The following is a 41,655-nucleotide window of genomic DNA, read 5'->3' as shown; positions in this document are numbered from 1 at the left end:
CCGCCACGCTGATCGTCCCCGCGCGCCCCCACATCCCTCGTAGGAGCCCGGCTTGCCGGCGATGGCGGTTTCGGATGGGGCGGCAGGCTTGCGGGCCTTATCGCTGGCAAGCCAGCTCCTACAAAAACCCCGTACGACTCACACTTGTAGGAGCCGGCTGGCCGGCGATGGCGGTTTCGGATGGGGCGGCAGGCTTGCGGGCCTTATCGCTGGCAAGCCAGCGCCTACAAAAAACCCGTACGCCCCACACCTGTAGGAGCCGGCTTGCCGGCGATGGCGGTTTCAGACGGAGCGGCGGGCTCACCCCGGGCTTGCGGCGGTGGTCGCTTGTAACCCGGCGAGCAGCAGGCGCTGGTACAGATCCTCTTTCAAGCCTTCCGGGTTGGCCAACTGCATCCGCTGCAAATGCTCGGGAAACGCCTGAGGCTCCGGGGCGTCGAGGGCGGCCTTGCCCAGCTCCAGAATCTCGCTGAGCTTGAACTTGCTCTTCAGCCAGTTCAGAGCCCGCAACAGGTCCCGCTCTTCAGCGCTGAAATCACTGCCCAGCGGATACTCCGGAAACAACTGAGGATGGCGCGCCTGGATGGCCAGCAGACGCTGCGGGCTGTTATCGGCAAAACGCGGATCCAGGCGGAAATCCTTCGCCAGCTTGCCGGCCTTCTGCGCCTGTTCGATCAAGCCGGGCTGGAAGCGTGAATCGCTGATATTGAGCAAGGCCTCGATCACCGCAGCGTCGGTTTTGCCACGCAGGTCGGCGATGCCGTACTCGGTGACCACAATGTCCCGCAGGTGCCGAGGGATGGTGCAGTGGCCGTATTCCCAGACGATGTTGGAGTTCACCTCGCCGCCCGCTTCGCGCCAGCTGCGCAGGATCAATATGGAGCGCCCGCCTTCCAGCGCATGGGCCTGGGCAACGAAGTTGTATTGCCCGCCCACGCCGCTGAGCACCCGGCCATCTTCCAACTGGTCGGCCACACCGGCGCCCATCAAAGTCATGGTGAATGCACTGTTGATAAAACGCGCATCACGGCGTTGCGCACGCTTGAGCGCTTCCTCGCCGTACAGCTCGTTGATGTAACTGATGGCGGTCATATTGAAATGCGCCAACTGCTCCTGGGACAGCTCGCGCAAACGCTGATAGAAACTGCGCGGGCCGAGGAAAAAACCGCCGTGCACCGAAACGCCGCCCTGGGCCTGGGACTCGTCCAGGGTCCCGGCGTTGGCCTGTTGTTGCAGCTCCAGCGTCGGGTAGACCTTGCGCCGCACAATACCCGCGTCGGCCAGTACCAGCAGGCCGTTGACGAACATTTCACTGCAGCCATACAAGCCTTGGGCAAAGGGTTCGACGCCGCCTTGCGCCTCGATCAGCGGCGTCCAATACGGGCTACCCAGGTCCGCCAGCAGCGCCTGATACCCCGGGTTGTCGGCCTGTCGCGCCAGCAATGCTGCGGTCAGCCCGTCGCCCATGGAGCCGATGCCAATCTGCAAGGTCCCGCCATCGCGGACCAGGGTGCTGGCATGCAGGCCGATGCAATGATCCTGCAGCCCCACCGGCATGTTGGGCGTGGAAAACAACGTGCGCTGCTCGTCCTCGTCCAGCAGCAGGTCGAACGCCTCGGCGTCGATTTCGGCATCGCCCGGCATGTAGGGCAGCCCTGGGTGGACCTGGCCCAGGAGCAGGATGGTTTCACCGGCGGCCCGGCGCTTGGCGATCATCGGCAGCAGGTCGAGGGTGATGTCCGGGTTGCAGCTCAGGCTTAGGCGCTGCGGATCCTGGGGGTCGCGGGCAAGTAACTGGGCCACCAGGTTCAGGCCCGCCGCATTGATGTCCCGGGCAGCGTGGCTGTAGTTGCTGCTGACGTAGTCCTCCTGCGCCGAGCGGCTGTGCAACAAGCTGCCGGGCTGCATGAAGAACTGCTGGACATGGATGTTCGCGGGGAGGCTGTCGCGGCGCAGGTCGGCGAGGAAATCCAGCTCGGGGTAGTCACCGAACACCCGCTCGATAAAGGGCTCAAGGAAGCGTCGCTGCAAGCCGTCGCCCAAGGGCGGGCGTCCCAGGCACAGCGCGGTGTAGATGGTCAGCTGGCGCTCGGGCAACTGGGCAATGCGTTGATACAAGGCATTGGCAAAACCATTGGGTTTGCCCAATCCCAGGGGCATGCCCAAGTGAATGTGCGCCGGCAGCCGCGCCAGCGCTTCATCAACCGCATGCTCGATAGAACAGGACTGCAGCATCTGACCCTCCTGGGACCTTCCATGAATTGAGGTTGGACCGAGCTTGCCGGGACTTTGCTGCATTGAACAGCCGGGAGGCCAAATCCCAGGCACAAAAAAGCCGCTCGCAAGCGGCTTTTTCACGAGAAATGGCGGCTTATTTCAGGCCGGACATTTTCTGGATGGCGCCTTTGAGCTCATCGTCTGAGCAATCGGCGCAGGTGCCTTTCGGCGGCATGGCGTTGATGCCGGTGATGGCCTTGGCCAGGATGCCGTCGAGGCCGCCCTGGTGATCGGCGCGCTCTTTCCAGGCTGCGGTGTCGCCGATTTTCGGCGCGCCCAACAGGCCGGTGCTGTGGCAGGCATTACAGTGCTTGGCAATGACCTCGTCCGGGGTCTTGGCACCACCGCCACCAACGCTGGCGGCCACTTCCATGCCCTTGCATTCCTGCCCCTGGACACAGACTTGGCCGACCGGTTCAAGGCGCTTGGCAATGTCGTCATTGGTCGCAGCTTGAGCGCTGACTGCCCATAGGGCCAATACGGTTGCTGGTGCGGCCAGCATTTTCATAATTAGGTTCACGCGTACACCCTCAATGGTGGCTAGTCACGCCCGCGGCCACGGTTTCGCAGGCGGGCGCAAGTATAACGGTTAGCCCGCCACACTGAAACAACCCTATAGTCGAAGGGGTCTTCAAGCGAGCGAGGTGGCGATCCGGGCGCTGCTGCAAACCGTGCAGAACGCCTCTTCTATTAGAAATTCGCCGGTGTAGCTGCGCTGATTAGTCGCGCCGGAGCATCGAAAGGATTACGAAAACGGTGCGGCTTCGTACTTTCAAAGTAGTAGCTATCGCCGGCTTCGAGGATAAATGTTTCCAGCCCGACCACCAGTTCCAGGCGGCCCTCGACGAGGATGCCGGTTTCCTCACCCTCATGGGTAAGCATCTCTTCGCCGGTGTCGGCGCCTGGCGGGTAGACCTCATTGAGGAACGCGATGGCCCGGCTCGGGTGGGCGCGGCCGACCAGTTTCATGGTCACGGCGCCGTCGGAGATGTCGATCAGCTCGTTGGCTTTGTAGACGATCTGGGTCGGCTTTTCCTGGAGGATTTCCTCGGAAAAGAACTCGACCATGGACATGGGAATGCCGCCAAGAACCTTTCTCAACGAACTGATCGAAGGGCTGACACTGTTTTTCTCGATCATTGAAATGGTGCTGTTGGTGACGCCCGCACGTTTAGCGAGCTCACGCTGGGAGAGACCTTTCAGTTTACGGATGGATTGCAGTCGTTCACCGACGTCCAATGCGGCAGTCTCCTAGGGGATCAGGCGTTGTTGTAATTGAGCGTCATCATGGCGACAGCGTTCAGTATTTACAACACTTGGGGCCCAATCCCACTGCGCAAGGCGACTTTCGGTAAAACCCCCGGCGCATCAGCTCCCGGAGTAGATCAGCGGCACCCGGCGCAGGTTGCAGAAGATTTGATAAGGGATGCTTTGCGCGGCCTGCGCCACGTCGCTGGCCAGGATGTTCTTGCCCCACAACTCCACGGTCGAACCGAGTCCCGCCTGGGGCACATCGGTGAGGTCGACACACAGCATGTCCATCGACACCCGTCCCAGCAACTGGCTGCGCTGCCCGGCCACCAGCACCGGTGTGCCGGTGGGTGCGTGCCGTGGATAGCCATCGGCATAACCCAGGGCAACCACGCCGATGCGGCTGGGCCGCTGGGTGACGAACCGGGCGCCGTAACCCACCGGCTCGCCAGCCGGCAGTTCACGCACGCAGATGACTTTGGATTCCAGGGTCATGACCGGCTGCAGGCGCGCGGCCTGGGCATTGGCTTCCTCGAACGGCGTGGCGCCGTAGAGCATGATCCCGGGGCGCACCCAGTCGCTCGGCACAGTGGGCCAACCCAGCACGGCCGGCGAGTTGCGCAGGCTGACCTCGGCACCCAGCCCCTGGCGCGCGGCTTCGAACACCGCCACCTGCTCGGCACTGCGCGGGCATTCCAGTTCGTCGGCCCGGGCGAAGTGACTCATGAGCACGATCTTCGCCACTTTGCCGCTGGCCTGCAGGCGCTGGTAAGCCGCCGCGTAATCCTTGGGGTGCAGACCAACACGGTGCATGCCCGAGTCGAGCTTGAGCCAGACCGTCAGCGGCTTGGCCACGCGGGCCTGCTCGATGGCTTCCAGCTGCCACAGCGAATGCACCACGAACCAGAAATCATGCTCGACGATCAGCGCCAGTTCATCGGCCTCGAAAAACCCTTCCAGCAACAGCACCGGCGCCTTGATCCCAGCCGCCCGCAGCTCCAGCGCTTCTTCGATGCAGGCCACGGCAAACCCGTCGGCCTCGGCTTCCAGGGCCTGGGCGCAGCGTACCGCGCCATGGCCATAGGCGTCGCCTTGATCACCGCAAGGGCGCGCGCGCCCGAGAGTTCACGGGCCAGTTGGTAGTTGTGACGCAGGGCTTGAAGGTCGATCAGGGCACGAGCAGGACGCATGGCGGCAGACTTCTAGGCGGTCGTGGGGAAGAAAAACCGGCACTGGACGATGGCATCAACCGTCGCCAGCACCGGGAGAGGGACAGTTAAGGCAGGGCAGCCACTATCGAGATTTCAACGAGGATTTCCGGCTCGCAGAGCTTGGCTTCGACGGCAGCCCGGGCCGGAGCCACGCCTTTTGGCAACCACTGGTCCCAGACACTGTTCATGCCTTCGAAGTGCGCATCGATGTCTTTCAGGTAGATCGTCGCCGACAGCAGCTTGCTCTTGTCGGTGCCGGCCAGGTCCAGCAAACGCTCGATATTGGCGAGGGTTTCCCGGGTCTGCTGCTCGACCCCGGCCTGCAGGTCGTCACCGACTTGTCCGGCCAGGTACACGGTACCGCTGTGAACAACAATCTGGCTCATGCGCTCATTGGTGAGCTGGCGCTGGATTGACATGTTTAGCTGACTCCTGAGGGTTACCGTAACGAGAAATATCCAGGCCTTCGGCACTGATCTGCGGCTTTTTCTTGGCCATCAAATCAGCCAGCAAGCGACCGGAGCCGCATGCCATGGTCCAGCCAAGGGTGCCGTGGCCTGTGTTCAAGAAGAGGTTGCGCAACGGCGTGGCTCCGACAATCGGGGTGCCGTCCGGCGTGGTCGGCCGCAGCCCGGTCCAGAAACTGGCCTGCGCAAGATCACCGCCGCGAGGATAGAGATCGTTGACGATCATCTCCAGGGTTTCCCGCCGGCGCGGGTTCAACGACAGGTCGAAACCGGCGATTTCGGCCATGCCGCCAACACGGATGCGGTTGTCGAAACGGGTGATGGCGACCTTGTAGGTCTCATCGAGAATGGTCGAGGTCGGGGCCATCGCCGGGTCGGTGATCGGCACAGTCAGGGAGTAACCCTTGAGCGGATACACCGGGGCGCGGATGCCCAGCGGCTTGAGCAGTTGCGGCGAGTAGCTGCCCAGGGCCAGTACGTAGCGGTCGGCGGTTTCCAGCTTGCCGTCGATCCACACGCCATTGATGCGGTCACCGGCGAAGTCGAGGCGCTGGATGTCCTGGCCGAAACGGAACTCAACCCCCAGCTTGCTGGCCATGTCCGCCAGGCGTGTGGTGAACATCTGGCAGTCGCCGGTCTGGTCGTTGGGCAGGCGCAGGGCACCGGCGAGGATGTCGGTGACGTTGGCCAGGGCCGGTTCCACCCGGGCGATACCGGCGCGGTCCAGTAACTCGAACGGCACACCCGACTCCTTGAGCACGGCGATGTCCTTCGCCGCGCCGTCGAGTTGCGCCTGGGTGCGGAACAGTTGGGTGGTGCCCAGGCTGCGGCCCTCATAGGCAATGCCGGTTTCGGCCCGCAGTTCGTCGAGGCAGTCGCGGCTGTACTCGGACAGACGCACCATGCGCTCCTTGTTCACCGCGTAGCGGCTGGCAGTGCAGTTGCGCAGCATCTGCGCCATCCACAGGTACTGGTCGATGTTGGCCGTGGCCTTGATCGCCAGGGGCGCGTGGCGCTGCAGCAGCCACTTGATGGCCTTGAGCGGCACGCCCGGTGCGGCCCAGGGCGAGGCATAGCCCGGCGAGACCTGGCCGGCATTGGCGAAGCTGGTTTCCATGGCGGCGGCCGGCTGGCGGTCCACCACCGTCACTTCAAAACCGGCACGGGCCAGATAGTAGGCACTGGTGGTACCGATAACGCCGCTGCCCAAGACCAGAACGCGCATTTTCATATCCCTCATCGCGGCGAGCCGCTGACGTTTGTAATTCAGAGCGAAGTTGGGCGCAGTGTAAAAAACATTAGCCAGTGAATTTCACTGTATAAGTGCCTATCTTTGGCGAGAATTCTCGGCAATAACGCTTTTCACGGAGGGGCATCCACTATGCGAACCAACCATCAGACCCGTCGTGCTCTGGACAAGATAGACCGCAATATCCTGCGAATACTGCAAGCCGACGGGCGTATCTCCTTCACCGAACTGGGGGAACGGGTGGGGCTGTCGACCACGCCATGCACCGAGCGCGTCCGGCGCCTGGAGCGCGAAGGCATCATCATGGGCTACAACGCCAGGCTCAACCCGCAGCACCTCAAGGGCAGCCTGCTGGTGTTCGTCGAAATCAGCCTGGACTACAAGTCCGGGGACACCTTCGAGGAATTTCGCCGGGCCGTGCTCAAGCTGCCCCATGTGCTGGAGTGCCACTTGGTGTCCGGAGATTTCGATTACCTGGTCAAGGCGCGGATTTCCGAGATGGCCTCGTACCGCAAGCTGCTGGGGGACATCCTGCTCAAGCTGCCCCATGTGCGCGAATCCAAGAGCTACATCGTGATGGAAGAAGTGAAGGAGAGCCTGAGCCTGCCGATTCCGGATTGATCCCGATCGCAGTGCCCCGCCAATGTCAGACCAGCACTTGCCGCGTGCTCGCCATGTACTGGTGAATCTGTTTTTCCACCCGCGGATGAATCATCTCCACCGGGCGCCGACCATTGGGGCACGGCAAGGTGGGGGTGGTGCCGAACAGCCGGCAGATCAGCGGCCGCTCGTCATACACGGTGCAGCCGTTGGGCCCCAGGTGCACACAGTTCAGCTCGTCCATGGCGGCGTCCTGCTCGGCGGCGGTCTTGCGCGGCAGGCGGGACATTTCCTCGGGAGAGGTGGTCACCGGCCCGCAGCAGTCGTGGCAACCGGGGACGCATTCGAAGGAGGGAATCTGCTGTCGCAGCAGACGGACTTTCTGGCTGTTGCAGCTCATGGCAGCGTATACCGGGATATTCAATGACCCGGGATTTTGCCCTAAAAGCCCCGGTGCAGACAGCGACAGCTGACCACCGTCGGTTGCCGAGGCGGAAAACCCCGGCTTATGCTCCGTGCATTTTTCCAAACACGACTCAGGATCCGCGCCCATGACCGCCCGTACCCAACCACCGCAGCCGCTCCAGGGGCACACTGCTTCGTACTACGCCGCCAGCAGCCTGGCCCAGCCCGATTACCCGGTGCTCAGCGGCGAACTACGGGCGGATGTGTGCGTGGTCGGCGGCGGTTTTTCGGGCTTGAACACGGCGATCGAGCTGGCCGAGCGCGGGCTCAGCGTGATCCTGCTGGAGGCCCGCAAGATCGGCTGGGGCGCCAGCGGGCGCAACGGCGGCCAGTTGATTCGTGGTGTCGGGCACGGCCTGGAACAGTTCACCTCGCTGCTGGGCAGCGACGGGGTGCGTGAGCTGAAGCTGATGGGCCTGGAAGCCGTGGAGATCGTCCGGCAACGGGTCGAACGCTTCCAGATCCCCTGCGACCTGACCTGGGGCTATTGCGACCTGGCCAACAAATCCAGGGAGCTGGAGGGTTTCGCCGAGGACGCTGAAGAGCTGCGCAGCCTCGGTTATCGGCATGAACTCAGGCTGCTGCAAGCGCAGGACATGCATCAGGTGGTGGGCTCCAAGCGCTACGTTGGCGGCCTGGTGGACATGGGCTCGGGCCATCTGCACCCGCTGAACCTGGCCCTGGGTGAAGCCCGCGCCGCGCAACAACTGGGGGTTGGCCTGTTCGAGCAATCGGCGGTCACGCGCATCGACTACGGCCCTGAAATCAAGGTCCACACCGCCCAGGGCACGGTTCGCGCCGAGCACCTGGTGCTGGGCTGCAACGCCTACCTCAATGACCTCAACCCGGAGTTGGGCGGCAAGGTACTGCCCGCCGGCAGCTACATCATCGCCACCGAGCCCTTGAGCGAGGCCCAGGCCCACGCGCTGTTGCCGCAGAACATGGCGGTCTGCGACCAACGGGTGGCCCTGGATTACTACCGGCTTTCGGCGGACCGGCGCTTGCTGTTCGGCGGCGCCTGCCATTATTCCGGGCGCGACCCCAAGGACATCGCCGCCTACATGCAACCGAAGATGCTCCAGGTGTTTCCGCAGTTGGCCGGGGTGAAGATCGACTATCAGTGGGGCGGGATGATCGGCATCGGCGCCAACCGTCTGCCGCAGATCGGCCGACTCAAGGGCCAGCCGAATGTGTATTACGCCCAGGCCTATTCGGGTCACGGGCTGAACGCCACGCACCTGGCCGGCAAGCTGTTGGCCGAGGCTATCAGCGGCCGGCAAAGTCGTGGTTTCGATCTGTTCGCCCAGGTGCCTCACATCACCTTCCCCGGGGGCAAGCACCTGCGCTCGCCGCTGCTGGCGCTGGGGATGCTCTGGCACCGACTCAAGGAACTGGCCTGAGCCGGCGCCCCTTTAGAGACGCCAGAACGGCTTGAGCCCTTCCCGACGCGCCTGCTCCCGGCTCAGGCCGATGTCCCGCAGTTGCTCGGGGGTCAGCTCCAGCAGGGCTTTGCGGCTGTGCAGTCGATGCCAGTACAGAGCCCAACGCCCCAGGCCGATCGGCGCACAGCCGGACAGGCGCGCGGCCATCGCCCGCTCCTGCCCCTCGACCAGATCCTGACTGTGTAACGACAGACGCACATCGCTCAAGCCGTTCATTTCTGTCTTGCTCCTGTTCACTTGGGTTGCAATGAGCAGACATCATGGGCGGGTGGGCAAAACCATTACAGACTCAAAGCGGTTGTATTATTCCCATACAGATTTTCCACAAACCCGGCTGAATCCTGTATTTTCCTCCCATCTGTACCGGTCCTCCCCGCCCCTCTTCCATCGAGTGCTCAGCATGACCCTTTACGTCAACCTCGCCGAACTCCTGGGTACCCGCATCGAGCAGGGCTTCTATCGCCCCGGCGATCGGCTGCCCTCGGTACGTGCCTTGAGCGTCGAGCACGGTGTCAGCCTGAGCACCGTGCAGCAGGCATACAGGCTGCTGGAAGATAACGGCCTGGCCACGCCCAAACCGAAATCCGGCTATTTCGTGCCCGCCAGTCGCGAGTTGCCGGCCCTGCCGGCGGTGGGTCGGCCGGCCCAGCGTCCGGTGGAAATTTCCCAATGGGACCAAGTCCTCGAACTGATTCGCGCGGTGCCACGCAAGGATGTGGTGCAGCTGGGGCGAGGCATGCCGGACGTCACCACGCCGACCATGCAACCGCTGCTGCGCGGGCTGGCACGGATCAGCCGGCGCCAGGACATGCCCGGGCTGTATTACGACAACATCTACGGCGTGCTCGAACTACGGGAACAACTGGCCCGCCTGCTGCTGGATTCCGGCTGCCAATTAGGGGCCAACGACCTGGTGATCACCACCGGCTGCCACGAAGCGCTGTCCACCAGCATCCGCGCCACCTGCAACCCGGGCGACATTGTCGCGGTGGACTCGCCGAGCTTTCACGGGGCCATGCAAACCCTCAAGGGCCTGGGCATGAAAGCCTTGGAGATTCCCACCGACCCCCTGACCGGCATCAGCCTGGAAGCCCTGGAACTGGCCCTGGAGCAATGGCCGATCAAGGCCATACAGTTGACCCCCAACTGCAACAACCCCCTGGGCTACATCATGCCGGAGTCGCGTAAACGCGCCCTGCTGACCCTGGCCCAGCGCTTCGACGTGGCGATCATCGAGGACGATGTGTATGGCGAACTGGCCTACACCTATCCGCGCCCACGCACCATCAAGTCCTTCGATGAAGACGGCCGGGTGCTGCTGTGCAGCTCGTTCTCGAAAACCCTGGCCCCCGGCCTGCGCATTGGCTGGGTGGCGCCGGGGCGCTATCTGGAACGGGTGCTGCACATGAAATACATCAGCACCGGGTCCACGGCGACGCAGCCACAGATCGCCATTGCCGAATTCCTTAAGGACGGCTACTTCGAACCGCACTTGCGCAAGATGCGCACTCAATACCAGCGCAATCGCGACCTGATGCTTGACTGGGTCAGCCGCTACTTCCCGGCCGGAACCCGTGCCAGCCGGCCCCAGGGCAGTTTCATGCTGTGGGTCGAACTACCGGAGGGCTTCGACACTCTGAAGCTCAACCGTGCCCTGCTGGACCAGGGGGTGCAGATCGCCGTAGGCAGCATCTTTTCGGCCTCCGGCAAGTACCGCAATTGCCTGCGGATGAACTACGCTGCCAAGCCAACCGCAGAGGTCGAAGAAGCGGTTCGCAAGGTCGGCGCCGCCGCCATCAAGCTCCTGGCCGAAACCCAGGCCAATAACGACTGACCCTCTCCCGGGAACCTGCGCCCCTATGCCAACCCTTGCCACGCTTCGAGACGACCTGAGTTGAAACTCATGCAGGCGTGCACCGTGGCGCTGCTGGCGGGCGCGCTGCTGAGCGGTTGCGCCAGCCGGGACGCGCCCCGGGAACCCAGCCAGGCCCTGCCGGCAACGGACTCGCGCTTTGCCCAATCGATCCGTGCCCAGGCCGCCCCGCACCAGGGGCGCTCGGGCTTTCGCCTGCTGTCCAACAGCACCGAAGCCTTCATGCCCGGGCCGAACTGATCCGCAACGCCCAGAGCAGCCTCGACCTGCAGTACTACATCGTCCACGACGGCGTCAGCACCCGCATGCTGGTGGATGAACTGCTCAAGGCCGCCGACCGCGGCGTGCGCATCCGCATCCTGCTGGATGACACCACCAGCGACGGCCTGGACCAGATCATCGCCACCCTGGCCGCCCACCCACAGGTGCAGATTCGCCTGTTCAACCCTCTGCACCTGGGCCGCAGCACCGGCGTGACCCGCTCACTGGGGCGCCTGCTCAACCTCTCGCAGCAACACCGGCGCATGCACAACAAACTGTGGCTGGCAGACAACAGCGTGGCCATCGTCGGCGGACGCAACCTGGGGGATGCCTACTTCGACGCCGAGCCCAACCTCAACTTCACCGATATCGACATGCTCAGCGTCGGGCCCGTGGCGGAGCAGCTGGGACAAAGCTTCGACCAGTACTGGAACAGCGCCCTGAGCAAACCCATCGGTGAGTTCATGTCGCGAGCGCCGTCAGCCAAGGACCTGCGCAATACCCGGCAACGCCTGGAAGACTCCCTGGAAGACAACCGCCGGCAGAACCATGCCCTGTACCAACGGCTGATGACCTACCAGACCCAGCCGCGCATGGACATCTGGCGCAAGGAGCTGATCTGGGCCTGGAACCAGGCCCTGTGGGACGCTCCGACCAAGGTACTGTCCAAGGGCGAACCCGACCCGCACCTGCTACTGACCACCCAGCTAGGCCCTGAACTGCAGGGGGTCAGCCAGGAGCTGATCATGATCTCGGCCTACTTCGTACCCGGCCAGCCGGGGTTGGTGTACCTGACCGGGCGTGCTGATGCCGGGGTTTCTGTCAGCCTGCTGACCAACTCCCTGGAGGCCACGGACGTGCCGGTGGTCCACGGCGGCTATGCACCTTATCGCAAGGCCCTGCTGGAGCACGGAGTAAAGCTCTTCGAACTGCGTCGCCAGCCGGGCGACAGCGGCGGTGGTGGCAGCGGCCCGCACTTGTTCCGCAGCGGCTCGGTGGGCGGCTCCGACTCCAGCCTGCACAGCAAGGCGATGATTTTCGATCGGCAAAAGTCCTTTGTCGGCTCCTTCAACTTCGACCCACGCTCGGTGCTGTGGAACACCGAAGTCGGGGTGCTGGTGGACAGCCCGGAACTGGCCGAACACCTGCGCGCGCTGGCCCTGCAAGGCATGGCGCCGGCCTTGAGCTACGAGGCCAAATTGCAGGATGGCCAAGTGGTCTGGGTCACCGAAGACAACCAGCAACTGCACACCCTGAGCCGCGAGCCCGGCAGTTGGTGGCGCCGCATCAACGCCTGGCTGAGCACCCGGGTCGGCCTGGAACGCATGCTCTGAAACACAATTGCGTCAGGGCTTGAGCAATTGGCTCCTGATGAACTGATCCAGGGCGGCCGAGTGGTAGAAGCCCATGCACCGCTCGAAGATCGAGTTGATCGGGTAACCCGCCTCGTTCTTCATCGGGGGCCCGCCGACATGGAAGGTTTCGGTGTGGCGCTTGACGAAATGGCTCAGCGCCCGGGTGCGCCGGTCCGTGCCATCGCGGTCCAGTTGCACCCGATCGACGAAGTAGGACGCATCGTGCAGGTCGAAGGCCTTGTAGAAGTTCATGCGCTCATAGTTGCCGTCCAGGCATTCCTTCAGCGCCAACTGCTTGACCCGCTCGACCGGGGGATCCTTGGGCGCGCCATGGCTGAGGGTTGCCACTAGGCACATAAGCGCAGCACCCACGCGGGCACCTTTCATCCTGGTTGATTTGAGCTTCATCTGACGTCCCTGAATACACACGAAATAGCCCGGCCCCTACGAGGATTGCGGCTGGGTAACACCGAACGCGCCTTGGCGCGACAGCAACACTATCAACCCCAAGGCACCCGCCGCCATCAAGAACAGCAAGGCGTGGCCGCTGACCCACTGGCTGCCCGCCCCGGCCACCAGCGGCCCGATCAGGCAGCCGATGCCCCAGAGCTGCGCCACATGGGCGTTGGCCCGCACCAAAGCGTCGTCACGGTAGCGCTCGCCGATGAGGATCAGCGACAGGGTGAACAAGCCGCCGGCACTGGCACCGAACAGCACCCACAGCGGCCAGATCAACGGGCTGTGGAGCAGCAGCGGAATGGCCAGACTGGACAACAGCAGCACCACCGCACAGCCACTGAACAGGGTGCGCCGCGACCAGCGATCGGCCAGGGCGCCAATCGGTAATTGCAGCACGGCATCGCCCACCACCACGGTGCTGACCATGGCCAGGGCGATGTCTTCTGTGAAGCCCTGGCGCAGGCAATACACCGGCAGCAGGGTAAGGATCATGGCTTCGAACGCAGCAAACAAGGCAACCGCCCAACCGATGGCCGGCAAGCCGCGGCAGAAGCGCCACAAGTCGATCATGGTCACGCTGCAGGCTTCGGTGGTGGGCGCGCCGCTGCGGCCCATCAGCAGCAGGGGCGAGACCACCAGCAACACCACGCCGACCCAGAACCCGTAGTCATGCCCGGTGCCCAGCGCCCCCAGCAGCAGCGGCCCGGCCAACTGGCTCAGGGCGTAGCAACTGCCGTACAGGGCCACCAGGCGACCACGCCAATGCTCCACCACCAATTGGTTGATCCAGCTTTCGCCGAGGATAAAGACGATGGTCAGCACCACGCCGATCATCAGGCGCAGCAGCAACCACAGCGGATAACTGGGCAACAGCGCCAGCAGGCCGATGGACAGGGCTCCGCCCCACAGGCACAAACGCATCAGCCCAGCCGTACCGAAACGCGCCGCCAGACGGCTGGAGATCTTCGCCCCGAGCAACACGCCAAAGGCCGGCATCGAGGCCATGACGCCAATGGCAAAAGGGCCGTAGCCCCAGCTTTCCAGGCGAAACGACACCAACGGCATGCTCACGCCCAGGGCCAGGCCGACGCTCAGGACCGCCGACAGAACGGCGAAATAAGTCGCCCAACGCATTTCCACGCTCCTGTGGATCATTGTTTTCATCAGACACAGACGACACAGCCGGACTTCCCTGAGGGGAGTCCGGCTGCGATAAGGGTCGAAAGCCGACGCCGCTAAGGGCGCCGACCCACCGAAGCCTCGCGGCTTACAGTTTGATCCAGGTCGCTTTCAACTCGGTGTATTTGTCGAAGGCGTGCAGGGATTTGTCCCGACCGTTGCCCGACTGCTTGAAGCCGCCGAACGGAGCCGTCATGTCGCCACCGTCATACTGGTTGACCCAGACGCTGCCGGCACGCAGGGCGCGGGCTGTCTGGTGGGCCTTGGAGATGTTCGACGTCCACACTGCCGCCGCCAGGCCGTAAGGCGTGTCGTTGGCGATCTGGATGGCCTCTTCGGCGGTGTCGAAGGTCAGTACCGACAGCACCGGCCCAAAGATCTCTTCTTGGGCGATTTTCATGGCGTTGGTCACGCCGTCGAAAATCGTCGGCTCGACGTACGTACCGCCGGTTTCCTCCAGGGTGCGCTTGCCACCGATCACCAGCTTGGCGCCATCGGCGTGGCCGGACTCGATGTAGGACAGCACGGTGTTCATCTGCTGGGTGTCCACCAGGGCACCGACATTGGTTGCCGGGTCCAGGGGGTTGCCCGGTTTCCAGCCCTTGAGGGCCTCGATCACCAGGGGCAGGAACTGATCCTTGATGGAACGCTCCACCAGCAGGCGCGAACCGGCGGTGCAGACTTCGCCCTGGTTGAAGGCGATGGCGCCGGCGGCGGATTCGGCAGCCGCTTGCAGGTCTGGGGCATCAGCGAACACGATGTTCGGACTCTTGCCACCGGCTTCGAGCCAGACGCGCTTCATGTTCGACTCACCGGAGTACACCAGCAACTGCTTGGCGATCTTGGTCGAACCGGTGAACACCAGGGTGTCCACATCCATGTGCAGGGCCAGGGCCTTGCCCACCGTGTGGCCGTAACCCGGCAGGACGTTGAACACCCCCGCCGGGATGCCCGCTTCGACTGCCAGGGCAGCGATGCGAATGGCCGTCAGCGGCGATTTTTCCGAAGGTTTGAGGATCACCGAGTTACCGGTGGACAGGGCCGGGCCGAGTTTCCAGCAAGCCATCATCAGCGGGAAGTTCCACGGCACGATGGCCGCGACGACGCCCACTGGCTCGCGGGTGACCAGGCCCAGTTGATCGTGGGGAGTGGCCGCCACTTCATCGTAGATCTTGTCGATGGCCTCGCCGCTCCAGCTCAGGGCTTGCGCAGCCCCGGGAACGTCGATGTGCAGCGAGTCGCTGATGGGCTTGCCCATGTCCAGGGTTTCAAGCAGGGCCAGCTCTTCGGCGTGCTTTTTCAGCAGGCCGGCGAAACGGATCATGGTGGATTTGCGCTTGGCCGGGGCCAGGCGAGACCAGGTACCGGCGTTGAACGTAGCGCGGGCGTTGTCCACGGCGCGCTGGGCATCGGCAGCGTCACAACTGGCGATGGTTGCCAGTAGACGGCCATCGACCGGGCTGATGCATTCAAAGGTTTCATTGGAAACGGCGGCGGTGTATTCGCCATTGATGTAGGCGCGGCCTTCGATCTTCAGGTCGCGGGCACGTTGTTCCCAATCGGCACGAGTCAGGGTGGTCATACGAGTGTCCTCCTCTTATTGATCAGGAGTGCCGCGCGAACGATGCCGGCACCCTCAAGAATTCTGCCCGGCCAGCTTGCTTAAGACCAAAGGCACCCGCCACCCTAAACCAGCCGCCCCTGTGGTTTCAATATATTTGACACGGACCGGCCAAACGCCATTGCTATGTTCATTTTAATAAACATAGACTTTGGACTTCATACCCACTCGCGTCGCAATCACGGGGGAATACAAGAATGAGCATCCATAAGGTCATCGACTTCGGCCAAGCCAATACCGAGGGCGAACGCTACCGCCCCGCGGCGGAAAAAGTCCTCAAGGGCGACCCGGAGCAAGCGGTCTTCAATCACTACGCCAGCCCCTGCGGGCAGATGAACGCCGGCGTCTGGGAAGGTGCGGTGGGCCAGTGGACGGTGAACTTCACCGAGCATGAATACTGCGAGATCGTGCAGGGTGTTTCAGTGCTGCGCGACAAGGACGGCAACGCCAAGACTTTGCGCGCCGGCGACCGTTTCGTGATTCCCGCTGGCTTCCAGGGCACCTGGGAAGTGCTGGAGCCGTGCCGCAAGATCTACGTGGCGTTCGAACAGAAAGCCTGAATCACAGGCACAAAAAAACCCGCTTGAAGGCGGGTTTTTTTGTCAGAAGAAAAATCAATTACTTGATTTTGCCTTCTTTGTAGATCACGTGCTTGCGAACAACCGGATCATATTTCTTGATCTCGATTTTGTCCGGGGTAGTGCGCTTGTTCTTGTCGGTAGTGTAGAAGTGACCAGTACCGGCGCTCGAAATCAAACGAATCAATTCACGCATGATTAGCTCCCTTAGATCTTGCCAGCTTTGCGAATTTCGGCCAGCACGACAGTGATGCCACGCTTGTCGATGATACGCATGCCTTTGGCAGATACGCGCAGACGCACGAAACGTTTCTCTTCTTCAACCCAGAAGCGGTGATGCTGCAGGTTCGGCAGGAAACGACGACGGGTTTTGTTGTTTGCGTGGGAAATGTTATTCCCAGTCACCGGACCCTTACCGGTAACTTGACATACTCTCGACATGCCTCAGCCCTCTAAAACCACATGCCCAACCCGGCATGGGTTGGCCGCTTAATCTCTCAGTCATTTGGCGCCAGGCGCCGCGTTTCTTTAGAGGTCTTACCGGCTACACCTACAGTGAAGGAACCGGGCCCCTAGAAAAGAGCGCTGCTTTATACCAGAAAGACCCAATAGCAACAACAGCAACTGTGATCTGGAATGCGAAAAACGCTGACTTTCTTGCTACGAACGCCTGCGGCAAAGGCTACAGCAGATTTCGACCGCTCGTCGCAGAATAAAAAACCTAAGGCCTTATTTAGCCAAAACACCTTCCTTGCATACGTCGCTCACCCACGCACAAGAGGCCGCCAACAGCTTTCTGCGGGTTATCCAGACACTGAAAAACGCCTTCGACCGCTCTCAATTGCGCCCCGCAGCAGCCACTGAACGTAAAAGGAGATAGTCATTTTCCAGCGAGATCTCTAGGGTAAGGCTTTTTCCAGACTGCACTCGCAGATGGGCTTTCGATCTGTTCAAGGAACCCGACCATGCGTCTTGCCGCCCTACCCCTATTGCTCGCCCCCCTTTTAAGCCCCCTGGCCCAGGCTGCCGCGCTGAGCGTCTGTACCGAAGCGAGCCCGGAAGGTTTCGATGTGGTGCAGTACAACTCGCTGACCACCACCAATGCCTCCGCCGACGTGCTGATGAACCGCCTGGTGGATTTCGATGCCAGCAGCGGCAAAGTGGTGCCGAGCCTGGCTGACAGCTGGGAAGTCTCCAGCGATGGCCTGACTTATGTGTTCAAGCTGCACCCCAAGGTCAAATTCCACCGCACCGACTACTTCACCCCCAGCCGCGAGCTGAGCGCCGAGGACGTCAAGTTCAGCTTTGAGCGCATGCTCGACCCGGCACACCCGTGGCACAAGATCGCCCAGAGCGGTTTCCCACACGCCCAGTCCCTGCAACTGCCGGCCCTGATCAAGAAAATCGATGCCCTCGACCCGCTGACGGTGCGTTTCACCCTGGATCATGCCGACTCGACGTTCCTCGCCACCCTGACGATGGGTTTCGCCTCCATCTATTCCGCCGAGTACGCCGACCAACTGCTCAAGGCCGGCACCCCGGAAAAGCTCAACAGCCAGCCGATCGGCAGCGGCCCTTTCATCTTCAACCGTTTCCAGAAGGACGCAGTGATTCGCTACAAGGCCAACAGCGAGTACTTCGCCGGCAAGCCGAAAGTCGACCCGTTGATCTTCGCCATCACCCCGGACGCCAACGTGCGCCTGCAGAAACTGCGACGCAACGAGTGCCAGATCGCCCTGTCGCCCAAACCACTGGATGTGCAGGCCGCCAGCCAGGACCCCACACTGGAAGTGGAAAAGACTGCGGCCTTCATGACCGCCTTCGTCGGCATCAACAGCCAGCACCCACCGCTGGACAAGCCTGAAGTCCGCCAGGCGATCAACTTGGCATTCGACAAGGCCAGCTACCTCAAGGCCGTGTTCGAAGGCACTGCCGAAGCAGCCAATGGCCCTTTCCCGCCTAACACCTGGAGTTACGCCAAGGAACTGCCCGGCTACAACCACGACCCGGAAAAGGCCCGCCAACTGCTGGCCAAGGCCGGCCTGAAGAACGGCTTCCAGACCACCATCTGGACCCGCCCTACCGGCAGCCTGTTGAACCCCAACCCAAGCCTGGGCGCGCAGCTGTTGCAGGCCGACCTGGCCAAGGTCGGGATCCAGGCGGAAATCCGCGTGATCGAATGGGGCGAGCTGATTCGCCGGGCCAAGGCTGGCGAACATGACCTGCTGTTCATGGGCTGGGCCGGTGATAACGGCGACCCGGATAACTTCCTGACACCGCAATTCACCTGCGCCGCCGTGAAGTCCGGAACCAACTTCGCCCGCTATTGCGACCCAGGCCTGGACAAGCTGATCAGCGCCGGCAAGACCACCAGCGAGCAAGGCGTGCGCAGCAAGCTGTACCAACAGGCCCAAGCTCAAATCCAGCAACAGGCGCTGTGGCTCCCCCTGGCCCACCCTACGGCCTCCGTCCTGACCCGCAAGGAAGTCCAGGACTACCAGGTCAGCCCATTCGGCCGCCAGGACTTCTCTAAAGTCAGCGTCAAACCCTGACCTCTCCTGCAGGAGCTGGCTTGCCAGCGATGGCGCCCCAAGATCAACGCAAGATCCACAGGCCCCATCGCCGGCAAGCCGGCGCCTACAAAAGGGTTTTCACAACCAGCCATACTCGGCCATCGATAACGGCTCGCCCTCGCCGACGATGAAATGGTCGAGCACGCGCACATCGATCAATTCCAGCGCCTCCTTCAGGTGATGGGTGAGGATGCGGTCGGCCTGGCTTGGCTCGGCCACCCCCGAAGGGTGGTTGTGGCAGAAGATCACCGCCGCAGCGTTATGGGCCAGGGCACGCCTGACCACTTGGCGCGGGTAGACGCTGGTGCTGTCGATCGAGCCCTGGAACAACGCCTCAAAGGCCAGCACCCGGTGCTTGGTGTCCAGGAACAGGCAGCCGAACACCTCGTGCAGCTCATGGCGCAGCATTGCCTTGAGGTAGTCGCGCACGGCCAGCGGGCTCTCCAATACCGACTCGCGACGTAACGTCTCCGCCAAATGGCGGCGGGCCATTTCCAGCACTGCCTGCAACTGGGCGAACTTGGCCGGCCCCAGCCCCAACTGCCGACAGAAGACTTGCTGGTCGGCCTCCAGCAAGCCGCGCAGGCCGTCAAAACGGTGCAGCAGGTGCCGGGCCAGGTCCACTGCGCTCTTGCCGGCGACCCCGGTCCGTAGAAAGATCGCCAGCAATTCGGCGTCGGAAAGGCTCGCCACACCCAACTCCAGAAGCTTCTCTCGCGGCCGCTCCGCCGCGGGCCAATCACGGATGCTCATAGCACCTCCCTGTCTGTCGGCACCGCTGTTCCATAGCGGGCGCTGTGCTAATCTAGCCCATCTTTTTTGCGTGGGATTTCACCTGGGGAGGGGGCATCTCACGCGGCAATCACTGAACTGAAAGGCAGGCCTATGCAGCGGCTGTATCGGAAACGCATCGTTCTCGGCGTCGGCGGCGGCATCGCCGCCTACAAGAGCGCCGAGTTGGTCCGCCGACTCCTCGACCAGGGCGCGGAAGTACGCGTGGTCATGACCCGGGGCGGCAGTGAATTCATCACCCCACTGACCATGCAGGCACTGTCCGGGCACCCGGTCCACCTGGACCTGCTCGACCCTGCGGCCGAAGCCGCCATGGGCCATATCGAACTGGCCAAATGGGCCGACCTGGTGCTGATCGCTCCCGCCACGGCTGACCTGATCGCCCGTCTGGCCCAAGGTATCGCCGATGATTTGCTGACCACCCTGGTCCTGGCCACCGACGCCACCGTCGCTATCGCCCCGGCGATGAACCAGGCCATGTGGCGCGACCCGGCCACCCAAGCCAATACCCAACTCCTGCAAAGCCGTGGCCTCCAGGTATTTGGGCCAGCCTCTGGCAGCCAGGCCTGCGGCGACGTCGGCATGGGCCGCATGCTCGAAGCCAACGACCTGGCCCAGTGCGCAGCCGACTGCTTCAAGCATCAGGCCCTGACCGGCAAGCACGTTTTGATCACCGCCGGGCCGACCCAGGAAAACATCGACCCGGTGCGCTACATCACCAACCATAGCTCAGGGAAAATGGGCTTCGCCCTGGCCGAGGCTGCGGTGGAAGCCGGCGCCCGGGTGACCCTGATCACCGGCCCGGTGCACCTGCCAACCCCCGACAGAGTCACTAGAATCGACGTGGTCAGCGCTCGCGACATGCTCGCAGCCTGTGAAGCAGCCATCCCTTGCGACCTGTTTATCGCCTCGGCAGCGGTTGCGGACTACCGCCCCGAAGTCGTCGCCCCACAAAAATTAAAGAAAGACCCTACGAAAGGTGACGGCCTGCTCCTACAGATGGTGCGCAATCCAGACATCCTGGCCACCATTGCCACCCGTCCCGATCGCCCGTTCAGTGTCGGCTTTGCCGCCGAGACCGAACACCTGCTCGACTACGCTGCGCGCAAACTTCAAGACAAGAACCTCGACCTGATCGTCGCCAACGACGTAGCCAACCCGAGCATTGGCTTCAACAGCGAGGAAAACGCCTGCAGCGTGATTGACCGTGAGTTGCACGCAACTCTCTTCGCCCAGACCAGCAAGGGCAAGATTGCCCGCCAACTGATCTCTTTTATCGCCGAACGGCTGAACCAGGTTTAACTCGCATGCACGCTTTACAAGCCAAGATCCTCGACCCACGCATCGGCACCGATTTCCCCATGCCGCAGTACGCCACCCCCGGCTCCGCCGGCCTCGACCTGCGGGCGATGCTCAAGGAAGACACCGTCCTGGAGCCTGGGCAAACGCTGCTGATCCCGACCGGGTTGTCGGTCTACATCGGCGACCCGGGCCTGGCCGCCCTGATCCTGCCGCGCTCCGGCCTGGGCCATAAGCATGGGATTGTGCTGGGCAACCTGGTCGGCCTGATCGACTCCGACTACCAGGGCGAGTTGATGGTGTCCTGCTGGAACCGCGGCCAAACCGCCTTCAACATCGCCGTCGGCGAGCGCATCGCCCAACTGGTGCTGGTGCCTGTGGTCCAGGCGCATTTCGAAGTGGTTGAAGCCTTTGATCAGAGCCAACGCGGCAGCGGCGGTTTCGGTCACTCCGGCAGCCACTGATCAAGGAGCATCCGGCTGGGCCACGCCCGGCCGGATCCCCCCGCCACCCCCTTCAGGCTGCGCTTTAGCCGATCTTTCTCTGGTTTTTTAATTTATAAAAATCAATAAGTTGCGCAGTTTTTTACGGGACGCTCCGCATCAGATGGCACTTTCGCAGTACGAACTCTAAGCTGAAAACGCCGTCATACCCTTCAGTTTGAGCCTGCCGGCTCGTCATTTTCCGGCCGTACCGCACCTTTTCAGATGGAGCACCCTCAGTGATGAGCAACGCAGCCAAAGTCGCACCTTCTTTTCCTGACAGCATCTTCCGCGCCTACGATATTCGCGGCGTGGTTCCGGAAACCCTGACCGCTGAAACCGCTTACTGGATCGGCCGCGCCATCGGCTCCCAGAGCCTGGCCCAGGGCGAACCCAATGTGTCGGTAGGCCGCGACGGTCGCCTCTCTGGCCCGGAACTGGTGGAACAACTGATCCAGGGGCTGTACGACAGCGGCTGCCACGTCAGCGATGTCGGCCTGGTGCCCACACCGGCGCTGTACTACGCCGCCAACGTGCTGGCCGGCAAATCCGGGGTCATGCTCACCGGTAGCCACAACCCGTCGAACTACAACGGTTTCAAGATCGTCATCGCTGGCGACACCCTGGCCAACGAACAGATCCAGGCCCTGCACGAACGCCTCAAGAGCAACAACCTGAGCAGCGGCCCGGGCAGCATCACCAAAGTCCAGATCCTCGAGCGCTACTCCGACGAGATCACCCGCGACGTGAAACTGGCCAAGCGCCTGAAAGTGGTCGTGGATTGCGGCAACGGCGCCGCCGGGGTCATCGCCCCGCAGCTGATCGAAGCCCTGAACTGCGAGGTCATCCCGCTGTTCTGCGAGGTGGACGGCAACTTCCCCAACCACCATCCGGACCCGGGCAAGCCGGAAAACCTCGAAGACCTGATCGCCAAGGTCAAGGAAACCGGGGCCGACCTGGGCCTGGCTTTCGACGGTGACGGCGACCGCGTCGGCGTGGTGACCAACACCGGCAGCATCGTGTTCCCGGACCGCCTGCTGATGCTGTTCGCTAAAGACGTAGTGGCGCGCAACCCGGACGCGGAAATCATCTTCGACGTCAAATGCACCCGGCGCCTGATCCCCCTGATCAAGGAATACGGCGGTCGCCCGCTAATGTGGAAGACCGGTCACTCGTTGATCAAAAAGAAAATGAAACAAACCGGTGCGTTACTGGCCGGGGAAATGAGCGGGCATGTGTTCTTCAAGGAACGCTGGTTCGGTTTCGATGACGGTATCTACAGCGCCGCACGGCTGCTGGAGATCCTCAGCCAGGAAAAATCCACCGCGGAAGAGCTGTTCGCGACCTTCCCGAATGATATTTCTACGCCGGAAATCAATATCCATGTGACCGAAGAGAGCAAATTCAGCATCATTGACGCCCTGCACGACGCGCAATGGGGTGAAGGCGCCAACCTGACCACCATTGATGGCGTGCGAGTCGACTACGCCCAAGGCTGGGGCCTGGTGCGCGCTTCCAACACCACACCAGTGCTGGTGCTGCGCTTCGAGGCCGATAACGAGGCCGAGTTGCAGCGCATCAAGGATGTGTTCCACGCCCAGCTGAAACGAGTTGCACCTGATCTCCAACTACCGTTTTGATTGTTTGAAGCACCGGAGCCCTGAATGACCATCGAACGCGATGCTGCCGCCAATACCGCCAAGGTCCTATCCGAAGCGTTGCCTTACATTCGCCGCTATGTCGGCAAGACCCTGGTGATCAAATACGGCGGCAACGCTATGGAGAGCGAGGAGCTGAAGACCGGCTTCGCCCGTGACATCGTGCTGATGAAGGCCGTCGGGATCAACCCGGTGGTGGTGCACGGCGGCGGTCCGCAAATCGGTGACCTGCTCAAGCGTCTCTCCATCGAGAGCCACTTTGTCGACGGCATGCGCGTGACCGATGCGCAAACCATGGACGTGGTAGAGATGGTCCTCGGTGGCCAGGTCAACAAGGACATCGTCAACCTGATCAACCGTCATGGCGGCAGCGCCATCGGCCTGACCGGTAAAGATGCCGAACTGATCCGGGCGAAAAAACTCACCGTGACCCGCAAGACACCCGAGATGACCACTCCGGAAATCATCGACATCGGCCACGTGGGCGAAGTGGTCGGGATCAACACCGACCTGCTCAACCTGCTGGTCAAAGGTGACTTCATCCCGGTGATCGCACCGATCGGTGTGGGCGCCAACGGTGAGTCCTACAACATCAACGCCGACCTGGTCGCGGGCAAAGTGGCCGAAGCACTGAAAGCCGAAAAGCTGATGCTGCTGACCAACATTGCCGGCCTGATGGACAAATCGGGCAAGGTGCTGACCGGCCTGAGCACCCAGCAAGTCGACGACCTGATCGCCGACGGCACCATCTACGGCGGCATGCTGCCGAAGATCCGCTGCGCGCTGGAAGCCGTGCAAGGCGGCGTCGGCAGCTCGCTGATCATCGACGGTCGCGTGCCTAACGCGATCCTGCTGGAAATCTTCACCGATACCGGCGTCGGCACCCTGATCAGCAACCGCAAGCGCCCTTAAGCACTGAAAACAAAAAGGCCCCGTTCAATTGAATTGAACGGGGCCTTTTTTATGCACGCGGTGCACATGTAGGTGCTGGCTTGCCTGCGATGACAGCGGCATCTGCAACAACTATGTCGCCTTGCACAGCCTATCGCCGGCAAGCCGGCTCCTACAGTCAGACGCCGAATTGCTCGCGGTACGCACGCACCGCCGGCAGATGCTGCTTGAGTTGAGGATCGTCTTCCAGGAACTGCAGGACCTGATTCAGGGAGACGATGCTGACCACCGGGATGCCGAAGTCGCGCTCGACTTCCTGGATCGCCGACAACTCACCGTTGCCGCGTTCCTGACGGTTCAGGGCAATCAGCACACCGGCAGCCTTGGCGCCGTCCTGGGACTCGATGATCTGCATCACTTCACGGATCGCGGTACCCGCAGTGATCACGTCGTCGATGATCAGTACGTCACCGGTCAACGGCGCGCCCACCAGGCTACCGCCTTCGCCGTGCGCCTTGGCTTCCTTGCGGTTGAAGCACCAAGGCAGATCACGCTGATGATGCTCGGCCAGCGCCACTGCTGTGGCTGCCGCCAGCGGAATGCCCTTATAAGCCGGGCCAAACAGCACGTCGAAGGCAATGCCGCTTTCGACGATGGCCGCGGCATAGAAACGCCCCAACTGAGCCAGGGCCGAACCGCTGTTGAACAAGCCGGCATTGAAGAAGTATGGGCTGGTACGCCCGGACTTCAGGGTGAACTCACCGAAGCGCAAAACCCCGCGATCGATGGCAAAACGGATGAAGTCGCGCTGATACGCCTGCATGAAAAAGCCCCAGATACCACGGATTTAGCTAATTAGGTAGACCTCGGGTATCATACACGCACGTGATTTTTGGGGCCATTTATGCGGATCATCAGTGTGAACGTCAATGGTATTCAGGCTGCAGTCGAGCGAGGTTTGCTCAGTTGGCTGCAGGCACAGAATGCCGACGTCATCTGCCTGCAGGACACCCGCGCCTCCGCCTTTGAACTGGACGACCCAGCCTTCCAACTGGATGGCTACTTCCTTTATGCCTGCGATGCTGAAGTCCCTACCCAAGGCGGTGTGGCTTTGTATTCGCGGTTGCAACCGAAGGCGGTCATCAACGGCCTCGGCTTCGAGACAGCCGATCGCTACGGGCGCTACCTGCAAGCCGATTTCGACAAGGTCAGCATCGCGACCTTGCTGCTTCCATCAGGGCAGAACGGCGATGAAGACTTGAACCAGAAGTTCAAGCTAATGGACGATTTCGCCCGTTATCTGGATAAACAGCGGCGCAAACGTCGCGAGTACATTTACTGTGGCTCGCTCTACGTTGCGCAACAGAAGCTGGATATCAAGAACTGGCGCGACAGCCAGCAATCCCCAGGCTTCCTGGCGCCAGAGCGCGCCTGGATGGACGAGATTGTCGGCACCATGGGTTATGTGGACGCACTGCGTGAAGTCAGCCGTGAAGGCGATCAATACAGCTGGTGGCCGGACAACGAACAGGCCGAGATGCTCAACCTGGGTTGGCGTTTCGACTATCAGTTGCTGACGCCAGGACTGCGTCGCTTTGTGCGCAGCGCACGCCTGCCGCGCCAGCCGCGTTTCTCGCAGCACGCGCCGCTGATCGTGGACTACGACTGGACACTGACCATCTAAAGGTCTTTTCGCAGTCATAAAAAAGCCGACATCACTGTCGGCTTTTTTGTGCGCGCCCGATTTACTTGATCAAGCGCCAAGTGAATGGGTACCGATAAGCCACCCCCTCACCCGCCTTGACGCCGGCAATGATCGTCAGCACCAGCGCACCGATCGCCAGCAAGCCAAACATGAAGAAGCCGATGATCACAAACATCAGCAGGAAGCAGACCGCCGAGGCAATGGCGACGGTGAGCTGGAAGTTCAGCGCCTCCTTGCCCTGCGCATCGATGAAGGGATCCTTCTCGCGCTTCATCTGCCAGAGCACCAGCGGGCCGATCAGGGTACCGAACGGCACCCAGATCCCCAGCAAGGCGGACAGGTGACAAAACATCGCCCACTGACGCACCTCGTGAGAGGGGGTCGGTAGCGGCAGTTGATCATCACTCATAGCGCTCTCCTTGCTGGACGCCGGGGCAATCAGTCAGCCAGGGCTGCTTGCTGCAGTTGGAAAATCTCGGTCATGCCTTTCTGGGCCAGGGCCAGCATGGCGTTCAGCTCGGCCGGCTGGAATGGTGCGCCTTCGGCAGTGCCCTGCACTTCGATGAAACCACCGGTGCTGGTCATGACCACGTTGAGGTCAGTCTCGGCGGCCGAGTCTTCCAGGTAATCCAGGTCGAGCACCGGCTCGCCCTGATACATGCCCACGGACACCGCCGCGATCATCTGCTTGAGCGGATCGCCGCCTTTCAGGCCGCCACGCTTCTTGATGACTTTCAGCGCATCGACCAGGGCCACCATGGCACCGGTGATCGAGGCCGTGCGAGTGCCGCCATCCGCCTGGATAACATCGCAATCGACATACAAGGTCACGTCGCCCAGCTTGGACATGTCCAGCGCAGCGCGCAGGGAGCGACCGATCAAGCGCTGGATTTCCAGGGTCCGGCCACCCTGCTTGCCACGGCTGGCTTCACGCTGGTTACGCTCACCGGTGGCGCGCGGCAGCATGCCGTATTCGGCCGTCAACCAACCCTGGCCCTGGCCTTTGAGGAAGCGCGGCACGCCATTTTCAACGCTGACCGTGCAGATCACTTTGGTATCACCGAACTCGACCAGTACAGATCCCTCGGCGTGTTTGGTGTAGTTGCGGGTGATGCGGATCGAGCGGAGCTGATCGGCAACGCGACCACTTGGACGTTTCATAGGGGAACACCTGTACAGGGACGGAAAACTGCCGAGCATTATAAAGCCCGCAGCCACACCTGGGCACATCTAAAAAAGCCGGAACGCCGAGCGGGCCCGGAATCGGTGCACGGCGACGACCTGCAGCGCTTTGTCACACCGGCAGTTTGGGGGCGCCCATCGCACTGCGCTACAATCCTGCGCCTTCATAGCCTGTGGGCTTTAATTCATCACAATCAGGTCCGCCCACCCCCTTCTCGGCGGGCACCGGGCCTGAATCGGAGGTACCTCATGGTGCACAGCATGACCGCCTTCGCCCGGGTCGAACGGGCCGGCACTCAGGGCACCCTGAGCTGGGAACTGCGCTCGGTCAACAGCCGCTACCTGGAGCCGCACCTGCGCCTGCCGGAATCCTTTCGCGACCTCGAAGGCGCGGTACGTGAAGCCCTGCGCCAGGGTTTGTCCCGGGGCAAGCTGGAATGCACCCTGCGCTTTACCGAAGAAAGCACTGGCAAACCGCTGCAAGTGGACCGCGAGCGCGCCGCGCAACTGGTCGCGGCCGCCGAAACGATTGCCGGCCTGATCAAGAACCCGGCGGCGTTGAACCCACTGGAAGTCCTGGCCTGGCCCGGCGTGCTGGTGGGCGATGCCACAGACCCGCAAGCCCTGAATGCCGACGCATTGGCGCTGTTCAACCAGGGCCTGAAAGAACTCAAGGCCGGCCGCGAGCGCGAAGGCGCGGAGCTGGCCCGGCTGATCAATGAGCGCCTGACGTCTATTGAAGAAGATGTCGTGACCCTGCGTGAACTGGTCCCGCAGATGCTCGCCACCCAGCGCCAGAAAGTCCTCGACCGCTTTGCCGACATGAAAGCCGAGATGGACCCGCAGCGCCTGGAACAGGAAATGGTCATGCTCGCGCAAAAGAGCGACGTCGCCGAAGAACTGGACCGCCTGAGCACCCATATCATCGAAGTACGCCGCGTGCTCAAGTCCGGCGGCGCTGCCGGTCGGCGCCTGGACTTCCTGATGCAGGAACTGAACCGCGAAGCCAACACACTGGGCTCCAAGGCCTTCGATCCACGCAGCACCCAGGCGGCGGTCAACCTCAAGGTGTTGATCGAGCAGATGCGCGAACAAGTGCAGAACATTGAGTAAGGCAACCGACATGAACCACAGCACCGGCACCCTGTACATTATTTCCGCCCCCTCGGGCGCGGGCAAGAGCAGCCTGGTCAAGGCCCTGACTGACGCCAACCAGGAGATCCGCGTCTCGGTCTCCCACACCACCCGCGCCATGCGCCCCGGTGAGGTGAACGGCGTGAACTATCACTTCGTCGAACGCAGCGAGTTCGTGAAGATGATCGAACACGGGGATTTCCTCGAGCGCGCCGAAGTCTTCGGCAACCTCTACGGCACCTCGCAAAGCCATCTGCAGCAGACACTGGACGAAGGCCACGACCTGATTCTGGAAATCGACTGGCAGGGCGCCGAGCAGGTACGCAAGCTGATGCCCCAAGCCCGCTCGATTTTCATCCTGCCGCCGTCCCTGCAGGCTTTGCACCAGCGCCTGACCAACCGCGGCCAGGACAGTGACGAGATCATTGACGGCAGGATGCGTGAAGCGGTCAGCGAAATGAGCCACTACGTCGACTATGACTACCTGATCATCAACGACGATTTCGCCCATGCGCTGGACGACCTGAAAGCGATTTTCCGTGCCAATCAGCTCCAGCAAAAGCGCCAACAACAGCGTTTTGGCAAATTGCTAGCTGAATTGCTGGACTAAAACAGCGCTTCCCAAAACGGCTGCAAGCGCTTTACATTGGCGCTTGTAGCGTGTCGAAGGGCCTGGTTAAAAAATCAGCGCTTCCCTAATCGCTGGTGATTTTTTAAACTGTTGAGTCCGCTCGCCCATCCGGGCAGCGCGCATATTGCATTTGCTACGAGGAAGACCATGGCCCGCGTAACCGTTGAAGACTGCCTAGAACACGTGGATAACCGCTTTGAGCTGGTCATGCTCTCTACCAAGCGTGCCCGTCAACTGGCCACTGGCGGCAAAGAGCCGAAAGTTGCATGGGAAAACGACAAGCCTACCGTTGTCGCCTTGCGTGAAATTGCTGAAGGCCTGATCGACTACGCCGCTATCGCCGAAGCCGAAATCGTTGAAGACGAGCCGCTCTTTGCAGCGTTCGAGGACGAGTCCAACGAGACTGTATAAGCCCATGCCTGGTCGACGTAGCACGGCGCGGGATCACCGCTTGCGGCAGGAGTCAGCATGCCGAGCATAGACGCCCTCGCCGATCGCTTATCGACCTATCTCGGCACGGACCAGGTCAACCTGGTCCGCCGAGCGTATTTCTACGCCGAACAAGCCCACGACGGCCAACGCCGCCGCAGCGGCGAGGCGTACGTCACGCACCCATTAGCGGTCGCAAATATTCTTGCCGATATGCACATGGACCATCAGAGCCTGATGGCGGCCATGCTGCATGACGTGATTGAAGACACTGGTATTGCCAAAGAGGCGCTTTGCGCGCAGTTCGGCGAAACCGTCGCCGAACTGGTCGACGGGGTCAGCAAACTGACCCAGATGAACTTCGAGACCAAGGCCGAAGCCCAGGCTGAGAACTTCCAGAAAATGGCCATGGCCATGGCTCGCGACATTCGCGTGATCCTGGTCAAGCTGGCTGACCGCCTGCACAACATGCGGACCCTGGAAGTGCTGTCCGGCGAAAAACGCCGACGCATCGCCAAGGAAACCCTGGAAATCTACGCGCCCATCGCCAATCGCCTGGGCATGCACGCCATTCGCATCGAGTTCGAGGACCTAGGCTTCAAGGCCATGCACCCGATGCGTTCCGCGCGGATCTACCAGGCGGTCAAACGCGCCCGGGGCAACCGCAAGGAAATCGTCAACAAAATCGAAGAGTCCCTGAGCCACTGCCTGGCGATTGATGAAATCCAGGGCGAGGTCAGCGGGCGCCAGAAACACCTGTACGGCATCTACAAGAAGATGCGCGGCAAGCGTCGCGCCTTCAACGAGATCATGGATGTCTACGCATTCCGCATCATCGTCGACAAAGTAGACACCTGCTACCGCGTGCTCGGCGCTGTACATAATTTGTACAAACCGCTGCCCGGACGCTTCAAGGACTACATCGCCATTCCCAAGGCCAACGGCTACCAATCCCTGCATACCACGCTGTTTGGCATGCACGGCGTGCCGATCGAGATTCAGATCCGCACCCGGGAAATGGAAGAGATGGCCAACAACGGCATCGCCGCCCATTGGCTGTACAAATCCAGCGGCGATGAGCAGCCCAAAGGCACCCACGCCCGGGCTCGCCAATGGGTCAAAGGCGTGCTGGAAATGCAGCAGCGGGCCGGCAACTCCCTGGAATTCATCGAGAGCGTGAAGATCGACCTGTTCCCGGACGAGGTCTACGTGTTCACGCCCAAAGGCCGGATCATGGAGCTGCCCAAAGGCTCCACGGCGGTCGACTTCGCCTACGCGGTGCACACCGACGTCGGCAACAGCTGCATCGCCTGCCGCATCAACCGGCGCCTGGCGCCACTGTCCGAACCGCTGCAAAGCGGCTCCACGGTGGAAATCGTCAGCGCCCCGGGCGCCCGCCCGAACCCGGCCTGGCTCAACTTCGTGGTCACCGGCAAGGCCCGCACCCACATTCGTCACGCCCTGAAACTACAGCGTCGCTCCGAGTCCATCAGCCTCGGCGAACGCCTGCTGAACAAGGTACTCAACGGCTTCGACAGCGCCCTGGAAAAGATTCCGGCCGAGCGCATCCAAGCCATGCTCCACGAGTACCGCCTGGAACTGATCGAAGACCTGCTGGAAGACATCGGCCTGGGCAACCGCATGGCCTATGTGGTCGCCCGCCGCCTGCTGGGCGAAGGCGAACAACTGCCAAGCCCGGAAGGCCCGCTGGCTATTCGCGGTACCGAAGGCCTGGTGCTCAGCTACGCCAAGTGTTGCACGCCTATCCCCGGCGACCCGATTGTCGGCCACCTGTCCGCAGGCAAAGGGATGGTCGTGCACTTGGACAACTGCCGCAATATCAGTGAAATCCGCCACAACCCGGAAAAATGCATCCAGCTGTCCTGGGCCAAGGATGTCACCGGCGAATTCAACGTCGAACTGCGCGTCGAACTGGAACACCAGCGCGGCCTGATCGCCTTGCTGGCCAGTAGCGTCAATGCCGCCGACGGCAACATCGAGAAAATCAGCATGGACGAACGCGATGGTCGTATCAGCGTGGTCCAACTGGTGGTCAGCGTGCACGACCGCGTGCACCTGGCCCGCGTGATCAAGAAACTGCGCGCCCTGATCGGGGTTATCCGCATCACCCGCATGCGCGCGTAGCCCGCTCATTACAAGGAGTCATTCATGACCAAGACCGTTATCACCAGCGACAAGGCACCTGCCGCCATCGGCACCTATTCCCAGGCGATCAAGGCCGGCAACACCGTCTACATGTCGGGCCAGATCCCCCTCGATCCAAAAACCATGGAACTGGTAGAGGGCTTCGAAGCCCAGACCGTCCAGGTATTCGAGAACCTGAAATCCGTAGCTGAAGCCGCCGGCGGTTCGTTCAAGGACATCGTCAAGCTGAACATCTTCCTCACCGACCTGAGCCACTTCGCCAAGGTCAACGAGATCATGGGCAAGTACTTCGAACAGCCCTACCCTGCCCGCGCCGCCATCGGCGTGGCTGCCCTGCCAAAGGGCGCACAGGTTGAGATGGACGCCATCCTGGTCATCGAGTAACACATCCGGCGCAACCTCCCAGGTTGCGCGACTTCGTTCTGAAAGGATTTCCCCATGCGCAAAGCGCTAGCTCTTTCATTGCTCGCCCTGCTTCTCGGCGGCTGTGCCAGCGACCCTGCCAAGACGGACGTCAGCGGCACCTGGATCAACCAGGTGGCGATCGATGCAGCCTCCAAAGGCGGCCCTTTGCGTGAAGCCCTTCAGGCCTACGGCCCGAACCTGGAATGGGAAGTCAACACCAAGGCCGGCCAAGCGCGCTATACCAACGGTTTCGAGATCGCCGAAGGCAAGCTGCTGGGCGATGCATCCGGCACCTGGAAAGTCGATTTCTACGGCAGTGCCGGCACCGACTTGAAGCGTGACGGCAAGCAATTGCTGCAAGTGGCCAACGACAACGAACCGGAACAGGTCTTCGACCGCCCCAAGGACCCGGCTCCGGAAGGCGCTCCACTGGGCGCCAACTTCGAACGGGCCCTGTACTCGGCCTACCTGGGCGGTAGCTGGAAAATCCTCAGCGGCCCCGGCGAAGGCGGCACCGTGCAGTTCCAGGCCGATGGTGCGGTCCAAGGGCTGCCAGGTGCAGATCGCTTTGCCCTGTGCCTGGCAGGTGATTGCGCGTCCATGAGCGGCGGCAATGACAATGTCTGGCTGCAGCAGAACGGCCAGGGCAACCCGTGGATCTTTGTCCGCAAGGATCAACAGCTGGAGATCTACCAGGCCATCAACACGGCCCAGGCGGATGAAGTGCCCTCGCTGACCCCCGGCCCACGGCAATGGCTACTGCAAAAACAGTGACGCAAAAAAAGGAGCCCCAGGCTCCTTTTTCTTTAGCGGCTTAACGGCAGGCTCAGCACTTGCCTTCGAGAATTGCCGCATAACCCTCGCGATAACTCAGGTACCGAGGCACCCAGCCCAGCGCCCTGGCGCGCGCGTTGGTGCAGCGCTTGCTGCCGGCGCGACGCACACTGGCGTCCTCCGACCACTCGGTCACACCGAGGTATTCCCGCAGCCAGCCCACCACGTCCGCCAAGGGCGCCGGCGCGTCATCGACACCGATATAACAGTCATCCAACGCCTCGCCCCGCAGGTCCGCCTGTAGCAGAAAGGCCAGCAACCCCGCCGCATCGTCGGCATGAATGCGGTTGCCATACAGCGGCGGCTCCACGGCCACCCGATAACCCCGGCGCACTTGAGTCAGCAGCCATTCACGACCAGGCCCGTAAATTCCGGTCAAGCGCACCCGGCTGGCCGGAATGCCGCTATCGAGGGCCACCTGCTCCGCCTCCAGCATCAGCCGCCCCGAATACCCACTCGCTTCGGTGGGCGACGTTTCGTCCACCCACTCACCGTTCTTTTGCCCATACACGCTGCTGCTGGACACAAACAATAAGCGTCGCGGCCGCTGCCCGTGCTGCTTGAGCCAACCCAGCACATGCTGCAAACCCTCGATATATGCCGCTCGATAACCCGCCTCATCGTGATCGGTGGCGGCCGCGCAATACACCAGGTAATCCAGCTCATTGGCCGGCCAAGTCGGCGGGCATTGCTCGCTGAACAGATCGCCAGCCACCCCGATCACACCTTCCGGCAGGCGTGCGATGTTCCGGCGCAGGCCATGCACACGCCAGTTCAGGCCGAGCAATTGAGTCGCCAGCCGGCTGCCGACATCACCACAGCCCGCGATCAAAACAGAAGGGACGGCCATCAAAAAACTCCGTTCATAAAAGGTGGCACCCGCCGCGACAATGGACGAACGGCTGGAAGTGAAAGAAAAAAAGATACTCTATTACTTTTGTTAACAAGAATTAATTGCAATAATACGCACCCATTTGTTCTCGGCCCCACGAGGCCTAGAAGGACATCTACCTCTTTCCCTCTTAGGTCCGGCCAGCATGACAAGCAATCAACTCTCCGCCTCGCCAAGCAAACGCCCAAGCCCGATGCGCGCCATGAGCGCAGTTGCCGCGCTGTTGTGCAGCCTGTTGCTGGCACCCACGGCAGCCCTTGCCGACGCCCAGGCACCTGCCACTCCGCCAGCCGCCGCTGCTGCCGCGCCGGCACCCGCCGATCATACAGCGCCGGCTGCCGCTGCACAGGCCACCGACCCTGTGCTGGCCGAAGGCGACGTCGCTGACGACACCAATGAAGTCCTCGAAGCCGACAACACCCTGGGCATGGCCCACGACCTGTCGCCGTGGGGCATGTACCAAAACGCCGATATCATCGTGAAACTGGTGATGATTGGCCTGGCCATCGCTTCGATCATCACCTGGACCATCTGGATCGCCAAAGGCCTGGAGTTGATGGGCGCCAAACGCCGCCTGCGTAAAGAAATCCTGGCCCTGAAACAAGCCACCACCCTCAAGGAAGCCAGCGCCAGCGCCACCAAAGAAGGCACCCTGGCCAACCTGCTGGTCCACGATGCCCTGGAAGAAATGCGCCTCTCGGTCAACAGCCGCGAGAAAGAAGGCATCAAGGAACGCGTCAGCTTCCGTCTTGAGCGCCTGGTAGCCGCCTGCGGCCGCAACATGAGCAGCGGCACCGGCGTACTCGCCACCATCGGTTCCACCGCGCCGTTCGTCGGCCTGTTCGGTACCGTGTGGGGCATCATGAACAGCTTTATCGGCATCGCCAAAACCCAGACCACCAACCTTGCTGTCGTGGCCCCCGGCATCGCCGAAGCCCTGCTGGCTACCGCTTTGGGTCTGGTCGCTGCGATCCCTGCGGTGGTGATCTACAACGTCTTCGCCCGCTCCATCACCGGTTACAAGGCCCAGGTGTCCGACGCCTCGGCTGAAGTCCTGCTGCTGGTCAGCCGTGATCTGGATCACGCGCCAGGCGAGCGTTCCGCACAACCGCACATGGTGAAAGTGGGGTAATTAGCCATGGGCCTGCATTTAAAAGAAGGCGCGGCCGACGACCTCGCCGAGAACCACGAAATCAACGTCACGCCGTTTATCGACGTGATGTTGGTACTGCTGATCATCTTCATGGTCGCGGCGCCCCTGGCGACCGTGGACATCAAGGTTGACTTGCCTGCTTCCACCGCCAAACCGGCACCACGCCCGGAAAAACCGGTGTTTCTCAGCGTCAAGGCCGACCAGCGCCTGTTCCTAGGCGAAGACGAAGTGAAGGCCGAAGCCCTCGGTGCCACCCTCGACGCCCGGACTCAAGGCAAGAAGGACACGACGATCTTCTTCCAGGCTGATAAAGGCGTGGATTACGGCGACCTGATGAGTGTGATGGATGCCCTGCGGGCCGCCGGATACCTGAAAGTCGGCCTGGTCGGACTCGAGACGGCAGCCAAGAAATGATCACGACGCGCCAAAAGCTGACGCGTTACAGCGGTAGCCTGGCGGTGGTGCTGGGCGTCCATGGAGTGGCGATTCTGCTTGCCCTCAATTGGTCGCGCCCGCAGCCGGTGGAGCTGCCTCCGCAAGCGATGATGGTCGAGTTGGCGCCGATTCCGGCCCCGCCTCCGCCCGCGCCGCCCAAGGTCGTAACGCCACCGCAGCCTCCTGCTCCGGTTGAAGAACTGCCGCTGCCGAAACTCGCTGAAGCACCGAAACCCACGATTTCCGTGCCCAAGCCGGTCAAGCCCAAACCCAAGCCGCAACCCCCCAAGCCGCTGGAGAAAAAACTCGAGCCGCCGAAGGAAAAGCCGACTGAGGATCCGCCCAGCGACGCCCCCACCGTAGCGCCGGCCACCAAGTCTGCCGCTCCGGCACCGGGCCCTTCGCCGTCGCAGATTGCCGCCAAGGAAAGCTGGCAAGGCACCCTGCTGGCCCACCTGGCCAAGTACAAGAAATACCCGCCAGGCGCCCAGTCCCGTGGCAAGGAGGGCTTGAACCGTCTGCGCTTCGTGGTCGATGCCGAAGGCAAGGTGCTGTCCTACGAGTTGGTGGGCCGCTCCGGCAACGCCGACCTGGACCGGGCCACCCTGGAAATGATCCGCCGCGCCCAGCCGCTGCCCAAGCCGCCGGCCGACATGCTCAACAACGGCTCGATCGAGATCGTCGCGCCCTTCGTTTACTCCCTGGAGAAACGTCGCCGCTGAGTCAGGCCTGCGCACGCGTGTACAAAGAAGCAAACACCAAGGCACCCCACAGGTGCCTTTTGTGTATCTGGGCCCGACAACCACGGATTGCCCAGTGTCACAGTGCGCACTCACTCTGATAACGTGCGTCTATCGGTTGCAGCCGGTATGCTTGGCCCGCAATCCCATGGACGCCCGCTATGACTCTTACAGAATTGCGCTACATCGTTACCCTCGCCCAAGAGCAGCACTTCGGTCATGCGGCCGAGCGTTGCCACGTCAGCCAGCCGACCCTGTCGGTAGGCGTGAAAAAGCTTGAAGACGAACTCGGTGTGCTGATTTTCGAACGCAGCAAGAGCGCGGTGCGTCTGACGCCGGTGGGCGAAGGCATCGTCGCCCAGGCGCAAAAGGTCCTGGAACAGGCCCAAGGCATTCGCGAACTGGCCCAAGCCGGCAAGAACCAGCTGACCGCACCGCTGAAAGTCGGCGCGATCTACACCGTCGGCCCTTACCTGTTTCCGCACCTGATCCCACAACTGCACCGGGTCGCCCCGCAGATGCCGTTGTACATCGAAGAAAACTTCACCCACATCCTGCGAGACAAGCTGCGCAACGGCGAGCTGGACGCGATCATCATCGCCCTGCCCTTCAATGAAGCCGACGTGCTGACCCTGCAGCTGTACGACGAGCCCTTCTACGTCCTGATGCCCAGCGGCCACGCCTGGACCAAGAAGGAAACCATCGACGCCAGCCTGCTCAACGACAAGAGCCTGCTGCTGTTGGGCGAAGGCCACTGCTTCCGTGACCAGGTCCTGGAAGCCTGCCCGACCCTGACCAAAGGCAACGACGGCGCCAAGCACACCACGGTGGAATCCAGTTCCCTGGAAACCATCCGCCACATGGTCGCCTCCGGCCTGGGCATCTCGATCCTGCCGCTGTCGGCGGTGGACAGCCATCACTACGCCCCGGGCGTGATTGAAGTGCGCCCCCTGACGCCGCCGGTGCCGTTCCGCACCGTGGCGATCGCCTGGCGCGCCAGCTTCCCACGGCCCAAAGCCATCGAAATCCTCGCCGACTCGATCCGCCTGTGCTCGGTGGCCAAGCCGCCCGCCGCCAGTTAAGCCGACGCAATGACTGAGCTGTCGAACGTGCCGGTCACGGCACTCAAGGGCGTCGGCGAAGCCATGGCCGAGAAGCTGGCCAAGGTCGGCCTGGAAAACCTGCAAGACGTGCTGTTCCATCTGCCCCTGCGCTACCAGGACCGCACCCGGGTGGTGCCCATCGGCGCCTTGCGCCCGGGCCAGGATGCGGTGATCGAAGGCACCGTCAGCGGCGCAGACGTGGTCATGGGCAAGCGCCGCAGCCTGCTGGTGCGCCTGCAGGACGGCACCGGTGGCTTGAGCCTGCGCTTCTACCATTTCAGCAACGCCCAGAAAGACGGCCTGAAGCGCGGCACCCGCGTGCGCTGCTACGGCGAAGCCCGGCCGGGCGCCTCGGGGCTGGAGATCTACCACCCGGAATACCGCGCCATCAGTGGCGATGAACCGCCGCCGGTGGACCAGACCCTGACCCCCATCTACCCACTGACCGAAGGCCTGACCCAACAGCGCCTGCGCCAGTTGTGCCAGCAGAGCCTGGCCCTGCTCGGCCCCAGCAGCCTGCCCGACTGGCTGCCGGAAGAACTGGCCCGGGACTATCAACTGGCGCCCCTGGACGATGCGATCCGCTACCTGCATCACCCGCCCGCCGACGCCGATGTCGACGAACTGGCCCTGGGTCACCACTGGGCCCAGCATCGCCTGGCCTTCGAAGAATTGCTGACCCACCAACTGTCCCAGCAACGCCTGCGCGAGAGCCTGCGCTCCCTGCGTGCCCCAGCGCTGCCGGTGGCGAAAAAACTTCCGGGCCACTACCTGAGCAACCTGGGCTTTCCGCCCACTGGCGCCCAGCAGCGGGTCGGCAACGAAATCGCCTACGACCTCAGCCAACCCGAGCCCATGCTGCGCCTGATCCAGGGCGACGTCGGCGCGGGCAAGACCGTGGTCGCCGCCCTGGCCGCCCTGCAAGCCCTGGAAGCCGGTTACCAGGTGGCGCTGATGGCGCCCACCGAGATCCTCGCCGAGCAGCACTTCATCACCTTCAAGCGCTGGCTCGAACCCCTGGGCCTGGAGGTCGCCTGGCTGGCGGGCAAGCTCAAGGGCAAGAACCGCACCGCCGCCCTGGAACAGATCGCCGGCGGCACGCCGATGGTGGTGGGCACCCATGCCTTGTTCCAGGACGAGGTGCGCTTCAAGAACCTGGCCCTGGTGATCATCGACGAACAGCACCGCTTCGGCGTGCAGCAGCGCCTGGCCCTGCGCCAGAAAGGCGTGGGCGGACGCATGTGCCCGCACCAGTTGATCATGACCGCCACGCCGATTCCTCGGACCCTGGCCATGAGCGCCTACGCCGACCTGGACACCTCGGTGCTCGACGAACTGCCCCCCGGCCGTACCCCGGTGAACACCGTACTGGTGACCGACAGCCGCCGCGTCGAAGTGATCGAGCGGGTGCGGGCCGCCTGCGCCGAAGGCCGACAAGCCTATTGGGTCTGTACCCTGATCGAAGAATCCGAAGAACTTACCTGCCAGGCGGCGGAGACCACCTTCGAAGACCTCACCAGCGCCCTCGGCGAGCTGCGGGTCGGGCTGATTCACGGGCGCATGAAGCCGGTGGAAAAAGCCGCGGTGATGGCCGAATTCAAGGCCGGCAACCTGCAACTGCTGGTGGCCACCACGGTGATCGAGGTCGGCGTCGACGTGCCCAACGCCAGCCTGATGATCATCGAGAACCCCGAGCGCCTGGGCCTGGCCCAATTGCACCAGTTGCGTGGCCGGGTCGGTCGCGGCAGCGCCGCCAGCCACTGCGTGCTGCTGTACCACCCGCCGCTGTCGCAGATCGGCCGGCAACGCCTGGGCATCATGCGCGAAACCAACGACGGCTTCGTCATCGCCGAAAAGGACCTGGAACTGCGCGGCCCCGGGGAAATGCTCGGCACCCGCCAGACCGGCCTGCTGCAATTCAAGGTCGCCGACCTGATGCGCGACGCCGACCTGCTGCCCGCAGTGCGTGACGCCGCCCAGGCCTTGATCGAACGCTGGCCCCATCACGTCAGCCCATTGCTGGAGCGCTGGTTGCGCCACGGCCAGCAGTACGGCCAAGTGTGAACCGCGTCTCAGTTAATGGACCATCGACCTAACCAAGCTGGTTATACTCTTCACCTTGTAGAAAAACGGATACAGGCCATGACAGAAGTTGCCCTCGCCACTGCAACCCCGCACGCTCCGTCTGTTATCCGGTTGCTGCTCGGCCAGCTGGCCATCAGTTACAGCGAAGTCGCTGATCGCCCCGGACTGCCTGCCGAGCGCAAGGTCCAGGCCGTGCTGCTGGACGATGCCGTGGGTGCCCTCATGGTGCTGTTCCCGCAAAGCCAGTTGCTGGACCTCAACCGCCTGGCCGAACTCACGGGCCGGCGCCTCACTGCGGTGTCCACCGAACGCCTGGAGCGCATGCTCGGCAAGCACAGCCTGAGCCTGCTGCCGGGTTTGCCTGCACTGACCAGCTCGCCGTGCCTGTATGAAGAAAGCCTGCTGCGTGAACCCAGCCTGCTGATCAATTCCGGCGAGCCTGGCCTGCTCCTGGAAATCACCCGCGACGACTTCAAGAGCATGCTGAGCAAGGCCAGCGCGGCGAATTTCGGCGAGCCCCTGGCGACCATCCGCCCCAACCTCGACCGCCCGGACGATGACCGCGAGGAAATCTCCCAGGCCATGCAGGCCTTCACCGCGCGGCGCATCCAGCAGCGCCTGGAAGCCACCATCGAGATTCCACCCCTGGCCGAAACGGCGCAGAAGATCATCAAGCTGCGGGTCGACCCTAACGCCACCATCGACGACATCACCGGCGTGGTGGAAACCGACCCGGCCCTGGCTGCCCAGGTGGTGAGCTGGGCAGCATCGCCCTACTACGCGTCACCCGGCAAGATCCGCTCGGTGGAAGACGCCATCGTCCGTGTGCTGGGCTTTGACCTGGTGATCAACCTGGCCCTGGGCCTGGCGCTGGGCAAGACCCTGAGCCTGCCCAAAGACCAGCCACAGCAAGCCACGCCGTACTGGCAGCAATCGATCTACACCGCCGCGGTGATCGAGGGCCTGACCCGTGCCATGCCCCGGGCCCAGCGCCCAGAGTCGGGCCTGACCTACCTGGCCGGCCTGCTGCACAACTTCGGCTACCTGCTGCTGGCCCACGTGTTCCCGCCGCACTTCTCGCTGATCTGCCGCCACCTGGAGGTCAACCCGCACCTGTGCCACAGCTACGTGGAACAGCACCTGCTGGGCATCAGCCGGGAACAGATCGGTGCCTGGCTGATGCGCTACTGGGACATGCCGGACGAGCTGTCCACGGCCCTGCGTTTCCAGCATGACCCCAGCTACGACGGCGCCTACGCCGAGTACCCGAACCTGGTGTGCCTGGCCGTGCGCCTGCTGCGCAGCCGTGGCATCGGCTCGGGCCCGGACGAACAGATCCCCGACGCCATGCTTGAGCGCCTGGGCCTGACCCGGGACAAGGCCGAAGACGTAGTCAGCAAAGTGCTGGAAGCTGAAGTCCTGCTGCGCGAACTGGCCTCCCAGTTCAGCCAAGCCTAACCCCCCAATGTAGGAGCTGGCTCGCCAGCGATAGCGTCCGCAAGATCGCCATCGCCGGCAAGCTGTTGTGGCTCAATATTCCTGGACCACTCTGTAGGAGTTTCAACCTAAGGAAGCATCATGGGATTTCGGGTTGTTAGCGCCGAAGAAAAGGCTGAAGCCATTCGCTTGGTCGTTGAGATGAATTACTCGGTGCCTAAGGCATGTGAGCAAACTGGGGTTGGTCCTACAGCCCTGCGACGCTGGGTCGCCAGATGGCGCAAGGAGCATGAAGGAGCCTTGCTGCCCACACGCCCTCAGGACCAGGAACTGATTGATTCACTGCAGGCCAGGCTCGCCCTATTGGAAGCCGAGAATAGCGTCCTAAAAAAGCAATTGCCCTCTCATCTGAAGGTGCTGTTCGGCCGAATCAAATGATTGAGGGTTTGAAAGGACAGCTCTCCATTCGGCGCTGCTGCCGACTTATGGGCGTGCCTCGCAGTAGCTATTACGTCAAGCCCGTGGCCCGGTCTGAACCTAGGCTCGAGCGGCAACTGGAAAAGACCATTCGGCAGTTGCACCGGGAGCATCGAGGTGCTCTGGGCGCCCGGGGATTTGCCAGGGAGCTCAAAAAGCAGGGCGTAGTGGTTGGACGCCATCGTATGGGCCGTCTGATGAAAAACCTTGGACTGGTCAGACGACGAGCCCGTTACGCTCACTATCGTCGAACCGGAAAGCCCAGCAATACCGCAGCCAATGTCCTTGATCGTCGCTTTAATCCGGCATCCCCCAATACGTTTTGGGCCGGTGACATCACTTACATTCGCGTTGGTGGAAGCTGGCTATACCTGGCAATTGTGATGGATCTGTTTTCACGTCGGATCGTCGGCTGGGCCTTTTCCAGGACCGCCGATGCCGAGCTGTCACTCAAGGCGTTGCGGCTGGCTGTTGGCATACGTCGACCCGGTTCAGCGCTGGTATTCCACTCGGACCAGGGATGCCAATACACCGCGGATCGCTTTGTCGAATACCTGGCTGAGAAGCAGATCGTGCATAGCATGAGTCGACGCGCAAACTGCTGGGACAACGCGGTGGTGGAGCGTTATTTCCGGACACTGAAACACGATTGGTCGCCTGAAAATGGCTACCAGAATCACTTCGAGGCGCAGAAGGATGTGATGGATTTCATTGCCCATTACAACCATCGGCGTTGCCACAGCGCCTCGAACGATCTGCCGCCCGCTGCTTTTGAAAGGCTCGCGGCCTAATGCTCCTACAGAGTGGTCCAAAAAAGCTGGACCACTACAAGCCGGCTCCTACAACAGCGGCAATCACCCGCAC

At 62.2% G+C, this 41,655-nt stretch carries 40 protein-coding genes and 3 pseudogenes; 25 read left to right on the top strand and 18 right to left on the bottom strand.

Translation table 11 applies throughout. The features are described from left to right. Positions 1–300: 300 nt before the first annotated feature. The 6 genes and pseudogenes from M1B35_RS28435 to dadA all read right to left on the bottom strand — a co-directional run bounded on the left by M1B35_RS28435 (position 301) and on the right by dadA (position 6,431). Positions 301–2,235 (bottom strand): acetyl-CoA hydrolase/transferase C-terminal domain-containing protein, encoded by a 1,935-nt coding sequence (locus M1B35_RS28435; RefSeq protein WP_268263701.1) that lies wholly within the window; start codon positions 2,233–2,235, stop codon positions 301–303. Between the two features lie 136 nt (positions 2,236–2,371). Next, the gene (locus M1B35_RS28430) at positions 2,372–2,785 is read right to left on the bottom strand and encodes a c-type cytochrome (RefSeq protein ID WP_268263702.1); all 414 of its coding nucleotides are present in this window, start codon (positions 2,783–2,785) and stop codon (positions 2,372–2,374) included. A gap of 182 nt (positions 2,786–2,967) precedes the next feature. Beyond that, positions 2,968–3,516 carry a cupin domain-containing protein gene (locus M1B35_RS28425; protein WP_123327815.1) on the bottom strand — a complete coding sequence of 183 codons (549 nt, stop codon included), beginning with the start codon at positions 3,514–3,516 and terminating at the stop codon, positions 2,968–2,970. A 129-nt stretch (positions 3,517–3,645) separates the two neighbouring features. Beyond that, positions 3,646–4,718 (bottom strand): annotated as a pseudogene (alr, locus tag M1B35_RS28420) (alanine racemase). Positions 4,719–4,804: 86 nt separating this feature from the next. Then, positions 4,805–5,158, bottom strand: a complete 354-nt coding sequence (locus M1B35_RS28415) for a RidA family protein (protein ID WP_123327817.1) — start codon at positions 5,156–5,158, stop codon at positions 4,805–4,807. Continuing rightward, positions 5,130–6,431: a D-amino acid dehydrogenase gene (dadA, locus tag M1B35_RS28410; RefSeq protein WP_123328120.1), complete on the bottom strand. Its 1,302-nt coding sequence runs from the start codon at positions 6,429–6,431 to the stop codon at positions 5,130–5,132. The genes M1B35_RS28415 and dadA overlap by 29 nt, the downstream gene beginning before the upstream one ends. 156 nt (positions 6,432–6,587) lie before the next feature. Between dadA and M1B35_RS28405 the strand changes: the two genes are divergently transcribed. Beyond that, positions 6,588–7,076: an Lrp/AsnC ligand binding domain-containing protein gene (locus M1B35_RS28405; protein ID WP_011064210.1), complete on the top strand. Its 489-nt coding sequence runs from the start codon at positions 6,588–6,590 to the stop codon at positions 7,074–7,076. Between the two features lie 25 nt (positions 7,077–7,101). Here the strand turns inward: M1B35_RS28405 and M1B35_RS28400 are convergent, their stop codons facing one another. Beyond that, entirely contained in the window at positions 7,102–7,455 is a 354-nt protein-coding gene (locus M1B35_RS28400) for a YkgJ family cysteine cluster protein (protein WP_268263700.1), read from the bottom strand. A gap of 151 nt (positions 7,456–7,606) precedes the next feature. On the opposite strand from M1B35_RS28400, the gene M1B35_RS28395 reads away from it, so the two are divergent. Then, positions 7,607–8,920, top strand: a complete 1,314-nt coding sequence (locus M1B35_RS28395) for an NAD(P)/FAD-dependent oxidoreductase (protein ID WP_268263699.1) — start codon at positions 7,607–7,609, stop codon at positions 8,918–8,920. Between the two features lie 12 nt (positions 8,921–8,932). Here the strand turns inward: M1B35_RS28395 and M1B35_RS28390 are convergent, their stop codons facing one another. Next, entirely contained in the window at positions 8,933–9,178 is a 246-nt protein-coding gene (locus M1B35_RS28390; RefSeq protein WP_268263698.1) for a DUF1127 domain-containing protein, read from the bottom strand. Between the two features lie 184 nt (positions 9,179–9,362). On the opposite strand from M1B35_RS28390, the gene M1B35_RS28385 reads away from it, so the two are divergent. Next, positions 9,363–10,796: an aminotransferase-like domain-containing protein gene (locus tag M1B35_RS28385; protein WP_123327821.1), complete on the top strand. Its 1,434-nt coding sequence runs from the start codon at positions 9,363–9,365 to the stop codon at positions 10,794–10,796. Positions 10,797–10,865: 69 nt separating this feature from the next. Then, positions 10,866–12,430: pseudogene (locus M1B35_RS28380) on the top strand (phospholipase D-like domain-containing protein). Positions 12,431–12,442: 12 nt separating this feature from the next. Here M1B35_RS28380 and M1B35_RS28375 read toward each other — a convergent pair. The 3 genes from M1B35_RS28375 to M1B35_RS28365 all read right to left on the bottom strand — a co-directional run bounded on the left by M1B35_RS28375 (position 12,443) and on the right by M1B35_RS28365 (position 15,671). Then, complete coding sequence (locus M1B35_RS28375; protein WP_148053447.1) at positions 12,443–12,823, bottom strand: hypothetical protein; 381 nt, start codon at positions 12,821–12,823, stop codon at positions 12,443–12,445. A gap of 72 nt (positions 12,824–12,895) precedes the next feature. Continuing rightward, on the bottom strand, positions 12,896–14,044 hold the full coding sequence (locus tag M1B35_RS28370) for an MFS transporter (protein ID WP_123327824.1): 1,149 nt from the start codon (positions 14,042–14,044) through the stop codon (positions 12,896–12,898). A 133-nt stretch (positions 14,045–14,177) separates the two neighbouring features. Then, positions 14,178–15,671 (bottom strand): aldehyde dehydrogenase, encoded by a 1,494-nt coding sequence (locus M1B35_RS28365; RefSeq protein WP_123327825.1) that lies wholly within the window; start codon positions 15,669–15,671, stop codon positions 14,178–14,180. 236 nt (positions 15,672–15,907) lie between these two features. Between M1B35_RS28365 and M1B35_RS28360 the strand changes: the two genes are divergently transcribed. Then, entirely contained in the window at positions 15,908–16,270 is a 363-nt protein-coding gene (locus M1B35_RS28360; RefSeq protein WP_123327826.1) for a cupin domain-containing protein, read from the top strand. A 58-nt stretch (positions 16,271–16,328) separates the two neighbouring features. Here M1B35_RS28360 and rpmG read toward each other — a convergent pair whose 3' ends face one another. Both rpmG and rpmB read right to left on the bottom strand, forming a co-directional pair. Next, positions 16,329–16,484 carry a 50S ribosomal protein L33 gene (rpmG, locus tag M1B35_RS28355; RefSeq protein ID WP_003177274.1) on the bottom strand — a complete coding sequence of 52 codons (156 nt, stop codon included), beginning with the start codon at positions 16,482–16,484 and terminating at the stop codon, positions 16,329–16,331. An 11-nt stretch (positions 16,485–16,495) separates the two neighbouring features. Continuing rightward, positions 16,496–16,729: a 50S ribosomal protein L28 gene (rpmB, locus tag M1B35_RS28350; protein WP_007894701.1), complete on the bottom strand. Its 234-nt coding sequence runs from the start codon at positions 16,727–16,729 to the stop codon at positions 16,496–16,498. A 524-nt stretch (positions 16,730–17,253) separates the two neighbouring features. Here rpmB and M1B35_RS28345 point away from each other — a divergent pair. After that, positions 17,254–18,840, top strand: a complete 1,587-nt coding sequence (locus M1B35_RS28345) for an ABC transporter substrate-binding protein (RefSeq protein WP_268263697.1) — start codon at positions 17,254–17,256, stop codon at positions 18,838–18,840. Between the two features lie 99 nt (positions 18,841–18,939). Here M1B35_RS28345 and radC read toward each other — a convergent pair whose 3' ends face one another. Beyond that, positions 18,940–19,614, bottom strand: a complete 675-nt coding sequence (gene radC / locus M1B35_RS28340; protein WP_123327828.1) for a RadC family protein — start codon at positions 19,612–19,614, stop codon at positions 18,940–18,942. A 132-nt stretch (positions 19,615–19,746) separates the two neighbouring features. Between radC and coaBC the strand changes: the two genes are divergently transcribed. From coaBC to argB, 4 genes and pseudogenes are all read left to right on the top strand, one after another. Continuing rightward, entirely contained in the window at positions 19,747–20,955 is a 1,209-nt protein-coding gene (gene coaBC, locus M1B35_RS28335) for a bifunctional phosphopantothenoylcysteine decarboxylase/phosphopantothenate--cysteine ligase CoaBC (protein ID WP_123327829.1), read from the top strand. 5 nt (positions 20,956–20,960) lie between these two features. Further along, complete coding sequence (gene dut, locus M1B35_RS28330; protein ID WP_123327830.1) at positions 20,961–21,416, top strand: dUTP diphosphatase; 456 nt, start codon at positions 20,961–20,963, stop codon at positions 21,414–21,416. A 257-nt stretch (positions 21,417–21,673) separates the two neighbouring features. Continuing rightward, positions 21,674–23,074, top strand: a pseudogene (locus M1B35_RS28325) (phosphomannomutase/phosphoglucomutase); the annotation flags it as partial. A gap of 24 nt (positions 23,075–23,098) precedes the next feature. Beyond that, positions 23,099–24,004, top strand: coding sequence for an acetylglutamate kinase (gene argB, locus M1B35_RS28320; RefSeq protein ID WP_123327832.1), 906 nt, complete (start codon positions 23,099–23,101; stop codon positions 24,002–24,004). A gap of 157 nt (positions 24,005–24,161) precedes the next feature. Here the strand turns inward: argB and pyrE are convergent, their stop codons facing one another. Beyond that, on the bottom strand, positions 24,162–24,806 hold the full coding sequence (gene pyrE, locus M1B35_RS28315) for an orotate phosphoribosyltransferase (protein WP_123327833.1): 645 nt from the start codon (positions 24,804–24,806) through the stop codon (positions 24,162–24,164). An 81-nt stretch (positions 24,807–24,887) separates the two neighbouring features. On the opposite strand from pyrE, the gene M1B35_RS28310 reads away from it, so the two are divergent. After that, the gene (locus tag M1B35_RS28310; RefSeq protein WP_123327834.1) at positions 24,888–25,667 is read left to right on the top strand and encodes an exodeoxyribonuclease III; all 780 of its coding nucleotides are present in this window, start codon (positions 24,888–24,890) and stop codon (positions 25,665–25,667) included. A 61-nt stretch (positions 25,668–25,728) separates the two neighbouring features. On the opposite strand, the gene M1B35_RS28305 is transcribed toward M1B35_RS28310, so the two are convergent. Then, a complete protein-coding gene (locus tag M1B35_RS28305; RefSeq protein WP_123327835.1) occupies positions 25,729–26,097 on the bottom strand; it encodes a DUF4870 domain-containing protein in 369 nt (122 codons plus the stop codon). A 29-nt stretch (positions 26,098–26,126) separates the two neighbouring features. Continuing rightward, a complete protein-coding gene (rph, locus tag M1B35_RS28300) occupies positions 26,127–26,849 on the bottom strand; it encodes a ribonuclease PH (protein ID WP_123327836.1) in 723 nt (240 codons plus the stop codon). Between the two features lie 270 nt (positions 26,850–27,119). Between rph and M1B35_RS28295 the strand changes: the two genes are divergently transcribed. From M1B35_RS28295 to M1B35_RS28270, 6 genes are all read left to right on the top strand, one after another. Next, positions 27,120–27,983: a YicC/YloC family endoribonuclease gene (locus M1B35_RS28295; protein ID WP_123327837.1), complete on the top strand. Its 864-nt coding sequence runs from the start codon at positions 27,120–27,122 to the stop codon at positions 27,981–27,983. 10 nt (positions 27,984–27,993) lie between these two features. Further along, complete coding sequence (gene gmk, locus M1B35_RS28290) at positions 27,994–28,614, top strand: guanylate kinase (RefSeq protein WP_123327838.1); 621 nt, start codon at positions 27,994–27,996, stop codon at positions 28,612–28,614. 168 nt (positions 28,615–28,782) lie between these two features. Further along, positions 28,783–29,046 carry a DNA-directed RNA polymerase subunit omega gene (rpoZ, locus tag M1B35_RS28285; protein WP_025130817.1) on the top strand — a complete coding sequence of 88 codons (264 nt, stop codon included), beginning with the start codon at positions 28,783–28,785 and terminating at the stop codon, positions 29,044–29,046. A gap of 57 nt (positions 29,047–29,103) precedes the next feature. After that, positions 29,104–31,209 carry a bifunctional GTP diphosphokinase/guanosine-3',5'-bis pyrophosphate 3'-pyrophosphohydrolase gene (spoT, locus tag M1B35_RS28280; protein WP_123327839.1) on the top strand — a complete coding sequence of 702 codons (2,106 nt, stop codon included), beginning with the start codon at positions 29,104–29,106 and terminating at the stop codon, positions 31,207–31,209. A gap of 24 nt (positions 31,210–31,233) precedes the next feature. Next, positions 31,234–31,614, top strand: coding sequence for a RidA family protein (locus M1B35_RS28275; RefSeq protein ID WP_003176922.1), 381 nt, complete (start codon positions 31,234–31,236; stop codon positions 31,612–31,614). A 54-nt stretch (positions 31,615–31,668) separates the two neighbouring features. Then, positions 31,669–32,409 carry a hypothetical protein gene (locus M1B35_RS28270; RefSeq protein ID WP_268263696.1) on the top strand — a complete coding sequence of 247 codons (741 nt, stop codon included), beginning with the start codon at positions 31,669–31,671 and terminating at the stop codon, positions 32,407–32,409. A 52-nt stretch (positions 32,410–32,461) separates the two neighbouring features. On the opposite strand, the gene M1B35_RS28265 is transcribed toward M1B35_RS28270, so the two are convergent. After that, positions 32,462–33,319: an NAD-dependent epimerase/dehydratase family protein gene (locus M1B35_RS28265; protein ID WP_123327841.1), complete on the bottom strand. Its 858-nt coding sequence runs from the start codon at positions 33,317–33,319 to the stop codon at positions 32,462–32,464. Between the two features lie 187 nt (positions 33,320–33,506). Between M1B35_RS28265 and exbB the strand changes: the two genes are divergently transcribed. The 8 genes from exbB to M1B35_RS28225 all read left to right on the top strand — a co-directional run bounded on the left by exbB (position 33,507) and on the right by M1B35_RS28225 (position 41,582). Then, positions 33,507–34,493, top strand: coding sequence for a tonB-system energizer ExbB (gene exbB / locus M1B35_RS28260; RefSeq protein WP_268263695.1), 987 nt, complete (start codon positions 33,507–33,509; stop codon positions 34,491–34,493). Positions 34,494–34,499: 6 nt separating this feature from the next. Beyond that, a complete protein-coding gene (exbD, locus tag M1B35_RS28255) occupies positions 34,500–34,928 on the top strand; it encodes a TonB system transport protein ExbD (protein ID WP_268263694.1) in 429 nt (142 codons plus the stop codon). Continuing rightward, positions 34,925–35,671 (top strand): TonB family protein, encoded by a 747-nt coding sequence (locus tag M1B35_RS28250; protein WP_123327844.1) that lies wholly within the window; start codon positions 34,925–34,927, stop codon positions 35,669–35,671. Before exbD ends, M1B35_RS28250 begins: the two co-directional genes overlap by 4 nt. A 179-nt stretch (positions 35,672–35,850) precedes the next feature. Then, complete coding sequence (locus tag M1B35_RS28245) at positions 35,851–36,771, top strand: hydrogen peroxide-inducible genes activator (protein ID WP_123327845.1); 921 nt, start codon at positions 35,851–35,853, stop codon at positions 36,769–36,771. Positions 36,772–36,780: 9 nt separating this feature from the next. Then, positions 36,781–38,856, top strand: coding sequence for an ATP-dependent DNA helicase RecG (gene recG, locus M1B35_RS28240; RefSeq protein ID WP_123327846.1), 2,076 nt, complete (start codon positions 36,781–36,783; stop codon positions 38,854–38,856). A gap of 78 nt (positions 38,857–38,934) precedes the next feature. Further along, positions 38,935–40,335, top strand: coding sequence for an aminoacyl-tRNA deacylase and HDOD domain-containing protein (locus tag M1B35_RS28235; protein WP_123327847.1), 1,401 nt, complete (start codon positions 38,935–38,937; stop codon positions 40,333–40,335). Between the two features lie 120 nt (positions 40,336–40,455). Further along, positions 40,456–40,752 carry a transposase gene (locus tag M1B35_RS28230; protein ID WP_268263693.1) on the top strand — a complete coding sequence of 99 codons (297 nt, stop codon included), beginning with the start codon at positions 40,456–40,458 and terminating at the stop codon, positions 40,750–40,752. Beyond that, positions 40,749–41,582, top strand: a complete 834-nt coding sequence (locus M1B35_RS28225) for an IS3 family transposase (RefSeq protein ID WP_341870166.1) — start codon at positions 40,749–40,751, stop codon at positions 41,580–41,582. Before M1B35_RS28230 ends, M1B35_RS28225 begins: the two co-directional genes overlap by 4 nt. Positions 41,583–41,655: the final 73 nt, after the last annotated feature.

This window comes from Pseudomonas morbosilactucae (assembly GCF_023241665.1).
In the GTDB taxonomy this organism is placed as follows: Bacteria; Pseudomonadota; Gammaproteobacteria; order Pseudomonadales; family Pseudomonadaceae; genus Aquipseudomonas; species Aquipseudomonas morbosilactucae.
This window is presented reverse-complemented; position numbering and strand designations above follow the sequence as displayed.

Bases quoted from the DNA above. Each gene is read 5' to 3' on its own strand.
- M1B35_RS28435 (WP_268263701.1), bottom strand. From the start codon at position 2,235: ATGCTGCAGTCCTGTTCTATCGAGCATGCGGTTGATGAAGCGCTGGCG.
- M1B35_RS28430 (WP_268263702.1), bottom strand. From the start codon at position 2,785: ATGAAAATGCTGGCCGCACCAGCAACCGTATTGGCCCTATGGGCAGTC.
- M1B35_RS28415 (WP_123327817.1), bottom strand. From the start codon at position 5,158: ATGTCAATCCAGCGCCAGCTCACCAATGAGCGCATGAGCCAGATTGTT.
- dadA (WP_123328120.1), bottom strand. From the start codon at position 6,431: ATGCGCGTTCTGGTCTTGGGCAGCGGCGTTATCGGTACCACCAGTGCC.
- M1B35_RS28405 (WP_011064210.1), top strand. From the start codon at position 6,588: ATGCGAACCAACCATCAGACCCGTCGTGCTCTGGACAAGATAGACCGC.
- M1B35_RS28400 (WP_268263700.1), bottom strand. From the start codon at position 7,455: ATGAGCTGCAACAGCCAGAAAGTCCGTCTGCTGCGACAGCAGATTCCC.
- M1B35_RS28395 (WP_268263699.1), top strand. From the start codon at position 7,607: ATGACCGCCCGTACCCAACCACCGCAGCCGCTCCAGGGGCACACTGCT.
- M1B35_RS28390 (WP_268263698.1), bottom strand. From the start codon at position 9,178: ATGAACGGCTTGAGCGATGTGCGTCTGTCGTTACACAGTCAGGATCTG.
- M1B35_RS28385 (WP_123327821.1), top strand. From the start codon at position 9,363: ATGACCCTTTACGTCAACCTCGCCGAACTCCTGGGTACCCGCATCGAG.
- M1B35_RS28370 (WP_123327824.1), bottom strand. From the start codon at position 14,044: ATGCGTTGGGCGACTTATTTCGCCGTTCTGTCGGCGGTCCTGAGCGTC.
- M1B35_RS28365 (WP_123327825.1), bottom strand. From the start codon at position 15,671: ATGACCACCCTGACTCGTGCCGATTGGGAACAACGTGCCCGCGACCTG.
- M1B35_RS28360 (WP_123327826.1), top strand. From the start codon at position 15,908: ATGAGCATCCATAAGGTCATCGACTTCGGCCAAGCCAATACCGAGGGC.
- rpmG (WP_003177274.1), bottom strand. From the start codon at position 16,484: ATGCGTGAATTGATTCGTTTGATTTCGAGCGCCGGTACTGGTCACTTC.
- rpmB (WP_007894701.1), bottom strand. From the start codon at position 16,729: ATGTCGAGAGTATGTCAAGTTACCGGTAAGGGTCCGGTGACTGGGAAT.
- M1B35_RS28345 (WP_268263697.1), top strand. From the start codon at position 17,254: ATGCGTCTTGCCGCCCTACCCCTATTGCTCGCCCCCCTTTTAAGCCCC.
- radC (WP_123327828.1), bottom strand. From the start codon at position 19,614: ATGAGCATCCGTGATTGGCCCGCGGCGGAGCGGCCGCGAGAGAAGCTT.
- coaBC (WP_123327829.1), top strand. From the start codon at position 19,747: ATGCAGCGGCTGTATCGGAAACGCATCGTTCTCGGCGTCGGCGGCGGC.
- dut (WP_123327830.1), top strand. From the start codon at position 20,961: ATGCACGCTTTACAAGCCAAGATCCTCGACCCACGCATCGGCACCGAT.
- argB (WP_123327832.1), top strand. From the start codon at position 23,099: ATGACCATCGAACGCGATGCTGCCGCCAATACCGCCAAGGTCCTATCC.
- pyrE (WP_123327833.1), bottom strand. From the start codon at position 24,806: ATGCAGGCGTATCAGCGCGACTTCATCCGTTTTGCCATCGATCGCGGG.
- M1B35_RS28310 (WP_123327834.1), top strand. From the start codon at position 24,888: ATGCGGATCATCAGTGTGAACGTCAATGGTATTCAGGCTGCAGTCGAG.
- M1B35_RS28305 (WP_123327835.1), bottom strand. From the start codon at position 26,097: ATGAGTGATGATCAACTGCCGCTACCGACCCCCTCTCACGAGGTGCGT.
- rph (WP_123327836.1), bottom strand. From the start codon at position 26,849: ATGAAACGTCCAAGTGGTCGCGTTGCCGATCAGCTCCGCTCGATCCGC.
- M1B35_RS28295 (WP_123327837.1), top strand. From the start codon at position 27,120: ATGGTGCACAGCATGACCGCCTTCGCCCGGGTCGAACGGGCCGGCACT.
- gmk (WP_123327838.1), top strand. From the start codon at position 27,994: ATGAACCACAGCACCGGCACCCTGTACATTATTTCCGCCCCCTCGGGC.
- rpoZ (WP_025130817.1), top strand. From the start codon at position 28,783: ATGGCCCGCGTAACCGTTGAAGACTGCCTAGAACACGTGGATAACCGC.
- spoT (WP_123327839.1), top strand. From the start codon at position 29,104: ATGCCGAGCATAGACGCCCTCGCCGATCGCTTATCGACCTATCTCGGC.
- M1B35_RS28275 (WP_003176922.1), top strand. From the start codon at position 31,234: ATGACCAAGACCGTTATCACCAGCGACAAGGCACCTGCCGCCATCGGC.
- M1B35_RS28270 (WP_268263696.1), top strand. From the start codon at position 31,669: ATGCGCAAAGCGCTAGCTCTTTCATTGCTCGCCCTGCTTCTCGGCGGC.
- M1B35_RS28265 (WP_123327841.1), bottom strand. From the start codon at position 33,319: ATGGCCGTCCCTTCTGTTTTGATCGCGGGCTGTGGTGATGTCGGCAGC.
- exbB (WP_268263695.1), top strand. From the start codon at position 33,507: ATGACAAGCAATCAACTCTCCGCCTCGCCAAGCAAACGCCCAAGCCCG.
- exbD (WP_268263694.1), top strand. From the start codon at position 34,500: ATGGGCCTGCATTTAAAAGAAGGCGCGGCCGACGACCTCGCCGAGAAC.
- M1B35_RS28250 (WP_123327844.1), top strand. From the start codon at position 34,925: ATGATCACGACGCGCCAAAAGCTGACGCGTTACAGCGGTAGCCTGGCG.
- M1B35_RS28245 (WP_123327845.1), top strand. From the start codon at position 35,851: ATGACTCTTACAGAATTGCGCTACATCGTTACCCTCGCCCAAGAGCAG.
- recG (WP_123327846.1), top strand. From the start codon at position 36,781: ATGACTGAGCTGTCGAACGTGCCGGTCACGGCACTCAAGGGCGTCGGC.
- M1B35_RS28235 (WP_123327847.1), top strand. From the start codon at position 38,935: ATGACAGAAGTTGCCCTCGCCACTGCAACCCCGCACGCTCCGTCTGTT.
- M1B35_RS28230 (WP_268263693.1), top strand. From the start codon at position 40,456: ATGGGATTTCGGGTTGTTAGCGCCGAAGAAAAGGCTGAAGCCATTCGC.
- M1B35_RS28225 (WP_341870166.1), top strand. From the start codon at position 40,749: ATGATTGAGGGTTTGAAAGGACAGCTCTCCATTCGGCGCTGCTGCCGA.